The sequence below is a fragment of the Shewanella profunda genome, assembly GCF_023283765.1.
Taxonomy (GTDB): domain Bacteria; phylum Pseudomonadota; class Gammaproteobacteria; order Enterobacterales; family Shewanellaceae; genus Shewanella; species Shewanella profunda.
Genome location: NZ_JAKILG010000013.1, coordinates 1 through 57,671, shown reverse-complemented (window position 1 = coordinate 57,671; position 57,671 = coordinate 1). Strand labels below are relative to the sequence as shown.

The 57,671-nt window shown below is 44.7% G+C and carries 43 protein-coding genes (1 of these 43 running past the window's edge); 29 read left to right on the top strand and 14 right to left on the bottom strand.

Annotated features, from left to right (window positions below):
* From L2744_RS08785 to L2744_RS08775, 3 genes are all read left to right on the top strand, one after another.
* Positions 1-1,710: the 3' portion of a prolyl oligopeptidase family serine peptidase gene (locus tag L2744_RS08785; RefSeq protein ID WP_248991558.1), read on the top strand. 384 nt of this gene lie to the left of the window's left edge; 1,710 of the gene's 2,094 nt are visible here — the last part of the coding sequence; its start codon lies off the left edge, out of view; the stop codon is at positions 1,708-1,710.
* Positions 1,711-2,230: 520 nt separating this feature from the next.
* Complete coding sequence (locus L2744_RS08780) at positions 2,231-3,856, top strand: phosphoethanolamine transferase (protein ID WP_248991557.1); 1,626 nt, start codon at positions 2,231-2,233, stop codon at positions 3,854-3,856.
* A 457-nt stretch (positions 3,857-4,313) separates the two neighbouring features.
* Positions 4,314-5,339, top strand: coding sequence for a GGDEF domain-containing protein (locus L2744_RS08775; protein WP_248991556.1), 1,026 nt, complete (start codon positions 4,314-4,316; stop codon positions 5,337-5,339).
* Between the two features lie 29 nt (positions 5,340-5,368).
* Here the strand turns inward: L2744_RS08775 and hypF are convergent, their stop codons facing one another.
* The 6 genes from hypF to hyaA are packed head-to-tail and all read right to left on the bottom strand — an operon-like array spanning position 5,369 to position 13,756.
* Complete coding sequence (gene hypF, locus L2744_RS08770) at positions 5,369-7,777, bottom strand: carbamoyltransferase HypF (RefSeq protein ID WP_248991555.1); 2,409 nt, start codon at positions 7,775-7,777, stop codon at positions 5,369-5,371.
* Positions 7,778-7,807: 30 nt separating this feature from the next.
* Positions 7,808-9,667: a NiFe hydrogenase gene (locus tag L2744_RS08765; protein ID WP_248991554.1), complete on the bottom strand. Its 1,860-nt coding sequence runs from the start codon at positions 9,665-9,667 to the stop codon at positions 7,808-7,810.
* Positions 9,648-10,211, bottom strand: coding sequence for a HyaD/HybD family hydrogenase maturation endopeptidase (locus L2744_RS08760; protein WP_248991553.1), 564 nt, complete (start codon positions 10,209-10,211; stop codon positions 9,648-9,650). The genes L2744_RS08765 and L2744_RS08760 overlap by 20 nt, the downstream gene beginning before the upstream one ends.
* Positions 10,212-10,218: 7 nt before the next feature.
* Positions 10,219-10,893 carry a Ni/Fe-hydrogenase, b-type cytochrome subunit gene (cybH, locus tag L2744_RS08755; protein ID WP_248991552.1) on the bottom strand — a complete coding sequence of 225 codons (675 nt, stop codon included), beginning with the start codon at positions 10,891-10,893 and terminating at the stop codon, positions 10,219-10,221.
* 19 nt (positions 10,894-10,912) lie between these two features.
* On the bottom strand, positions 10,913-12,616 hold the full coding sequence (gene hyaB / locus L2744_RS08750; RefSeq protein ID WP_248991551.1) for a nickel-dependent hydrogenase large subunit: 1,704 nt from the start codon (positions 12,614-12,616) through the stop codon (positions 10,913-10,915).
* 3 nt (positions 12,617-12,619) lie between these two features.
* Entirely contained in the window at positions 12,620-13,756 is a 1,137-nt protein-coding gene (hyaA, locus tag L2744_RS08745; RefSeq protein ID WP_248991550.1) for a nickel-dependent hydrogenase small subunit, read from the bottom strand.
* Positions 13,757-14,121: 365 nt separating this feature from the next.
* On the opposite strand from hyaA, the gene L2744_RS08740 reads away from it, so the two are divergent.
* The 8 genes from L2744_RS08740 to mdoH all read left to right on the top strand — a co-directional run bounded on the left by L2744_RS08740 (position 14,122) and on the right by mdoH (position 23,783).
* Complete coding sequence (locus tag L2744_RS08740; protein ID WP_248991549.1) at positions 14,122-14,589, top strand: TlpA family protein disulfide reductase; 468 nt, start codon at positions 14,122-14,124, stop codon at positions 14,587-14,589.
* Positions 14,590-14,592: 3 nt separating this feature from the next.
* Positions 14,593-14,811 (top strand): DUF4266 domain-containing protein, encoded by a 219-nt coding sequence (locus L2744_RS08735; RefSeq protein ID WP_248991548.1) that lies wholly within the window; start codon positions 14,593-14,595, stop codon positions 14,809-14,811.
* A gap of 88 nt (positions 14,812-14,899) precedes the next feature.
* Positions 14,900-16,231: a DUF3570 domain-containing protein gene (locus L2744_RS08730; protein WP_248991547.1), complete on the top strand. Its 1,332-nt coding sequence runs from the start codon at positions 14,900-14,902 to the stop codon at positions 16,229-16,231.
* A gap of 182 nt (positions 16,232-16,413) precedes the next feature.
* Positions 16,414-17,319 (top strand): FAD:protein FMN transferase, encoded by a 906-nt coding sequence (locus L2744_RS08725; protein ID WP_248991546.1) that lies wholly within the window; start codon positions 16,414-16,416, stop codon positions 17,317-17,319.
* Between the two features lie 10 nt (positions 17,320-17,329).
* Positions 17,330-17,989: a response regulator transcription factor gene (locus L2744_RS08720; RefSeq protein ID WP_248991545.1), complete on the top strand. Its 660-nt coding sequence runs from the start codon at positions 17,330-17,332 to the stop codon at positions 17,987-17,989.
* A 91-nt stretch (positions 17,990-18,080) separates the two neighbouring features.
* Positions 18,081-19,475: an ATP-binding protein gene (locus L2744_RS08715; protein WP_248991544.1), complete on the top strand. Its 1,395-nt coding sequence runs from the start codon at positions 18,081-18,083 to the stop codon at positions 19,473-19,475.
* Between the two features lie 460 nt (positions 19,476-19,935).
* Positions 19,936-21,576 carry a glucan biosynthesis protein G gene (locus L2744_RS08710; protein WP_248991543.1) on the top strand — a complete coding sequence of 547 codons (1,641 nt, stop codon included), beginning with the start codon at positions 19,936-19,938 and terminating at the stop codon, positions 21,574-21,576.
* Between the two features lie 23 nt (positions 21,577-21,599).
* Positions 21,600-23,783 carry a glucans biosynthesis glucosyltransferase MdoH gene (gene mdoH / locus L2744_RS08705; protein WP_248991542.1) on the top strand — a complete coding sequence of 728 codons (2,184 nt, stop codon included), beginning with the start codon at positions 21,600-21,602 and terminating at the stop codon, positions 23,781-23,783.
* A 156-nt stretch (positions 23,784-23,939) separates the two neighbouring features.
* Here mdoH and ansA read toward each other — a convergent pair whose 3' ends face one another.
* On the bottom strand, positions 23,940-24,953 hold the full coding sequence (gene ansA / locus L2744_RS08700) for an asparaginase (protein WP_248991588.1): 1,014 nt from the start codon (positions 24,951-24,953) through the stop codon (positions 23,940-23,942).
* 139 nt (positions 24,954-25,092) lie between these two features.
* A complete protein-coding gene (gene sppA / locus L2744_RS08695) occupies positions 25,093-26,940 on the bottom strand; it encodes a signal peptide peptidase SppA (RefSeq protein ID WP_248991541.1) in 1,848 nt (615 codons plus the stop codon).
* A 165-nt stretch (positions 26,941-27,105) separates the two neighbouring features.
* On the opposite strand from sppA, the gene L2744_RS08690 reads away from it, so the two are divergent.
* Positions 27,106-29,124 (top strand): NADPH-dependent 2,4-dienoyl-CoA reductase, encoded by a 2,019-nt coding sequence (locus L2744_RS08690; RefSeq protein WP_248991540.1) that lies wholly within the window; start codon positions 27,106-27,108, stop codon positions 29,122-29,124.
* 157 nt (positions 29,125-29,281) lie between these two features.
* On the top strand, positions 29,282-29,764 hold the full coding sequence (locus tag L2744_RS08685; RefSeq protein ID WP_248991539.1) for a YciI family protein: 483 nt from the start codon (positions 29,282-29,284) through the stop codon (positions 29,762-29,764).
* 54 nt (positions 29,765-29,818) lie between these two features.
* Here L2744_RS08685 and yfaE read toward each other — a convergent pair whose 3' ends face one another.
* The 5 genes from yfaE to ubiG form a co-directional block, all read right to left on the bottom strand.
* Entirely contained in the window at positions 29,819-30,259 is a 441-nt protein-coding gene (gene yfaE, locus L2744_RS08680) for a class I ribonucleotide reductase maintenance protein YfaE (RefSeq protein WP_248991538.1), read from the bottom strand.
* 12 nt (positions 30,260-30,271) lie between these two features.
* Positions 30,272-31,402: a class Ia ribonucleoside-diphosphate reductase subunit beta gene (gene nrdB, locus L2744_RS08675; protein WP_248991537.1), complete on the bottom strand. Its 1,131-nt coding sequence runs from the start codon at positions 31,400-31,402 to the stop codon at positions 30,272-30,274.
* Between the two features lie 63 nt (positions 31,403-31,465).
* On the bottom strand, positions 31,466-33,754 hold the full coding sequence (nrdA, locus tag L2744_RS08670) for a class 1a ribonucleoside-diphosphate reductase subunit alpha (protein WP_248991536.1): 2,289 nt from the start codon (positions 33,752-33,754) through the stop codon (positions 31,466-31,468).
* Positions 33,755-34,148: 394 nt separating this feature from the next.
* Complete coding sequence (locus L2744_RS08665) at positions 34,149-34,817, bottom strand: HAD family hydrolase (RefSeq protein ID WP_248991535.1); 669 nt, start codon at positions 34,815-34,817, stop codon at positions 34,149-34,151.
* A 1-nt stretch (position 34,818) separates the two neighbouring features.
* Complete coding sequence (ubiG, locus tag L2744_RS08660; RefSeq protein WP_248991534.1) at positions 34,819-35,529, bottom strand: bifunctional 2-polyprenyl-6-hydroxyphenol methylase/3-demethylubiquinol 3-O-methyltransferase UbiG; 711 nt, start codon at positions 35,527-35,529, stop codon at positions 34,819-34,821.
* 384 nt (positions 35,530-35,913) lie between these two features.
* On the opposite strand from ubiG, the gene gyrA reads away from it, so the two are divergent.
* The 7 genes from gyrA (at position 35,914) to L2744_RS08625 (ending at position 45,900) form a co-directional block, all read left to right on the top strand.
* On the top strand, positions 35,914-38,664 hold the full coding sequence (gene gyrA, locus L2744_RS08655; protein ID WP_248991533.1) for a DNA gyrase subunit A: 2,751 nt from the start codon (positions 35,914-35,916) through the stop codon (positions 38,662-38,664).
* 102 nt (positions 38,665-38,766) lie between these two features.
* Complete coding sequence (serC, locus tag L2744_RS08650) at positions 38,767-39,858, top strand: 3-phosphoserine/phosphohydroxythreonine transaminase (RefSeq protein ID WP_248991532.1); 1,092 nt, start codon at positions 38,767-38,769, stop codon at positions 39,856-39,858.
* Between the two features lie 353 nt (positions 39,859-40,211).
* Positions 40,212-41,885, top strand: coding sequence for a ribulokinase (locus L2744_RS08645; protein ID WP_248991531.1), 1,674 nt, complete (start codon positions 40,212-40,214; stop codon positions 41,883-41,885).
* Between the two features lies 1 nt (position 41,886).
* Positions 41,887-42,582: an L-ribulose-5-phosphate 4-epimerase gene (locus L2744_RS08640; RefSeq protein ID WP_248991530.1), complete on the top strand. Its 696-nt coding sequence runs from the start codon at positions 41,887-41,889 to the stop codon at positions 42,580-42,582.
* 45 nt (positions 42,583-42,627) lie between these two features.
* Positions 42,628-44,130: an L-arabinose isomerase gene (gene araA, locus L2744_RS08635; RefSeq protein WP_248991529.1), complete on the top strand. Its 1,503-nt coding sequence runs from the start codon at positions 42,628-42,630 to the stop codon at positions 44,128-44,130.
* 74 nt (positions 44,131-44,204) lie between these two features.
* Positions 44,205-44,810 (top strand): beta-phosphoglucomutase family hydrolase, encoded by a 606-nt coding sequence (locus L2744_RS08630; protein ID WP_248991528.1) that lies wholly within the window; start codon positions 44,205-44,207, stop codon positions 44,808-44,810.
* Positions 44,811-45,183: 373 nt separating this feature from the next.
* Complete coding sequence (locus L2744_RS08625; protein ID WP_248991527.1) at positions 45,184-45,900, top strand: FadR/GntR family transcriptional regulator; 717 nt, start codon at positions 45,184-45,186, stop codon at positions 45,898-45,900.
* A gap of 78 nt (positions 45,901-45,978) precedes the next feature.
* On the opposite strand, the gene L2744_RS08620 is transcribed toward L2744_RS08625, so the two are convergent.
* On the bottom strand, positions 45,979-46,914 hold the full coding sequence (locus L2744_RS08620) for a glycoside hydrolase family 43 protein (RefSeq protein WP_248991526.1): 936 nt from the start codon (positions 46,912-46,914) through the stop codon (positions 45,979-45,981).
* Positions 46,915-47,120: 206 nt separating this feature from the next.
* On the opposite strand from L2744_RS08620, the gene L2744_RS08615 reads away from it, so the two are divergent.
* The 9 genes from L2744_RS08615 to L2744_RS08575 all read left to right on the top strand — a co-directional run bounded on the left by L2744_RS08615 (position 47,121) and on the right by L2744_RS08575 (position 57,604).
* A complete protein-coding gene (locus L2744_RS08615; RefSeq protein ID WP_248991525.1) occupies positions 47,121-48,854 on the top strand; it encodes an IlvD/Edd family dehydratase in 1,734 nt (577 codons plus the stop codon).
* 59 nt (positions 48,855-48,913) lie between these two features.
* Positions 48,914-49,684: an SDR family NAD(P)-dependent oxidoreductase gene (locus tag L2744_RS08610; RefSeq protein WP_248991524.1), complete on the top strand. Its 771-nt coding sequence runs from the start codon at positions 48,914-48,916 to the stop codon at positions 49,682-49,684.
* Positions 49,685-49,786: 102 nt separating this feature from the next.
* Positions 49,787-50,842 carry an aldose epimerase family protein gene (locus tag L2744_RS08605; protein WP_248991523.1) on the top strand — a complete coding sequence of 352 codons (1,056 nt, stop codon included), beginning with the start codon at positions 49,787-49,789 and terminating at the stop codon, positions 50,840-50,842.
* 124 nt (positions 50,843-50,966) lie between these two features.
* On the top strand, positions 50,967-51,905 hold the full coding sequence (locus L2744_RS08600) for an ABC transporter substrate-binding protein (RefSeq protein WP_248991522.1): 939 nt from the start codon (positions 50,967-50,969) through the stop codon (positions 51,903-51,905).
* Between the two features lie 36 nt (positions 51,906-51,941).
* Entirely contained in the window at positions 51,942-53,441 is a 1,500-nt protein-coding gene (locus tag L2744_RS08595; protein WP_248991521.1) for a sugar ABC transporter ATP-binding protein, read from the top strand.
* Positions 53,442-54,560 carry an ABC transporter permease gene (locus L2744_RS08590; RefSeq protein WP_248991520.1) on the top strand — a complete coding sequence of 373 codons (1,119 nt, stop codon included), beginning with the start codon at positions 53,442-53,444 and terminating at the stop codon, positions 54,558-54,560.
* The gene (yjfF, locus tag L2744_RS08585) at positions 54,557-55,519 is read left to right on the top strand and encodes a galactofuranose ABC transporter, permease protein YjfF (RefSeq protein WP_248991519.1); all 963 of its coding nucleotides are present in this window, start codon (positions 54,557-54,559) and stop codon (positions 55,517-55,519) included. The genes L2744_RS08590 and yjfF overlap by 4 nt, the downstream gene beginning before the upstream one ends.
* Positions 55,512-56,627 (top strand): glycoside hydrolase family 43 protein, encoded by a 1,116-nt coding sequence (locus L2744_RS08580; RefSeq protein WP_248991518.1) that lies wholly within the window; start codon positions 55,512-55,514, stop codon positions 56,625-56,627. Before yjfF ends, L2744_RS08580 begins: the two co-directional genes overlap by 8 nt.
* A gap of 251 nt (positions 56,628-56,878) precedes the next feature.
* Positions 56,879-57,604 (top strand): MCP four helix bundle domain-containing protein, encoded by a 726-nt coding sequence (locus tag L2744_RS08575; protein ID WP_248991517.1) that lies wholly within the window; start codon positions 56,879-56,881, stop codon positions 57,602-57,604.
* Positions 57,605-57,671 lie beyond the last annotated feature (67 nt).

Sequence of the window (57,671 nt, the reverse complement as noted above, 5' to 3'; positions counted from 1 at the left end):
TCGGTTAATTGGGTATTTAAAGACATTAGCTGCCAATATCCAGAAAATGAGCGCTGTTTTGTATCATTGTCCCGTGGCGGTGCCGATGCGGTCGAGGTGCGTGAATTCAATTTAACCACTAAAAGCTTTGTTGACGCTAAGGATAAGCCCTTCTTTTTAAAAGAAGCGAAATCGAGCCTGAGCTGGATAGATAAGGATCATGCCTTCGTTGGTACTGATTTTGGCGATGGTCAGAGCATGACTGATTCAGGTTATCCACGCATGGTTAAACTGTGGCAGCGTGGTACACCACTCGACCAAGCAAAACCAATTTTTACTGGTGACAAAACCTCAGTAGCAGTATCCGGTTGGGTACTCTTCGATGATAAAACGCCCCTCAGCTTAGTCACCGAGGCACATACTTTTTATACCGCAACCCAATATGTTTACCAAGATGGCAAACTTATTAAACTACCCTTGCCAGAAGATGCTGAAATTAAAGGCTATTTTAAAGGTAAATTATTTATTGAGCTAAAAAGTGAATTGAGCCAAAAAGGTGCAAATTTTAAACAAGGCGCTGTAGTGTTCGCCGATGTTGCTGACTTAATTGCCCAAAAAGCGGTATTTAGTTTATTTGTGAGTCCCACCGAAACTGCATCAATTGCTCAGTTGAGCTTTAGTAAGAGCGCTATTTTCGTCAACTGGCTTGATAACGTGAAAAGTAAACTGGTGCGCTATGAGCAGGATGAAAAGGGTGCTTGGTTGAGTACGCAAGTTCCGTTTGAAGCCAATGGTGCGCTGACTGTGATGGATATTGAGCAAGACAGTGATGATTTTTTTGTTAATTACACTAGCTTCCTTGAACCCTCTAGCCTCTACACTGTGAATGCTAAGTCGCTTACGCCGCAAAAAATTAAGGGCATGCCACAGCAGTTTGCCGCAGACAAATTTAAAACCGAGCAATATTTTGCAACCTCTAAAGATGGCACTAAAGTGCCGTACTTTGTGGTGATGGCAAGGGACATTAAGTTAGATGGCACCAATCCAACGCTGCTTTATGGTTACGGCGGGTTTGAAGTGTCACTGCGCCCATCCTACTCGGCCACTATAGGTAAAAACTGGTTAGAGCAAGGCGGTGTATATGTGTTAGCAAACATCCGAGGTGGTGGTGAATATGGTCCCGCTTGGCATCAGGCTGCTTTAAAGCAAAATCGTCATAAAGCCTATGAGGATTTTGAGGCGATAGCCGAGGATCTCATTGGCCGTAAAATCACCTCAAGCAAGCATTTAGGTATTCAAGGTGGTAGTAATGGCGGCCTGTTAATGGGCGCAGCTTTTACTCGCAGACCGGATCTTTATAATGCGGTCGTCTGCCAAGTTCCTTTGCTTGATATGTTTAGGTTCAATAAATTACTCGCGGGCGCCAGCTGGATGGGAGAATACGGTAATCCGGATATTCCAGAGGAATGGGCTTACATTAAAACCTATTCGCCGTATCACAATCTCCATAAAGATGTGTCTTATCCTAAGGTATTTTTTACCACGTCTACCCGTGATGATAGAGTACATCCTGGTCACGCCCGTAAGATGGTGGCTAAGATGAAAGACATGGGCGTTGATGTGTTGTACTACGAAAATATTGAAGGCGGCCATGCTGGTGCTGCGGATAATAATCAAGTTGCGGAACTTAATTCAATGACGTTTGCCTACTTATTACAGCGTTTACGATAATTGCCACACGAGAAATACATAGGCGTAACAACAGAGTGGTAAAAAGAGCAAGTCCCTATAGGTTGGGGAGTAAAAACGGTCGAGTTTATTGAAATTCGGCCGTTTTTTTATGCTTTTTATTAGGCCGTGTTGACGTTTCGAGATTAAATTTTGTTCATTCTGGCACGCTCGTGATCGCGAAACGAGGGGGAAGTATCGTTACTCTACTCAAATGACCAGCGGCTCGTATGACAGAAAGTAGGAGCAAGAGCTTGCCAGTCAAACCCTTCGGGCAGCGTTTGGCTGGCGTTTCTGCTGCGTTATCAATAACTACACGGCACGGGCTTTGCCTTGCGTAAAAGCCTGCCCACTCGCTGTAAAAATAACCCTCGAACGTCAACACACCCCAATGTTAGGAATATGCCTATAACGTTGAGCCATGGGCTAGGGCTTGTTACTATGGCGCGAAATTTAGGCATAAGACTATTTTAAGAAAATTAAGTTAGCTTCGGCCAACGGCCAATTTGAGAGAGCGTTATCGGTGCTAACAAGATTTAAGACGTTATCGGTGAATCAATTCACCCTGATCACTGCATTGTTTTACGTTTGTGTCTTCAATATTCCCCTATTTGAAGTCATTAACAAAGACATACAAAAACAGCCAGAAGTCGATCCGATTTTTATCGCCAGTATGCCGCTATTTTTGACTTTGGCACTTAGCTTTGTATTTTCACTGTTTACGGTAAAATACCTGCTAAAACCTTTGTTCATTACGCTCACCTTAGTGTCATCGAGTGTGTTTTTTGCGGCCTATCAATACAATATCGTGTTTGATTACGGCATGATTGAAAACACACTTCAGACCAATCAGGCTGAAGCCTTGATGTATGTGAATTTTGCCTCAATAGTCAGTTTACTGCTGACAGGGGTGTTACCCGCATACCTTATCTATAAAGCCGATATTCAATATAAATCTTTCTTTAAAGAGCTGTTACATAAAGTATTATTTATGCTAATAGCGCTTACAGGTATTGGTGTTATTGGTTTTTGCTATTTTCAGGATTATGTTGCCTTTGGTCGCAATAACGATGAACTGAAGCGTTACATAGTGCCAACGTATGTTATTGGCGCGGCATCGAAATACATTAATGTGAATTATCTACAGACACCGATGGAGTACGAGTCACTTGGGCTGGATGCAAAAAATGTCAGTGCTAACCCTAACGGTAAACCAAATTTGTTGGTACTGGTGGTGGGTGAAACCGCGCGGTCGATGAATTATCAATATTATGGTTATAAAAAACCAACCAATGCCTATACCCAAGACCAAGGTTTAATTGTATTTAAAGATACTCACTCTTGTGGTACCGCAACGGCAGTCTCTTTGCCCTGCATGTTCTCGCGAATGGGGCGGGATAACTACGATTCGCGCCGCGCCGATGCACAGGACACCGTTATCGATGTACTTAAGCATGCTGATATTGAAGTGAAGTGGTTTGATAATGATTCTGGGTGTAAAGGCGTTTGTGATCACGTAGAAAACATCACTATTGATTTAAATAGTGATCTCAAGCTTTGCTCGGGGCAATATTGTTTTGACCAAGTTTTGTTGGCAAAATTAGATGAGGCGCTGAAAAGTGCAAAAGACAAAGATACCGTGCTTGCCTTGCACATTATAGGCAGCCATGGCCCAACTTATTTCCTTCGTTATCCTGCAGAACACCGTAGATTTATCCCCGATTGCCAGCGCAGTGATATCCAAAATTGCAGCGATGAAGAGCTGATAAACACCTATGATAATACGCTGTTATACACGGATTACATTATTAGTGAAGTGGTTAAAAAACTTCAAAATCAGCGGGATAAATTTAATACCGCCATGTTATATCTTAGCGATCACGGTGAATCACTGGGTGAAAAAGGCATGTATTTACACGGCGCACCCTACAGCATCGCGCCGATAGAGCAAACCAGTATTCCTATGCTGGCTTGGGTGTCGGATAATTTCAGCCAAAATAACCAGTTAAACATGACGTGCTTGACCGAACATGCTGCACAGGGCGGATACTCCCATGATAATTTATTCGATAGCCTCTTAGGCTTAATGAATGTGAAGACAGAGGTGTATCAAAGTAACTTAGATATTTTCGCCTCTTGTCGCAGCTAATTAGGGCGTGTTGACGTTTGAGGGGTATTTTTGCAACGAGTGGGCAGGCTTTTACGCAAGGTAAAGCCCGTGCCGTGTAGTTATTGATAACGCAGCAGAAACGCCTGTCAAACGCTGCCAGAAGGGTTTGGCCGGCAAGCTCTTGCACCTACTTTCTGTCATACGAGCCGCTGGTCATTTGAGTAGAATAACGATACTTCATTCCTCGTTTCGCGATCGCGAGCCATAAGGAACAAAATTTAATCCCGAAACGTCAACACGTCGTAGTTTATTAACCTATATGCGAAGCTTTTCACTTGTGACATATGGGGAATTTATCATCCATCACCACTGCAATCACATGAGCAGTGTCTACTTGACAACAGTCACAATAATTAATTTGTCACCATATCCAAATTGAACGAGTTGAGTTAACTTATACTATACAAAAAATTAACAATAACATGGTTCGATATTTATGTTTTCTGCTGAAGATAAAGAGCTTGATTCCGCGGCGCAGATTTTGCGTTTAGCCGTGCCACAAATGTCGGCTCTTGATATCCCTGTTACCCCAGAAAATTATACGGTTTGGTATGAATATTTTGCAGGCACTAATCTTGACTTAAACCGTGCCATTGATGGTTTTATTGCAAATGGTGTTGTTTTTACAAAAGAAGTTAACACAAGCCTGTATAAGAATTTTATTCAAGAACAATCACCAGAGGTGATTGAGAACGTGCAGATAGAAACTCAAATTCTTATTAATTCATTACTGAACAAGATTGTTCAGTTGAGCCAAGGTACAGCCGCATTTTCAGGTTCATTAGCCGAATTTGGCATTAAACTGCAATCTAGCTCTGACATTAACGCCTTAAATCAACTTGTCGATGGTGTGATTGATGAAATGCAAAACTTGCTGCTCAACAACCAAAACATGGAGCATAGTCTAAGCGCCATGGTGCAAGAAGTGCAGAGTCTTAAATCGGAGATGGAGAATCTGAGCCTTGCAGCCATGACGGATCAATTAACCTCTTTATATAATCGCCGAGCCTATGAGTTTGCTATTCAAGATCATATACACCTCGCCCAAGAGCAGCATTCTCGTTGTAGTTTACTCATTATTGATATTGATAAATTTAAAGCCTTTAACGATACCTACGGCCACCAAATTGGCGATAAAGTATTAGCCTATGTCGCACTCGCTCTAAAGCAATGTGTTCGAGGAGATGACTTTGTCGCCCGTTATGGCGGCGAGGAATTTGTGGTGCTTTTACCTAATACCCATTTTCACGATGCTTTGCAGGTCGCTGAAACCTTAAGAGAACGTATTTCAGAGCGGCGCTTAACCATTGGCAAGGATAAAAAGTTATCACTCGGTGCGATTACGGTTTCTATCGGCCTTGCTTCATTACAGGAGGGCGATAATGCCGAAACGCTCTTTAGCCGAGCAGATAAAGCATTATATGAAGCCAAATCCGACGGACGTAACTGCGTTAGGGGATAGATAAAAATTTTAGTGGCAAACAACCCGTTTCAATCGATTTGATGAATGCCATACCACAGTTGACCGAGGGCGATACCACCATCATTGATAGGGATGTGTTGGCTAGACAATACCAGGTTACCTTGGATCCTTAGCTGACCTAGGCAGTATTCCAACAGGTATTTATTTTGAAATACACCACCACAAAGTACGGTAGGAAGGTGTTTGTATTTAGCGGCATAAGCACAGATTGCCTCACCTAGGGTATGTAAAAAGGCGCGTGCTATCGCGTCGCGTCTATTATCGGTTAAGGGTTGTGCTGTGATTAACTGAATAATTTGTTTGAACATCGCACTGCTGCACCATTGATCGACCTCTAAGGGAAGGTCGAGGGTTATCAAATCGAGGGCTAATACATCCGCGCGATTTGCAGCAGCCTCAATGGCCATACCCGCTTGGCCTTCGAATAATGTGGTTTCAATAAGCCCTAAGGCGCAGGCGAGGGCATCAAACAGACGCCCTGCGGATGAGCTTTTTATCGCGCTGCCGTTTTGCCAGATTTTATGTAAATTAGTCAAAGTATTTGGGTTAATGCGCTTTAATATGGGTAATGGCAAGGCCAGTACATCGTTTAGGCTCATTTGTTCAAACAGTAGCGCCAATAATAATCTCACTGGCTGCTTAATTGCCTGCTCGCCACCCAGCAGGGCGATGGGCTCAAAGTGAGCCAACCGTTCTGCTTTATCGAGCGTAGTTAATAGCACTTCGCCGCCCCATAAACTACCATCCTCCCCAAGCCCTGTGCCATCAAAGCTAAAGCCGAGAACGGGATCGCGATATTGATTGATTGCCATCACACTCAGTACATGGGCATGGTGATGCTGCACCGACAAACATTTGCGTTGTTGGCGTGTATCTACTGTGTTGCTGGGATTGAAGATGCTATGGGCCTGCGCCCAACGAGAAGGCGCGTAGTCGGGATGTTTATCACAAACAATCCATTTAGGTTCAAAGTGATATAGGCGAGAGAAGGTGGTTAATGTACGTTCAAAATATTGCTCAGCACTGACACTGAAGAGATCGCCAATATGCGGGCTTAAAAAAACATTTGAGCCAAAACCGAAGGCAATAGCATTTTTTTGTTGTGCCCCAACGGCGAGAATCGATTGGGTTAAGGGCGTTGCTAAGGGAAAACTTGCCGGCGCATATCCCCGAGCGAGTCGAAGCACTTGTACGCTTGGCGGCGCAAGATACTGATTGTCAGAGCCATTACCTCGAGGTTGGATCACCTGCACGACACTATCATCGCAGCCGTTAATAATAGGGCGGTTATGATCGACTATGGCATCGACAACATGGCTTAGGTTATTCACTAAGTCATCACAGTGGGTGATGATAGGTTCGCCTGATACATTTGCGCTAGTGGCGACCAAGGGGCCATTAAAGAGGGCTAGCAGCAAATGATGCAGCGGTGTATAGGGTAGAAATACTCCGAGTTTATCCAGATTGGGTGCGACCTCGGTGCTGAGATCGTTTGCGGGTACGCTATTCATCAGTACTATGGGGCGTTCCTGTGAGCTGAGTACTTGCCATTCAGCCTCCGTACCCGTCACATATTGCTGCGCCATGGTGATATTTGCCACCATGACAGCCAAGGGTTTTGCTTGGCGTTGTTTACGTTGACGAAGTGCCATAACCGCCCCAGTATGGCGGGCATCGCACACTAAATGAAAACCACCTAATCCTTTAATTGCAAGGACTTGGCCTTGGGCCAATCTTTCTGCTGCCAGTTGTAGCACTGTCTTCTGCGCAGTGGCCAGTGGCGTAATATCTTCCCCCTGTGGTGTTTTTAAATAGAGTTGAGGACCACAGTTAGGGCAGCTTACGGGTTGGGCATGATATCGGCGATCGAGTGGATCATGGTACGACTTGGCGCACTCGGGACACATCGCAAAATTGGCCATAGCCGTATTATGTCTATCATAGGGTAAGCCATTGATAATAGAGTATCTTGGGCCACAATTAGTGCAGTTGGTAAAGGCATAACCAAAGTGGCGATCCTCAGGGTTATGCATATCGTTTAGGCAATCCTGACAGGTACTTTTGTCGGCAGACACTGCGACATGGCTGCTTGCACCCTCGATATCTTCATCACAACTTTCGATGATGGCAAATATGGTTTCGCCTTCAATGACGGGCAATGATGTTTGGACTATCTGATCGATTCGCGCCAGTGGTGGCGGATTTGATTTGAGTGCTGTGATAAAACGATCGAGGCCAGCATCATCGCCCTGGAACTCAATTGTTACACCTTGGGCATTATTGAGCACTGTGCCTGTTAGCTGATTATCAAGGGCATAACGATATACAAAGGGGCGAAACCCCACCCCTTGCACTATGCCTGTAATATGCAATTTATATCGCTTGAGCGCTTGGTTCTCTAGGGCAAAGTGGTCCAATGCGTGTTCTCTTTCTCTTGGCTTTTTTGTTTAACGCTGCTCATTAAGTTGGCGTTGCTTAGCGTAGAGCGCCCCGACCGCTAAATTATCACCGTCTAAATCGAGACTACGATTAATCACAAGGGGAAAGTTTTTCCCTAAACGTAAACTTATCCGTTTGCAGAGGGTTTCATTGGCTAACTCATCACCAGCCAGAGCAATCTGCTGTAATCCGATATTAAGATCTATATGTTCTAACCAGTTTGCTAAATAGTCTGCAAGGGAATCCTGCATCGCAAAGGCCAGTTGGCTAGGGTCGTCATTACCTGCAATGCGAAAACTGAGCACAGTACCTAAGGTTTTACACCAATTGAGGCTGCGATGTGCTTCGCCCTTAGTGAGGGGATAATCGATACGTGGAGCATTGGCACCTTGGTAACGCATGGCAGCAGCCATTAGGGCATCACTCAAGATTTGTTGACTTTGGGTTTCTTCACTGTGGTTAAGCCCCATTAAAATAGCGGCAATTGCCCACAGACTTTGCAAGTTATCACGCCTTCCAGAAAGTTTTAGGCTCAGTAATTTTAAATAGTCATCTGGAAACAGACTCTTAAACTTTTGCGCTACCATTTTTTGTGGGCTGCAATCCAGTTGATGGAAGATTTCATAGCCGTTATCGGGTAACTCAGGTAATGCGAAGAAGAGTTCAGTATCGCCCTTTTTATCACAGGTAACGATTTGGCTGGGTCTAGTGTGGCTAAAGTAGATTATTGCCGCATTTTTTGCCTGTTTTTGGTTGGCTAACTTGCCATTAAGCAATGCACTTAATAGCACGCAGTCTGTGAAGGTATGATCCTCTGAATGGGTGATATTGAGAGTCAAATGTTCATTCGATTGTGCATCTGATAACGCCGCGACGATCAGTTCTCCTTGGTGCGTACGCGAGCGTTTGATGGCTTGCCATTGAGCTTGGTAGCCCTCAAAGCTGACTTTTTCACGTAGTGGTTCAGGCGCTATAAACTGTTTAACAGTCGCAATCCCTTCACTTGATACTTGAGCCCAAGCGCCATCGACCCAGGCAAGCTTTGGTCTTTGGTGCGCCCCTTGGATATAGACCCAATCAATCCCTTTTTGCCTTAACACTTCGGCGAGCACTAAGATTACGCGGCTATAGGCAAAGCAAATATCATAGAGTGGTGCGGTGAGTTTACTGTGCTCTTGAGTGGGTCTGGCGCAGATCAGTGGTTTTTCAATGCTGGAAAGCCCCAGTACTTGATGATCTTTAAGGCAAAAATGTGCATTGAGTGTATTGGGATTGCAGATCAGTAATTGTGGCCGTTCACCTAAGGGGGTATTCGTAAAAGGCGTTAGGCTAAGACTGATGCTGTCTGGTGTATTAAGTGTCAATGTTCCCTGTGTCAGTAAATTTTGCGCCATGGCTTTAATGTCTGACAAGGTTAAGGCTTTTTGTTCGGCAGTTAATAGGTTTTCGCCCTTGCAGCAAGGACAAGCCAAGTCAATGGTCCCAAACTTAGCCGACTGATTATCACCGAGCAGCGGGTAGCATTGTTGACAAAAGGGGGCTATTGCCTGGGTTGCACTGGCTTGTGAAGATACAGCTTGCGAATAGGTCAGTAGTGCTTTGCTACCTGTGGGTTCATCTATGACCTTGATACCTGAGTCAATTAGCCAAGCAGAAATTAAAAAGTCCGCTGCTATCGCATCGGCGAGTTGCTCAAGTTGTGCTTGCTCGCCTTGGGCTTCAATAAAATAGGTTTGCGAGCCGAAGTGGTTTTGATTGTCGCAGCCAATGGTAATGTTCAGCGCATCATAATTTAGATATTGATTACATAAATGCGCATACAAAGGCACCTGACGTGAGCAGGTAAAATCAAATCTGATGTTTTTCATCTATAAGGACACCACGTTTATAAGAGTCTGGGATCAGCGAGTCGATGCTATGTTCGGCAATGCGCGTCACAGTAAATCCAAGGGAGGCTAAGTGGGCTAACAAGGTTTTTTCCATCAAAGGAACGGCAGCAGCGACCTTAGGTGTTAGTCCTAGGATCATAGGTTCGAGCACGGTAGGCGTGACACCTAGTACAAAGGTTATAGGCCTGTCACCCACCATTTCCATCATATTGAGGGTTTGCAGCATTTCCACTTCATGGGCGCTGCCTTGCCAATCAATTTCCTTGGGCGCTTTATCAAAATCGAAGAAATAGACTTCTCCAGCATCTACGCCGTTGGCATTGACGGTATCAACTACAATCAAATAATCATACTGACAAATAATAGGAATGAGCCCCTGAGCCAGAGTTCCGCCGTCAAGCAGTTCTAGCTGGTGGGACTCATGCGTAAACTGATAATTATCAGCAATGTAATTGACAAAATGTACGCCGATGCCTTCATCGGCGTACAGGACATTGCCAATACCAAGTAGCAATATCTTCATTGGACTCCTAGTGATGTGAGTCTGGCTTAGGGTAGTCATAGCCAGAGACAATTGAGTCAACAGAGTTATGTTTGAAGCGTATCCCTGACCAAACCGCCATATAGACGTGGATAACCACAAAGATAACAAATGCCCAAGTAAGGTAGTGGTGCCAAATCCTTACCTGTGCCAGTCCACCCATTTGCGCTGTAATCCAGGCTGCGCTGCTCCAAAGCATGCCACCTAAACCTTCGTGGTATACATTGGCATATAAAACGAGGCCTGTAATACAAATCACCAGTGCAACTAAGGATATTGCTACATAAGTCACAAATTGCAGTGGTCCATAGACTCCTGCTTTATGCAAATGTCCCATCCAAAGGTAGGATTTCAGTTGGGTTATCCAACTTTTGATGCTCATTACATCGCGAAATGAACGTCGCTCAATATCACTTCGGCTGAAAAAATACAGGTAGAAGCGAACTAAGGTGATTGCAGTCAGTAAAAAACCACAAATCAAGTGAGCAAAGCGGATCCAGCCTTGAACGAGTACATCGCTACTCTCAGGTGCCACAAGAAACGGCCAAGCAATATAGAATCCCGTGATCACAAGCACCAAAATAGACAGTGCCCTGAGCCAGTGAAAAATCCGTATTGCAGGACTAAATACCAGTGTACGAATGCGGGTTGCAGAATGGTTCATTATGCGCTCCCTCCCTCGATTATTGTCCATTGGGGCTGACACGGAACTCGCTCAACGCCTGACCTTTGAAATCCATTACGTGTACAGAACACGCCATGCAAGGGTCAAATGAGTGAATAATACGTATCACCTCAAGGGGTTTGGTTGGATCTTCCAGTTTTAAGCCAATGAGTGAGGCTTCATAGGGACCTATTTTGCCATTTGCATCTACAGGGCCAGCGTTCCAAGTGGTTGGTACGACAGCTTGATAATTTTCAACAACCCCATTTTTGATGCGGATCCAGTGGCTTAACATACCGCGTGGTGCCTCAATCATGGCATGACCTACATACTCTTTATTAGGGTCAATATTGGGCTTAACGAAGGTCGTTTTATCGGACTGGATGTTGACGAGTAAAGCATCGAAGGTTTTTAATCCTTCTTGAGCAACGATAACGGTTTGCAACATACGGGCTGCGGTGCGGCCTAATGTGGTAAATAAGGCTTCAACAGGTAAACCTGTACGGGCCAATAAGCCATTAACGGCATCCACTACGACTTTATTACCACGAGCATAACTCACTAATAGACAAGAAAGTGGGCCCACTTCTACTGGTTCACCTTGATAACGTGGTGATTTTACCCAAGAATACTTACCATCGCCGTCCAGTGTTGGCAGCTTGCCATACACAGTGTCGCGTTCGATAAAGCCAGTATAGTTAGGGATAGTCGTACCATCATAGGGATGTTGCGGCGCATCGGCTGTATACCAAGCGTGGCTTACGTCTTCGGCGATCAGATCTGGATTGATATCGCTAACACCAGCAAGATCACCATTCATGATCACGCCTTGATCGAACATGAATTCACCATTAGCCAAGACAAAGTCATTTGTGGCCAAGAAGTTTTTCACATTCACGCCGCCAAGCACACTGGGTTCCGTACCAAAGGCTTCGGCTGCCATCACGATATCCGCTTGATAGGCGCGCAGGATAAAATCAGTAACGATAGCGTGTTTTTGTTTCCATTCCTGCAAACGCGCAGGGCTTAACATGTCACGTACCGAGGTGACACCACCGACAACCAGTGATTGTGGATGAGGTGATTTACCGCCAAATATCGCGAGCATTTCAGCTGCAACTCTTTGCACTTCAAGTGCTTTTAGGTAGTGCGATAGTGCGATAAGGTTTTGTTCAGGCGTAAATTTATAGGTACCATTGCCCCAGTAAGCGTTAGCGAATGGGCCAAGTTTGCCTGTTTCAACAAAGCCTTTAACTCTTTCTTGCACAGCCCGAAGATCACCTTCACCAGCCGCAATAGGATTATCTGCGTACTTTAAGGCAACCTGTGCTGCTTTAGCCGGATCGGCACTCAACGCAGACACAACATCGACCCAATCTAAACCATGTAAATGATAGAAGTGCACAATATGATCGTGCATATAGAGTGAGGTTTGCATTAAGGAACGTAGGTATTTTGCGTTCAGTGGGATTTGGATCCCCAATGCATTTTCAACGGCTTCAGTACCACAGCGGTAATGGGAATAAGTACAAACACCACAAATCCGCTGAACGATAAGGCCCACATCCATAGGCGTACGGCCTTTGAGGATGACTTCAATACCACGCCAAAGGGTAGAGGATGACCAAGCCTTATTGATGACATTATTCTCATCAACTTCAACTTCGATACGTAAGTGACCCTCAATACGGGTGATAGGGTCGATAACAACGCGCTTGCTCATGGGTTATTCCTCCAGCGGTTTGGCAAAAATACTGGCAACAGCATGGGCTCCAATGCCCACCACAGTCGCGCCTAAAATTACCGCACCAATAGTGTCTGCGGTCGCATCCAATCCATGGAGGAGTTGACGGCCAAGGGGTTTTTCAAAGTCAGCCATATCATCCCAGAAACTCGGCTCTGAGCAGCCCATACAACCATGCCCAGCTAAAACTGGCCAACTGGTATGGTGATTAAAGCGTTCGGTTGGGCAGTTGTTGTAAGTGTAAGGACCTTTACAACCCACTTTATAGAGGCAGTAACCTTCTTTAGCGCCGTGATCGCCAAATTCTTCAACGAATTCACCAGCATCGAAACGGCCACGACGTTCACAGTTATCGTGTACTCGAGCACCATAGGCCCATTTTGGACGGTTAAACATGTCTAGTGCAGGTAATCTTCCGAACATAATGAAGTACATAAGCGTACCCACGATATTCTTCTCACTCGGTGGGCAACCCCCTAAGTTGACGACAGGTTTGCTCACTACCTCGTGAACACCTTTTGCGCCTGTGGGGTTAGGGTATGCGGCTTGCACGCCACCAAATGCGGCACAAGTGCCTACCGAAATAATCGCAGCGGCACCTTCGGCGGCATGCTTGATGATTTCTAAACCAGTGTGGCCTTTGCAACCAACCGTTAAGAAACTGCCGTTATTGGCGGTAGGAATTGCACCTTCAACAGCCAGCAAGTAGCGACCCTTGTAGGCTTCTAGAGCATGTTCGAGATTTTCTTCAGCTTGCCACCCAGCGGCAGCCATTAAGGTCTCATGATACTCAAGGGAAATATGGTCAAAGATCAGTGAATCTAAGTTAGGCGTATCGGCACGAACGAGGGATTCAGAACAACCTGTACACTCGGCCATATGTAACCAAATTAACGGTACTCGGTCGGCTAATTCGGCGGCTTCGGCCACTAAGTTACTAAACGGAAGTGGTAATGCGAGCATGCCCGTCACCATGGCACTCCATTTCATAAAATCACGGCGGCTAATGCCATGTTGTTGCATTTTTTCGACGAGGGATTGTTGTTGACGGGGAGCGAGCTGGCGTAGTGCTTCTAAGCGCGCCTTTCCCTGTTCATATAGGGCTGCATGTGTGTCCATGGATCAACCTTTTTGTTATTTGAATGTAAATTGTAAAGGGTTTACATAATTGACGTTATCAGTTTAGGCCTTAGAATTGTAAAGATTATTGATGTATATCAAGAATTTTTAATAGATGTGACAGAACTTATTTTGACATTTGATTAACATGACCCAGATCTAATTTCAACTCTCCCGATGGGACAAAATGTCTCATTGTAAGGTTTTTTGATGTAAATAGTTCACTTAGTGACCATTGATCAATACGGTGCTATGGATTGAACCTAAGACGAACCCACCCTTAGCGGATTTATTATTTTGTTGTTTAAGAAAACCTTAAGATTGAGTTAATAAATTCAAACTTAATTGTTAGCAGTGGATATGTTATGAAAAAATTATTATCACTATTGGTTTTGATGGCTATGGGTGTCCAAGCCGCGCCTTCTTTAGAGCACCAAGTATTTGATGTGCAAAATCAAACGACTTCACTGGCCGAATTTAAGGGGCAGGTGGTGTATGTCGATTTTTGGGCGTCTTGGTGTGTACCTTGCCGTAAGTCGTTTCCATGGATGAACGAGATGCAAAGAAAGTATCAAGCGCAAGGTTTGGCCGTTGTTGCCATCAATCTAGATACAGATCCCGCACTGGCTCAGGCCTTTCTCGCAGATGTTCCTGCTGATTTTTCGGTGCGTTTTAATCCAGAAGGGGATGTCGCGCGCAGCTTTGATTTATTAGGAATGCCAAGCAGTTTTATATTTAACCGCCAAGGCCAGTTAGTGCAGAGCCATGTGGGGTTTTATACCGATAAAATCACTGACTACGAGCAAGAGCTCGTCAGCCTACTCAAGGAGTAATTTATGCTTAAACCCGCATTTATCGCAGTCTCTCTCATCATTGGTTTGAGTGGTTGTTCAAGCTTAGGTGTCGAACCGTGGGAAAAAGGCCAGTTGGCCCGTAGTGATATGGCGCTTGACAGTGAAAAACTCGATTTAGCGCTGGATGATCATATTTATTTTAGTAAAGAAGGTAGTAGTGGTGGCCGAGCCTTTGCAGGCGGTGGATGTGGCTGTAACTAAAATGCTTCGGGGTGTTATGTGGTGAAATATTCCCATGACATCAAGGAGTTCAAAATGAATATCAAGTGGCCTACAGGTGTTGTCAGCTATGACAAATAGACAAAATACCCTCAAAAAGATACAAACAAAGCAACAAACTAAGCAGATTGCAAGCGCCCTCGCGCTAGCCAGTTGTGGTCTGTTTACCACCAGTGCCTATGCCACTGAATTAGCAAAAAAAACCGATGACTGGAAAATTGATGCTGCGCTGATGTATTACGGTGAGCAAGATAGAGTACAGGCGATTGAGGCGATAGGTACAGCGCAAAAGGCCTTTGGTGACGATAGTGTGTTGGATCTCAAACTGGTTGTTGATAGCTTAACGGGCTCATCGGCATCGGGAGCTGTAGCCCAAAGCACTAGTCAAACCTTCACCCGTCCATCGGGGAATGGTCAATATCATGTATCCGCGGGTGAAACACCGCTTGATGACACATTCCAGGACACCCGGGTTCAAGCGAATGTCGCGTGGAGCGAAGTGCTTAATCCTGATTGGAAACTTAGTGTCGGTGCCTATGGTTCTAAAGAATTTGATTATATGTCTATCGGCGCGAATGTAGGCATTGAACGGGGTTTTAATAAAGATAATACGACTTTATTTTTAGGTACTGCCTACAGTTTTGATGTTGTAGATCCTGAAGGCGGGCGACCAGTCGATTTATCTGCCATGGTCATTCGCGATAACTTCACCACAGAAGAGGCCTATCGCACTGCATTTGAGGCGACCCGCCAAAGTGGTAGCGATAACAAACAGACTGCCGATCTTATGTTAGGTGTCACCCAAGTGCTCAGCGAGCGTTGGTTATTGCAGGCAAACTATGGTTTATCGAGTGTAAACGGATACTTAACCGATCCATACAAAGTGCTCAGTGTGGTCGATAATAATGGTATTACTGAAGAGATACTGTATGAGAGCCGACCAGACTCACGCTTGAAACACAGTTTTTATGTGATGACAAAAGGGGCATTAGACGCTGGCGTGGTCGATTTTTCCTATCGCTACAATACCGATGATTGGGAGCTCACTTCGCATACCTTAGAGACCCATTACCGTTATTATTTTAGCGGTAGCTTCTACGGCCAATTGCATTTGCGTTACTATCAACAAAGTGCAGCTGATTTTTATCAACCCTTTTTGATGGCCGATACCCCTTTGCCTGAGTTTGCCAGTGCCGATTACCGAATTGGTAAGATGACGGCGTACACAATTGGGGTGAAATTTGGTCATAAATTGTCTGGTGGACATGAAATGTCTTATCGATTGGAATATTATCAGCAAGATCCGAAAAACGATGGCACAACCATTCCGGGGGAGTTGCAAAATTTCGATCTTTTCCCGACTCAAAAGGCAATTGCGGCACAGTTTAGTTATTCTTTTTAAAGAATACCTACCACACTAAATATTTGCCTACGCAGCGTTTAGATGCTGAGTCAGATAGTGAGTGAGATGGTAGATCGTCAGTTGCTAAAAATTATGGGTAGCTTTGCTACCCATAATTAATTTATTTTCCCGTTTGTTCAACGTGGCCGATGGTGTAATGCAATATTAATGGGTCATTTATAATGCCTACTTTATCCCTTAAAAAAACGCCTTATACCTTGTCGCGTCGTGACTGGGGTTATATTGGCGAGTTTCGCGCCATGGCGAGCCCTTGTGAGATCCTTATTGCCTGTGATGAACTCGACATTGCCGATGATATACTCGATATGGCGGTGACCGAGGTTCAGCGAATAGAACAAAAGTACAGCCGCTTTATTGCGCAAAACACGCTCTGGCATTTGAATCATGCCCAAGGTCAAAAACAATCAATCGATGAAGAAACTTGGCAATTAATGTCATTTTCCCAGCAGTGTTTCCAGTTAAGTGAGGGATTATTTGATATTTCGGCAGGGCCTTTAATGGCGCTTTGGCGATTCGAGCCTAATGCTCCATTGCCTGCCCATGCTGATATTCTTAGGACAAAAGCACTAGTGGGATTTGAGCGAATAGACTTTAATTCACGATATTTATCAATGCCAGCAGGAATGCAACTGGATTTTGGTGGTGTGGCAAAAGAATACGCAGTCGACAGAGTCGCCTATGAGTTAGCAGAGTCTTATCCTGCTATTGCGGTGTTGGTTAATTTCGGGGGGGATATTGCCTGCCCAATTGAAAAATCGGTCCCATGGCAAGTGGGGATTGAGGATCCGCAACGTCTTGACCATGCAGCTAAAGTGCTTTCTATCCGTCAGGGCGCTTTAGCGACCAGTGGCGATACCCGTCGGTTTATTGAGATTGAGGGAAAGCGTTACGGACATATTATCGATCCGCGCACTGGGTATCCTGTGGTTTGCGCGCCACGTTCAGTGACTGTGCTGGCCCCAAATTGTGTTACCGCTGGAATGCTTGCAACGATGTCGATGTTGCAAGGGGCTGATGCTGAAGTATTTTTGACGCAACAATGTGTTAAATACAGTATTTTTAGGTAGGGCAAAGCTAATGCGCATTATGTTAGTCGAAGATAATGAATTACTTGCACAAGGTATTTGCCTAAGTTTGGCAAAGTTGGGTATGCAAGTTGATCATCTCAATAGTTATAAACAAGCATTACAAGGCGTTAAAAATGAGACCTTTAGCGCAATAGTTCTCGATCTTGGCCTACCAGATGGTAACGGAAAGGATCTACTGAAAGCTTGGCGCCAACAAGGCGTATCAATCCCTACTATAGTGCTCACTGCTAATACCGATTTTGATACTAAACTTGAGTGTTTAGATATGGGGGCCGACGATTACTTAGGTAAACCCTTCGATGTACGTGAACTGGCTGCGCGTATTCGCGCTATTGTGAGACGTCAGTATGGGTTAGATCATAACAGCCTGATGGTTGGTGCTTTATGTATCGATTTAAACACCCGTGATGTGACCTTTAGAGATCAAAACATTCTCCTCTCAAGGCGAGAGTTTCAACTTTTATTGGAACTGGCCCAATCGGCTGGACGTGTACTGACTCGCAGCCAGTTAGAGCAATTGACCTACGGTTGGGATGAGGTTGGCAGTAATTCTATTGAAGTTCATATTCACCATCTACGTAAAAAGCTTGCCAATGAGCTGATCAAAACGGTGCGCGGTATCGGTTATACCTTGATTGAAGTGAATTAACTCGCCTGAAATTAAATTCCTCAAGGAATTGAGTGACAAACCCTAAGTTTATGGTATTTAGTTGATAACCTTAAATGATGGGAATATAGCTGTGAACCGATTAAAGGAGTTGGATGTGTATTCACTGCGTTTGTTGCTGACGCTGCTGATGCTTTCAGGGATCTGCGTCTCTGTGGGGATTTCTAGCTGGTTTAGTACCTTAGATGCGAAACATCAAATCGAAGAGTTATTCGATGCGCAAATGTTGCAGACCGCTAAAATACTTGAGCTTTTTTATCATGATGAGGTGGATGCTCAAGCACTGAATCCTATACCTCAAGTTCTCCATGTTCCCGATAGCGAGATAAGTTCTTTTGCTGAAAAAGCGGATGCATTAAAGCTTGCCTATGAGCATAAACTGGCATTTCAGATCTGGAATGAGGCGAGGCAAGTGTTAGTTCTGTCGGATAATATTGGTCCGCAACCTATCACTGAATTTGAGCAGGGATACCACCAGACAGTATTGGGAGATGGGCTTTGGCACGTTTTTAGTTTTTTTTCTACCAAATATCGGGTGTGGATTATCACTGCCCAGCAGGATGAGGTGCGCCAGGAGCTTGTCTCACAAATTATGCATAATACGGTCATCGTTCCCTTAATTGTGGTGCCATTGACTCTACTTATCGTGAGCTTATTGTTTTATATTGTATTTAAGCCATTAAAAACCTTTGAGAAAGAACTGATCCAGCGAGCTCCTAATGATCTCACACCGTTGACTATGTCGTTGCCCAAAGAGCTTGTTCCTGTGCGTAATGCTCTTAATCAGTATATTAGGAGTATTGCGCGTTTTATTGCGAGGGAACGTCGTTTTAGTGCCGATGCAGCCCATGAGCTTAAAACTCCCTTATCTGTGATTAAATTACATCAACATGGCTTAGAGAGTCTTGTAGGAGATGATCCGCAGCAGCGGTTTCACTTAGCTGCGATTGATGCCGGTGTTGTACATATGAGCCATACTGTAGAGCAGTTATTAGTGCTTGCACGGGTCGATTCGATCCATGAGTTAAATGTGCAATCCAATCCAATTTTGGCCATAGTGGAGGATGCATTAAATCAGTTAATGCCACAAATAACTGATTATGAATGGAATATTCAAATCGACCCTAACTTAACCTTAAGGTGCGATCGATTTTATTTGCTGTTAGTCCTGAAAAACATCATTGAAAATGCTTGTAAATACAGCCCTGTAGAAACAGAAATTTCAATTTCCGCGCATTCAGTACCGTCAGGCGTTGAGATCTGTATCGCTGACCGTGGGCAGGGTATGACAGTAGAGCAAATTGCCAGTGCAACCGAGCGTTTTTATCGTGTGAATGAAAATGAAGGCATAGGCGCAGGACTTGGGCTATCTATCTGTCACCACATCGTTGAGCTGCATCAAGGACGACTGGAGATAAAATCGCGGGAGCAGGGAGGATTAGCGGTCACCCTTTTTCTACCACAATAAGGATTTTTGAGTTATCGAGATTAACGGAGCGCACTCTGGCGGCGTTCCGTAACTGATATGGTGGTATCTCCCTGCAAAAATATTCTCAACTGTACCAATCAATTAGCTCGCTAGTTGAGTTATATAGCCTAAGATAGTTATTGGTGTATGACCCTTCTTAGGGATAATTTCCCGTACTATAAATAGAGATTTACTTCGATGTTTGGGGTGCTGATTGCTTTTTTAGTGAAATGGATAGGTTAATACCAACTTGTTATTCTTTAATGGTATAAGTATATTGCTAAATAGTATTGTGTAGGCGAGGTTAACTGCATCTTTATTTATGAGTTTTTTTCTCCTTCTGATATCTTTCGCGATATGTAGCAGCATGTTCTTTTTCAGCTTAAAATAGAGATGAAAAAATTTCACTGTATACAGAAAAAACATTGATTTCTTAGTTTATTTTTAGGTTACCTATTCTATGGTTAGCTTGTTGCGTTGCCAATCGTCAAAACCTTATTCGTCCCTTATTTGTTCACTGGCACTAGGTGTAGCTTTTGCTCTGTCTGGTACAGCGTACGCGGAAGAGACAAAACCGACTGAAATTGCTCCAGTCCCTGCGCCAGTGGTGACGCCACCAAAAGTGACTCCTGCGCCTGCGACTAAAAATCAAGTAAGATTCACCAAGACAGGCGCTTTTGATAGTGACTCTGTGGTGAAACTTGCCCGAAAATTGGCAGCAAAACCCTATACGGTACTGAAAGATCCTTTGCCTGCTGGTCTGGCAAAACTAACCTATGATGAATACCGTGATATTCGTTTTAACCCGACGGCATCTATTTGGCGTGATCAAGGGTTACCTTTTCAAATGCAAATGTTTCACCGTGGATTTTATTTCCAAGATTTAATTGAAATCGCCATGGTTGAAGGCAATAACGCAACCCACTTAGCCTATGAACCTAAGTATTTCACTGCGGGTGATGTTATCACTCAGGCACTACCAAATGATGACATTGGTTACTCTGGTTTTCGTATCCATAATCAGTTGAATAACAATGGTGTATTCGATGAGTTGATGGTGTTCCAAGGTGCGAGTTATTTCCGAGCGTTAGGTAAAGGTAATGCCTATGGATTATCTGCCCGTGGTCTAGCACTAAAAACCGCAGAGGCAGAAGGGGAAGAGTTTCCTATTTTCCGAGCATTTTGGGTTGAGCGTCCTCACTATGACAGTAATTTGATCGTCGTACATGCACTGCTAGACAGTCCGAGCGTTGCGGGGGCATATCGTTTCTCGGTTCGTCCCGGTGATAACACTCAAATCGATGTTGAAGCGACGCTTTTTCCTCGGGTTGAGTTAAGTAAAGTCGGTCTTGCACCCAGTACGAGTATGTTTTTACACTCACTCAATGGCCGTCATGATACCGATGACTTTAGACCAGAAGTGCATGATTCTGATGGTTTATTAATGTTCAACGGTCGTGGTGAACACCTATGGCGTCCGTTAGCTAACCCTCGTCAATTGCAGGTCAGTGCCTTTTCTGATAACTCACCGCAAGGCTTTGGTTTGATTCAGCGTGAACGTAGTTATGCTGCCTATCAAGATCTTGAAGCACAATACGAACGTCGTCCAAGTTTATGGATTGAACCCGTTGGCAACTGGGGACAAGGTGCAGTTGTTCTCACTGAAATTCCAACAGAATCAGAAATTCATGATAATATCGTGAGCTTCTGGAAGCCGCGTCAACCTATTCCTGCTGGAAGCGAGTATCACTTTGCTTACCGCATGAGCTGGGGCGAGGAACCCGGAGTAAAAGCCAATTATGTGGTGGTTAGCCGTACAGCAAGTGGCCGTGCCGACATTGCTAAAGCGACTCCTAGACGTTTATTTGTAGTGGATTATCAAGTAAATGGTGCGATGCCTGATGAGTTACCCCTTGCTAAAGTGGAAGCTTCTGGTGGCATCGTTTCTAATGTAGTGATCGCCCCTAATGCTACCAATAATGGCTATCGCCTCGCATTTGAGTTAGAACCAGAAGGTAAAGAACTTATCGAACTGCGGGCTGAACTCAAGTTCCCAACACCTCGTCAGGTTGAAACCTGGCTCTATCGCTGGACGCTTTAAGGTCCATGACGGAGCAAAATAATATGACTGTATCCGAGAATTCGGTACTCGAAACTGAAGTGCTCGTCGGTGGCAGCGCTATGCCAAATGAAAGGCCTGGCGCTATGGAACCCCAAAGTTTAAGTGAAATGCCTGAGGGATTTCCTCGCCGCAGCACTGTGGCGAATGGGGTACGTTCAGGTTCCTTTAGGCGCTTCCTTGTGGTCGGTGGCGCTCTGCTACTTTCATCATTTGCGATTTATGAGATGGGCGCAGTATTCAGTATTGGGGGAATAACCCCCTTGGAATACTTGGTGCTATTGCTTTTTGCAATCAACTTCTGTTGGATCGCACTCGCGTTTTGTAGTGGTATTGCAGGTTTTTTAATTTTACTTAGAAAACCAAAGGCAAAAGATCTTGAAGTGACCGAGTTACATACTCGTACTGCCATTTTAATGCCAACCTATAACGAGTCCCCTGATCGGGTGTTTTCTGCAGTATCTGTGATGGCTGAAGCCTTATCACAGACAGGGCATGGCCACGCCTTCGATTGGTTTATCTTAAGTGATACGACCGATCCTGAGATTGCTCTGTTAGAAGAACAGGCATTTTTGGTGTTGCGCCAAGAAACCCATAAACATTCCCGAGTGTATTATCGCCGTCGCCGTAAAAACGTGGCACGTAAAGCGGGTAACGTAGCAGATTTTTGTCGTCGTTGGGGTTCACGTTATGATCACTTATTAGTGCTTGATGCGGATAGCTTAATGGAGTCTTCTACCATCACAGGCCTTGCGCAGCGTATGCAGGCGGATCCTGATGCAGGGCTTATCCAAACCATACCTTCGCTCATTAACGGTACCACCTTAATGGCTCGCTTACAGCAGTTTGCGGCGCGTATTTATGGTCCTGTGATTGGTACAGGTTTAGGTTGGTGGGTGCAAAAAGAAGGTAACTTCTGGGGCCACAACGCGATTATTCGTACTGAAGCGTTTATGAGTGCAGCGGGTTTACCTAATCTGAAAGGTAAACCGCCCTTTGGTGGGCATATCATGAGCCATGATTTTGTGGAAGCTGCGCTTATTCGCCGTGCGGGTTGGAGTGTGGTGATTGCCTATGATCTGCCCGGTTCATACGAGGAATGTCCGCCATCAATCGTTGACTTGGCGGTACGTGATCGCCGTTGGTGTCAGGGTAATTTGCAACATTCGCGTATTTTGCCGACCAAAGGGTTGCACTGGGTCAGCCGTTTACATTTGTTGACGGGAATTATGGCGTATTTATCATCGCCATTTTGGTTATTGTTGATCTTAACGGGTTTAATGCTCGCCTTGCAGGCGCACTTTATCAGACCTGAATATTTCACCGATCAGTTTTCTTTGTTTCCTACATGGCCAATCATGGACTCGGATAGGGCATTGAGATTGTTTTATATCACTATGGGTGTGTTGTTTGGTCCCAAGGTATTTGGGGTGTTACTGCTACTCAAAGATGGTCAGTTTGCCCGTAGCGTGGGCGGCCGGATTAAAGCCATTTTCAGTGTATTGTTTGAAGTGGTTCTCTCCGCCTTGATTGCTCCTATTATGATGTTTATCCATTGTGGTGCAGTAATGTCGATCCTGATGGGACGCGATAGCGGCTGGTCACCTCAACGCCGTGATGATGGCAGTATGCCATGGTTAACGCTTATTTATCGCCATCGCTGGCATATGCTAGCGGGTGTGATGTTGGGTTATGCCGCCATTTTGGATTCATTAACTCTGTTAGCGTGGATGAGTCCTGCATTGATTGGTTTATGGTTTGCTGTACCTATTTCTGCCTGGACTGGCTCAGTAAAAATTGGTGAAGTGTTCAAGCGTGCAGGCATTTTAGCAACGCCAGAAGAACGTAGTCCTGCGGCGATTTGTTTGCAGGCGCAGGGTGCGCGTGCAGCTTATCAGGCACATATTTCAAAGCCATGGACATTAGCGCAGTTATTAAAAGATCCTGCGTTAATGGAGTTGCATTTAGCTATGGTGGATAAACAACCACTACGTGCAGCGGGTACGCCCATTGAGCCTGTCGAAGCCATTGTGCATGTTAAAGTACATGAAGCGCAGTGCCAACAAAGTGCGATGGCATTATTTAATCGCCAAGAAATGGCATTAGTATTAGCTAATCCATTGATGTTGCGTAGTTTACAAAAACTACCTGAGCAGTTTGTGGCAGAGGATTTAGTGTCTTTTTGCTAGCGGTTCACGGTCACTCAACTTCAGATCTCGAATGAGTTTAGCGAGTTAGAAGATAAGCTAAAAATAAAATGCCACTGATTTATCAGTGGCATTTTTGTCTCTATGGCGTATCAGAAAATTTAATTTATACGGCGCGGTCTAAATAATATTTAGGCATTAATCAATGCTGAGTTCACCCACTAAATTTTGCAACATAGCCGCTTTTATTTCACTCGGTTGTAAATCTTTAGAGAGTAGATAATGCAGTTTTGCTAGGGCCGCTTCAATGGTCATATCGGCGCCACTAATAACCCCAGCTTTAGCTAGGGCATTGCCCGTTGCATAACCTCCCATATTCACTTTACCTTGGAAACATTGGGTAAGATTGACCAGCACTATTCCACGCTCATCAGCCTGTTTTAAGGTGTTAAGCAGTGCCGTATCTTGTGGCGCATTACCGACACCAAAGGTGAGTAGTATGAGCGCTTTTACCGGTTGTTGAAGAATGTTTTCAAAAATCTGAGTTGAAATACCCGGATATAAGGTCACGACTCCAATAGGTTGCGGACTAATATTAGCGACTTCTAACTGTTTACCACTTGCCACCGCAATTTTACCCGCTCGCAGGTTGATTTTTATCCCCGCTTCTAACAACAGTGGAAAATTGGGTGATGCGAAGGCATCAAAACCATCGGCGTGGGCCTTAGTCGAACGATTACCACGGAATAGTTTGTTATTAAAGAATAAACACACTTCCGCCACCGGATAGTTTGCCGCAATATACAGTGAGTTTAATAGGTTGGTTTGGCCATCGGAACGTAATTGGGCAAGGGGGATTTGTGAGCCCGTAACAATTACAGGCTTGGATAATCCTTGTAGCATAAAGGATAATGCCGACGCAGTGTACGCCATAGTATCCGTACCGTGAAGGATAACAAAGCCATCATATTCTTGATAATTATCTTTAATATCATCGGCAATCATCTGCCAATCGGTCGGTGCCATGTTTGATGAATCGATTAACGGGCAATATTCGTGGATCACGAAATCCGGCATTTCATCATGGTAGAACTCAGGCATAGATTGCACGCACTGAGTGAGGAATCCCGCAACGGGAACAAAGCCATTATCGGTTTTTTGCATACCGATAGTGCCACCTGTGTAGGCTACATAAATGGAGCGTTTAGTCATTCTTGTCATTATCTTAGCTGCAAGTAGGCCGATTATACGATTTTGCTGAGTTAAACCCAATAAAAAAGCCGATTTAACATCGGCATTTAAATCGAACCTTTAGAGCTCTGTGACGATAGGTTAACCCGGTTGTTATGGATTAATTGAGTAACTCACAGTTGTCACAATAAATATAAACATGGTTAGGATCATTGAAAGATGCAATCGTCTTCAGGCTGCCTGTCCATTGTTGTAACATTTGTTCAAGCACAGATGAATGACTAAGTGATGCGGGTAAATAACTCGATACTGAGGCAAACAGTTGCTGGACAAAAAGTTCTTCTGGCGTTAATTCTTGCTCAATCACGCGGGTATCGAATAGGCTTAAATTTGCCAATTTTGCGGCCTTGGCGATAGCGTCATCTATGTCACCTAGCTCATCGACCAAACCTAAATCAAGGGCTTTTTTACCGCTCCATACGCGACCTTGGGCAATCTTATCGACTTGTTCTAACGTCATTTTACGTTCTTTGGCGACGAGGGAAATAAAGTCTAAGTAACCTCGCTCAATATGACGTTGGATAACGGCCTCAACCTGAGATGACAGGGTACGAGTTACTGATAAACCAGCCCATTCTGATGTTGATACACCGTCCGTATGTATCCCAATGCTATCAAGGGAATCCTCAAAGGTGGTGATCATTCCAAAAATGCCAATTGAGCCCGTGAGTGTTGTCGGCGTGGCAAAAATATAATCTGCACTGGCTGAAATCCAATAGCCACCGGATGCGGCTAGACTTCCCATACTGACAACGACAGGTTTCCCCGCAGCTTTTAAGGCAAGTAGTTCTTGGCGAATTTGCTCCGAGGCGAAGGCACTTCCCCCAGGGCTATCAACTCTGAGTACTAGGGCTTTAATGTGCTTATCAAAGCGTGCTTTACGTAACAACTCTGCCGTGCTGTCGCCACCAATTTGCCCAGCAGGTTGCTTACCATTAAGGATAGTGCCACTAGCAACGATAATACCGACGCTGTCCTGCTCAATAAAGTTGGGTAGGGGAGCGACAAGAGTTAAATAATCATAAAAACTGATTTGCTTAAAACTATCACCACTTTCCGCCTTGCCTATCGTATCGAGCATGGTTTTACGAAAATCTTCCGTTGTTGCCAGTGAATCAACCCATTTCATATTGATAGCCATAGTGGCAGAGTCGCCTTGGGCTTTGTCTAACTCAGCTAAATAGGTTGAGGCATCGAGAACGAGGGCATTGGCGTCTATATTGCGATTATTGGCTACGGTTTGGGTATAACTTTGCCATACATCGGCGAGTAGTTCGCTGTTAGCTTCTTTTGCGGCATCTGACATATCGTCACGCATATAGGGTTCAACGGCGGATTTGAATGTGCCTACACGGAAAATATGGGCTTTTATTTTGAGTTTTTCTAAGGCCGATTTGAAGTACAGGTTATACATGCTGAGGCCATCGAGTGAAACTGCACCCTGAGGATTGAGATATATCGTATCGGCAAAGCTGGCGAGAAAATATTGATTCTGTGGGTAATAATTACCGATGGCAACCACTTGTTTACCGCTTTCTTTGAAGCGATTGATGGCAGTACCTATGGATTGTAGCTTACTGATCCCCGCACGTTTAAGATCGGCTAAATCTAAAACTAGGGTTTTAATCCTATTATCTTGCGCTGCGTTATCAATAACGTATAGCACATCTGCGAGCAGGATTTCACCATCGGCATTTGCTTTATCCCCTTGTTTTAGAGCTGCTTCTATAGGATCAATCTGTTGTTTTTGATCGACGATAGAACCAGCAAGGTTAAGCACGAGTGCTGAATTGTCCTCTACTTGGATATCTTCGCCAGCACTAATTGAAATAATGATAGCAGCCAAGATACCAAAAAAGATCAAATTGAGGATGAGTTTACGGGTCCCGTTGAGGATATTCCAAATAAACAAACATATTCTCTTGAAAAACGATGGGTTAGCGGACATTTGCCACTCCTTTATAAGTCCAATCTGCCCATGCTAACCGAAAATCTCGTTTCAGGCTAAACACAATTGTAAAGGTTTTTAACTTAAGGCCTCTAAGCAACGGTTGAGCTTAGATTTGACTCAAGGTATGCTGATTTAAATCACTTGTTTTAAAAGGACGTTTGAATGTCGTTTCCCCACTTATTAGAACCCTTAGATCTGGGTTTTACCCAGCTCAAAAACCGCGTGCTTATGGGCTCAATGCACACAGGTTTGGAAGAAGAAAAGGGCGGATTTGAGAAACTGGCAGCGTTTTATAAGGAACGCGCTCTGGGCGGTGTAGGTTTGATTGTCACTGGCGGTATTTCCCCTAATCTTCGTGGTCGCCTTACGCCCCACGCTTGTCAGTTAAGTTTTCCGTGGCAAGTGGGTAAGCATCGTGCGGTCACGCAGGCGGTGCATGAGGCTGGCGGTAAAATCTGTATGCAAATACTGCACGCGGGTCGCTATGGTTATCATCCTTTTTCACAAGCACCGAGTAAGATTAAATCCCCGATCACGCCCTTTACACCATCGGCCATGTCTGGGCGCCAGGTTCGCTCTACGATCAAAGATTACGCAAGTTCCGCTGCCTTGGCTAAAAGAGCTGGTTATGACGGTGTAGAGGTGATGGGCTCTGAAGGGTATTTGATTAATCAGTTTGTCAGTGCTCGCACTAATACCCGTAGCGATGAATGGGGAGGCAATTTTGAAAAGCGAGCGCAATTTCCGATAGAAATTGTTAATGCGATACGCGCTAAAGTTGGCAATGATTTTATCATTATCTTCCGTCTTTCTATGCTCGATCTAGTCGATAATGGCTCTACTTGGGATGAAGTGGTGCAATTGGCAAAATGGCTCGAACAAGCGGGTGTGTCGATTATCAATACTGGCATTGGTTGGCATGAGGCTCGCATTCCGACGATTGCAACCAGCGTACCGCGGGGCGCATTTGCATGGGTCACGGAAAAACTTAAAGCATCGGTATCGATACCATTAATTGCGACCAACCGCATTAACACCCCCGAGATTGGCGAGCAGATAATTGCCTCTGGTCAAGCAGATATGGTGTCCATGGCGCGGCCTTTCCTTGCTGATCCTGAGTTTGTGAACAAAGCCGCGGCGAATACGCCTGAATTAATAAACACCTGTATAGGATGTAATCAGGCTTGTTTGGATCATACCTTTTCCCTAAAACGTGCAACGTGTTTAGTGAACCCTCGTGCTTGTTATGAGACAGAAATCAATTTCTTACCAACATTACATAAAAAACGGATTGCGGTGATGGGCGCGGGGCCAGCAGGTATGGCATTTTCAGTTTATGCCGCCATGCGTGGTCATCAAGTGGTGTTGTTTGAAGCGAAATCTGAGGTTGGCGGCCAGTTTAACTTAGCCCGTAAAATCCCCGGGAAAGAAGAGTTTAACGAGACAATCCGTTATTTTATCAACCAAATTAAGCTGCATAAGGTTGAGCTCAGATTAAATACTCGCCTCGATGCCAGTGTGCTGGCGACAGAAAAGTTTGATGAAGTGGTGATAGCGTCAGGTGTTGTGCCGCGCGATTTAATCTTGCCAGGGTTTGACGACCCACGGGTGGTTGATTATCAAAAAGTGCTTTCGGGTGAAGTCTCTGTTGGTAATACCGTAGCCTTGATTGGTGCCGGCGGCATAGGGTTTGATATGGCGCACTTTTTGTGTGAGCGCCAGTCGAGCACCTTGAACCCCGATAAATGGCTACAACAGTGGGGTATAGATAAAACCTACCAACATGCGGGTGGCCTGACAGAACCGCATTCCGACAATACCGATCATCGGAAGGTGTACTTGCTGCAACGTAAAACCTCGAAGATGGGCAAAGGTTTAGGTAAAACAACCGGCTGGATCCACCGCATCGTGCTAAAGCAACATGATGTGAAAATGAAAACTGGCGTGAGCTACGATAAGTTTGATGATGCTGGATTGCATATTCGTGTGGGCGAAACCAGTGAAGTGTTGGCTGTCGATAATGTGGTGCTCTGCGCCGGACAAGAATCGAATCGCACTTTAGTGGATGAGATGAAAGCAACGGGCTTGCCTGTTCATCTGATTGGCGGTGTCGATGTCGCAGCCGAGCTTGATGCCAAGCGAGCGATCCGCCAAGGTGCAGAGCTGGCGATGCGTTTATAGTCAGCCTGAAGATTTGCCTGTGTTCTTTCATCGAAAGTCTGAACCTTGTTCAGGCTTTTTTATCAAATTTTCGTCAGTGTTGCCTCAAATACACTAAAGTTAGAATGTATGAAATTTAACTATATAACTAACCTGTCAATCATTTAGGTCATTGTCTATGCAGATTAAAACCGTAATTAAATCTAAAGTGATATTCAGTTTTATTGTTGGCGTGTTAAGTTTTTCCACCGTCAGTTTCTCAGCCCACAGTGATTCGGTGTTTGATCCGCAGCGCGCCAATAAAGCGGGCGCCGATGACTACGGCATGAAACCCTATGTGATGGCATTTTTAAAACGAGGGCCTAATCGTGATAGGACGAAGGAGCAAGCGCAACAGTTACAAAGAGCGCATCTCGATAATATCACCCGTCTTGCCAATGAGGGTAAACTCATTCTAGCTGGACCATTTCTGGATGATGGCGAGTTGCGCGGTATTTACATTTTTAATGTCACCAGGGTTGAAGAAGCGAAAGCATTAACTGAAACCGATCCTGCGATCCAAGCGGGCAGTTTGGTGCTGGAACTCTTACCTTGGTATGGCAGTGCAGCATTAACCGAACTCCACGAGCTACATAAAGTGATGGCGAAAAAAGCGATATAGGGAATAGTAAGCAGGATCTTAATTGGGTGCAGGAATGCCGCTATCTATGATTTCTCACTCTTCCTGCAAAATGGGCTTCCGTATTGGTGTACGCGGGTCACTTGGCTTGTGACTATGTGATTGCCCATAATGCGCGGGAGTTACAGAACTGTGGATTGACTTGGATTTAGGAGATGAAGTAACTACAGCCGCGCCTTCGGGTGATAAATCTAGCTCTAAATCCCCTACAGGCACACAGCAACAAGGCAGACACTCATCACTATTGAGTTCGGCTAAAGGCTCGCTTAGATAACGTACCTTGCCGTTGATGATATTGGTTTTACAGGCTCCGCAAAAACCGTTACGGCATTCAGAGAATATTTTTACTTTCTTGGCTTCGAGCGCTTGCAACAAAGATCCCTGTTGCTCGGTATAGAGCAACACAGGTTGTCCCCGAAGGCGCACTATGGGCGCCTTCACAAAGGGGTTTTTAGCCACTTCTAACTTTTTTGTCACTAGACTATTGCCTTAGAGATCAAAGTCGAGGAATTCATCGCCATCTACCGCTGAGTCGATTTGGCCGACAAGGTATGAAGAAACTTCCACTTCTTGAGGGGCAACTTGCACCGCATCACTTTCTAACCAGTTTTTCATCCAAGGCAATGGGTTAGTGCTTTCTGGATAAGGTAGTGGCAGATTGACGGACTTCATGCGTTGATTGGTGATAAATTCAACATATTGGCAAAGAATTTGCTCATTCAAGCCAATCATAGAGCCATCTTTGAACAGGTATTTCGCCCACTCTTTTTCTTGTTCAGCCGCTTTTAAGAAAAGATCATAGGACTCTTGTTGGCATTCTGCGGCAATTTCGCCCATTTCAGGATCGTCTTTACCGCCTTGCATTATGCTCAGAATATGCTGAGTGCTGTTTAAGTGTAAGGCTTCATCACGGGCGATTAAGCGGATGATTTTCGCGTTACCTTCCATAAGCTTGCGCTCAGCAAAAGCAAACGAGCAGGCAAAGCTGACATAAAAACGAATAGCTTCTAGGGCATTGACTGACATCATGCACAGATAGAGCGCTTTTTTGAGTGTGCGGGTATTAACGACTAATTCTTTGCCATCGATAACATGGGTACCCCAGCCATGCAGGTGAAATACTTGAGTGAGCTTAATCAAGTGGTCGTAGTATTCGGCAATGTCAGTTGCGCGGCGTAAAATTTCTTTATTCACAACGATATCGTCAAAAATCACCGAAGGATCGTTGACGATATTGCGGATAATATGGGTGTAAGAGCGCGAGTGGATAGTTTCAGAGAAAGACCAAGTCTCTATCCAGGTTTCTAGTTCGGGCAATGACACTAAGGGTAAAAATGCGACGTTAGGTGAACGACCTTGGATAGAATCGAGCAGCGTTTGGTATTTCAAGTTTGAAATAAAAATATGCTTTTCATGATCGGGTAGATCGTTGTAATCAATTTTATCGCGACTGACGTCAACTTCTTCGGGGCGCCAAAAGAAAGATAACTGCTTTTCTATCAGTTTTTCGAACACTTCATATTTTTGTTGATCATAGCGTGCCACATTGACCGATTGACCTAAAAACATAGGTTCACGGGTAGCATCGTTAGGTGTTTGACAGAAGGTAGAGTAGGCCATGTTGCTATTTTTCCAATGGGCAGGGATCCCAAAGGATCCCTGCAAAACCGTTAACGTTAAAGACTAAATCTTACAGGCGCCACCGGCGCAACCGTCGTCTTCTTTCTCTAAGTTGGTGATGTCGTCGTGTGAATCCGACGCACCATCGCGAGTGTTATGGTAGTAAAGCGTTTTTACACCTAACTTGTAGGCATTGAGCAAATCTTTCAGCAGGGTTTGCATCGGCACTTTACGGCCTTCGAAACGTGAAGGATCGTAGTTGGTGTTGGCCGAAATCGCTTGATCAACAAACTTCTGCATAATACCCACTAACTGCAAGTAACCGTCGTTGCTTGGCATTTTCCACAGCAACTCATAGTTATCTTTTAAGGTGTCAAAATCAGGCACCACTTGCTTTAGTTGACCGTCTTTACTGGCTTTTACGCTGATAAGACCGCGTGGAGGCTCAATACCATTAGTGGCGTTTGAAATCTGTGATGATGTTTCAGACGGCATCAATGCAGACAATGTTGAGTTACGTAAACCGTACTGCTTAATATCGCTGCGCAGTGATTCCCAGTCTAAATGTAACGGCTCATTACAAATCTTATCTAAGTCACGTTTATAAGTATCTATCGGTAAAATGCCTTGGGAGTAGGTGGTCTCGTTAAATAACGGACAAGCACCTTGCTCTTTAGCCAAATTCATAGAGGCTTTTAGCAAGTAGAACTGAATCGCTTCAAAGGTTCGGTGAGTGAGATTGTTTGCACTGCCATCGGAATACTTCAGGCCATTTTTGGCTAAGTAGTTAGCAAAGTTAATCACACCTACGCCGAGTGTACGGCGATTCATAGAGGCAATTTGTGCTGCTTTGATTGGATAATCTTGGTAATCCAATAGGTTATCCAGTGCACGCACTGCTAAGTCTGCTAATGGCTCAAGTTCTGACAGTTCTTTAATCGCCCCTAAGTTTAAGGCCGACAAAGTGCAGAGTGCGATTTCGCCATTAGGATCATCAATGTTATTCAATGGTTTAGTTGGCAGCGCGATTTCAAGGCATAGGTTAGATTGTCTGATCGGCGCAACTTTTGAATCGAATGGGCTGTGAGTGTTACAGTGATCCACGTTTTGAATGTAGATACGGCCAGTCGAAGCACGTTCTTGCATCATCAGTGAAAATAGCTCAACCGCCTTCAGCGTTTTCTTACGAATATTGCTGTCTTGCTCATACTGCAGATATAAACGTTCGAACTCATTTTGATCTTCGAAGAAGGCATCGTATAGACCTGGTACGTCCGATGGACTGAATAGGCTGATATTTTCGCCTTTGATCAGACGTTGATACATGAGTTTATTCAGTTGCACACCGTAATCTAGATGACGGATACGGTTGTCTTCTACGCCGCGGTTATTTTTCAATACCAGCAGAGATTCAACTTCTAAGTGCCAAATTGGGTAGAACAGGGTGGCAGCACCACCGCGTACACCGCCTTGAGAGCAAGACTTGACCGCCGTTTGGAAATACTTATAGAAAGGTAAGCAACCTGTGTGGAAGGCTTCACCACCACGAATTGGGCTACCTAGGGCACGAATACGACCAGCGTTAATGCCGATACCCGCACGTTGGCTAACGTATTTAACGATAGACGATGCGGTTGCATTAATTGAATCTAAGCTATCACCACATTCAATTAATACGCATGAACTGAATTGACGCGTTGGCGTACGAACACCCGCCATGATAGGTGTTGGTAAAGAAATCTTAAATGTCGATACTGCGTCATAGAAATCTTTAACGTATTTTAAACGGTTTTCCTTTGGATAACGGGCAAACAAACAGGCCGCTACCAGAATGTAGAGGAACTGGGCGCTCTCGTAGATCTCGTGGGTCACTCGGTTTTGAACTAAATATTTACCTTCGAGCTGCTTAACGGCGGCATAGGAAAAATTCATATCGCGCCAATGGTCGATATAGGTGTCCATGATATCGAGTTCTTCACGGGTATAATCCTGCAGAATATGCATATCATACTTGCCGAGCTCGACGAGTTTAGTCACATGATCATACAGGGCTGGCGGCGCGAACTGACCAAAGGCCTTCTTACGCAAATGAAACACCGCTAAACGGGCCGCAAGGAACTGATAGTCTGGTGATTCGGGCGAAATTAAATCCGCTGCCGCTTTGATAATGGTTTCGTGGATAGTTTCAGTGGGAATACCATCGTAAAACTGCAGGTGCGAGCGAAGTTCAACTTCAGAAACAGAAACGTTTTTTAATCCCTTGGCAGCCCAAGTAATTACGCGGTGTATTTTTTCGAGATCGATATTCTCACGTTCACCACAGCGTTTTGTGACTGTTATAGTGCTATTCATTGAAGAGAGGCCTTGGTTCTGATATCTATTCAGGTGAGCTAAGTCACCGTACGTTTCCTTGTAAAACAATCAACAAACGTCCCTTAAATACAGCTGACTCCCTAAAATGGAGTCAATTAAGCGGGGAGTTTCTAGTGTGTCTGATTGCTACCGATACACAAGATATGGTGTTTTAAATATTCTGAGATACAAGATAGTGAGGTTTGACTCTATTTGCAAGTTAGAATTTAGGGGGTATCTTGTGGATATCTTGAGGATAAGCAGTTGTGTTAGTGAAGGCTAACCTTGAAGCTCCATTTCAGAGTAGCGTACATGATCCGTGTCGACTTTTTGCGCGATCTCACCTGAGATCGCGATCGCTAAAATAAGCAGCAATATCGATCGAACCAGTCAACTAACGTGCTGCAATTAAGGCCTGATGAACGGCTAAAGGTGAGCCAAATTGCGCAAATGCAGGCCAATTCTGTGGTTTATCCTCTTCACTCAGATAACCCCATAATGCCACGCCGCCAAGCATACCAGCCGCTTTTGCGGCGAGTAAATCCCGCTCTGCATCCCCTAAATACAGAATATGTTCAGGTGCGCAGTTAAGCTGCTGTGCACCAAGTAACATAGGCGCCGTATGGGGTTTAGCATAGCGGGTTGAATCGCCGCTGATGACTACCTGCATCCGCTGGTGCAAATTCAGTTTTCTAACCAGCGGGCGAGTAAAGCGCGCTGGTTTATTGGTAATAACGCCAAATGGCAGTTGCTGTAGCTCAAGCCAGTCGAGCAATACATCCATACCTGTAAATAATCGACAATGGTCGCCATTAATACGTTGATAATGCGCGAGTAGCCCTTGCTGGATCTGAATACGCAGGGACTCATCAGCATTGGGGATAGCAGCATCAACTAAGGCAAAACTGCCGTGGGAAGCGGCGCTACGTAATGCGTTAAAGGGTTTTGCTTCAATCCCTGCATCACAGAGACTTAAGTTAAGTGCTTGCACAAGATCTGGCGCGGTATCGGCAAGCGTGCCGTCCAGATCAAACAATACGCCTTTAACCTGTGCCAAACTCATCTTAATCAACCTTTTGGGTTGCAATCATATAATTGACATCAACCCTTGGGGTGTACTTAAAAATACCTGTCAGCGGGTTATAGGTTATCCCAAGGGCATCTTTGCAGATAAGATCTGTGTTATCCACTAGCTCGATCAACTCCGAGGGTTTGATAAATTTATTATGATCATGGGTGCCAATCGGCAGCATTTTAAGCAGATATTCAGCGCCTAAAATCGTTTCGATATAGGATCTTAAGTTGCGGTTAATCGTGGAGAAAAACACAAAGCCGCCGGGTTTGACCATATCGCAGCAGGCTTGAATAACAGACTGTGGATTGGGCACATGCTCGAGCATTTCCATGCAAGTCACCACATCGTAATAGCCTTGATGATCTTGGCTATGGGCTTCGGCAGTATTTTTCAGGTAATCAATGTTAACGCCAGTTTCAATGGCGTGAAGACGCGCGACTTCTAGGGGCTCTTCACCCATATCCAGACCATCGACTACAGCACCGATGCGCGCCATGCTTTCAGATAAAATGCCTCCACCGCAACCCACGTCGAGCACTTTTTTACCAAAAATACCACCCGCGGTTTGATCGATATAATTTAAGCGCAGCGGGTTTAATAAATGCAACGGCTTAAACTCGCCGTTAAGATCCCACCAAGTTTCGGCCATACGTTCAAACTTTGCGATTTCCTGCGGGTCTACATTGGTATTGTGTTGCATGCGATTACCTGAAGCGGCTGTATTGTGCGGCTATTATAACGACTATGATTTATAAACAAAGTGCTCGCTGGATCTAAGTCCTTGTGGTTGAGTGAAATTTCGACAACTTTTGTCTTTATATCCTATAACTGCGTACTTAGCCGCATTTTCTGTTTACAGATTAACCTATGTTTGAGCTCGAATTGGCATGAAACACCGTCTTTTACCAAGCTCACAAGTCTAAATTGATAGTGTTTTCATCTATTAAGTTGCTTCCTTCTCAATTCGAGTCGGATAGGTCTGGCGACATTAAATAACTGTGTTAGAATGCCAAATCACGTTTTTGGGCCTGACAATGATACGGATTATGCGTTGTCGGCTATTTTTCAGGGGAACGAGCAGTTTATGACTGATCTGGCATCATCTATTTCGCCAATTAATATCGAAGACGAACTAAAGAATTCGTACCTTGATTACGCCATGAGCGTTATCGTGGGACGTGCATTACCAGACGTGCGCGACGGCTTAAAGCCGGTACATCGCCGCGTTCTGTTTGCCATGAGTGAATTGAAGAACGATTGGAACAAGCCTTACAAAAAATCTGCCCGTGTGGTCGGTGACGTCATCGGTAAATATCACCCCCATGGTGACTCTGCTGTTTATGACACTATCGTCCGTATGGCCCAGCCATTCTCACTGCGTTACACCTTAGTAGACGGCCAAGGTAACTTCGGTTCGGTCGATGGTGATTCCGCGGCGGCAATGCGTTATACCGAAATCCGTATGGATAAGTTAGCGCACCAATTACTGGCCGATCTTGAAAAAGAGACGGTTGATTTCGTCCCTAACTACGACGGCACAGAGCAAATTCCTGCCGTACTACCCACACGCGTACCTAACCTGTTAATTAACGGTTCATCGGGTATTGCCGTGGGTATGGCAACCAACATCCCACCCCACAACTTAACTGAAGTGGTTAAAGGTTGTTTGGCACTGATTGAAGAGCCCTCACTGTCGATTGAACAGTTGATGGAATACATTCCAGGTCCGGATTTCCCCACGGCGGCGATTATCAATGGCCGTAAAGGCATTATCGATGCCTATAAAACTGGCCGTGGCCGCGCGATTATGCGTGCACTGGCGGATGTGGAAACCGAAGATAATGGCCGCGAGCGTATTATCGTCACTGAAATCCCTTATCAAGTGAACAAAGCCCGTTTAATCGAGAAGATTGCCGAGCTGGTTAAAGATAAAAAGCTTGAAGGGATCAGCGGTCTACGCGACGAGTCTGATAAAGACGGTATGCGTATCGTTATTGAAATTAAACGCGGTGAAGTGGGCGAGGTGGTACTCAATAACCTTTATGCTCAAACGCAAATGCAGTGCTCTTTCGGGATTAACATGGTGGCACTGACCAATGGTCAGCCTAAGCTATTTAATCTTAAAGAAATGCTTGAATGTTTTATCCTGCATCGCCGTGAAGTGGTGACGCGTCGTACCGTATTCGAATTGCGTAAAGCCCGTGAGCGTGCCCATATTTTGGAAGCGCTGGCGGTTGCACTGGCTAACATCGACCCGATTATTGCGTTGATCAAAGCCTCGCCAACGCCTGCTGACGCCAAAGTGAAATTGGTTGAGCAAGGTTGGGAATTAGGCCATGTTCAAGGCATGCTGGAAAAAGCGGGCGATGACGCCGCACGTCCCGAGTGGTTAGAGCCACAATACGGTATTCGTGACGGTCAATACTTCCTGACTGAGCAACAAGCTCAGGCCATTCTGGAACTGCGTTTACACCGTTTGACCGGTCTTGAACACGATAAGATCATCGCCGAATACGAAGAGTTACTCGAATTTATCGCTGGCCTGCTGTTTATTCTGCGCAGTCCTGAGCGTTTGATGGAAGTGATCAAGGAAGAACTAGCTCAAATCCTTGAAGAATACGGTGATGCTCGCCGCACTGTGATCAACGCCAACGAAATTGATATGAGTCTTGAAGACTTGATCAACGAAGAAGACGTTGTAGTGACCCTGTCTCACTTAGGTTATGCCAAGTATCAACCGTTGACCGATTATCAAGCCCAGCGTCGTGGTGGTAAAGGCAAAGCTGCGACCAAAGTGAAAGACGAAGATTTCGTTGAAAAACTGCTGGTTGCCAATACTCACGACACCATTTTGTGCTTCTCTGACTTTGGTAAGATGTACTGGCTGAAAGTCTATCAATTACCACTGGCGAGCCGCACTGCCCGCGGTCGTCCAATTGTTAACTTGTTGCCACTTGCCGATGGTGAGCGCATCACTGCGATTCTGCCAGTACGTGAATACGCGGCTGACAAATACATCATCATGGCGACTTCAAACGGTACTGTGAAGAAAACCGCACTGACCGCCTATAGCAACCCACGTGCAAACGGCATTATCGCTGTGAACCTCAAAGACGGTGATCAACTGATCGGTGTCGATATCACTAACGGTGATGACGAAATCATGTTGTTCTCCAACGAAGGTAAAGTGGTTCGCTTTGGTGAGAAAGTACGTGACTCTGAAACGGGCGAAGTGAAAACCGATCCTGAATCAGGTGAAGAAGTCCTATCCCTACGTCCAATGGGCCGTACTGCAACAGGCGTCCGTGGTATTCGTTTAGCTGAAGGTCAAAAAGTCGTGTCGCTTATCGTGCCTAAAGGCGATGGCGCAATTCTGACGGTGACGGAAAACGGTTATGGTAAACGGACTCAACTGTCTGAATATCCTGCGAAGAGCCGTGCGACTAAAGGTGTGGTTTCAATCAAGGTGAGCGAACGTAACGGCGCTGTTGTTGGGGCTGTTCAAGTTGGTCTTAACGACGAACTGATGCTCATCAGTGATAAAGGTACCTTAGTGCGTACACCTGCAAGCGGCGTGTCTATCATTGGCCGTAACACTCAAGGTGTAACGATTATCCGTACTGCGGGCGACGAGAAAGTGGTCGGCCTACAACGTATCGACGAAATTCAAACTGAAGAAGATGAAGTCGAGCTGGATGAAAACGGTTTGCCGATTGTTCCTGTCATTATCGAAGGCGAATTAGCCGATGATGAACCCCTTGACGATGACATCGATGAGGATGAACTGGACGAAGATGAAGACGAGCTTGCCGATGATGAGCAAGACGAAGACTAATTAAGTGCCATTAAAACGAGCGTCCAATAGGACGCTCGTTTTTTTAATAGCATAGTCATTTTATGAATACATAAATCATGGTTGGAAATAAGGAGAGTGTCAGTGAGCGCGATTTATAATTTCTGTGCTGGACCTGCAATGTTACCTACGACGGTAATGAAAAAAGCACAACAGGAATTACTCGATTGGAATGGCCAAGGCGTTTCCGTGATGGAGATCAGCCACAGAAGTAAAGAGTTTATCGCGCTGACCCAACAAGCCGAGGCTGATTTACGTGAGTTGATGCAAATCCCTGCAAATTACCATGTGCTATTTATGCACGGCGGTGGTCGTGGACAGTTTTCCGCTGTAGTGAATAATTTTCTCGGTGACAATGGTAGAGCCCTGTATTTAGTCAGCGGTCAATGGTCATCTTCCGCTTTAGCTGAAGCTCAAAAACTGGCGGGTGATGCGCAGATTGATAGTCTTAATATTGTTGAAAAACACAATGGACTCAATGCAGTAGTGTTACCAGACTTACATAAAATTGATGCCGATTATCGCTATGTACATTACTGTCCAAATGAAACAGTTGATGGTATCGAAATTTTTGATGAGTTAGATAGTCCATGGCCGATTGTTGTCGATTTATCCTCAACTATTATGTCCCGCGAAATTGATGTCAGTCGCTATGGTTTGATTTACGCTGGCGCACAAAAAAACATTGGTCCATCAGGCTTATCAATCGTTATCGTGCGTGATGACATGCTAAAACTGCCGAGTTTAGTACAATCGTCCATTATGGATTACCGTTTAGCCGTTGAACATGATTCTATGTTCAACACCCCGCCAACCTTTGCTTGGTATCTCGCCGCTGAAGTATTTGCTTGGCTTAAGTCCATTGGCGGCATTGCGAGTATTGCAAAAATTAATCAACAAAAAGCACAAATGCTGTACCAATGCATCGACAGTAATACCTTTTATCGTAATGGTGTTGTCGCTTCAAACCGTTCACAAATGAACGTTACTTTTCAGCTCGCTGATGAAGCGCTTGATGGTGAGTTCCTAAAGCAAGCACAAGTCGCAGGACTCGTCGCCTTAAAAGGCCACCGTATTGTCGGTGGTATGCGCGCCAGTCTTTACAATGCGATGCCGCTTGAGGGCGTTATCGCGTTAGTGAAGTTTATGAATGAGTTTGCAGCTAAGTACCGTTAACACAACCCTATCTACAGCGACTTAACTTTAATATTAGCGATGAGTTATGCTGATTTTACCGTTAAATAGCTATTAAATATCTCGATATTTAATGGCTAAAACATCAAGAGATGTAGTTCAGTAAAAGCGAATGCCAACGTGCATTCGCTTTTTTTTACCCTCAAATCCTTAGCAATAACGCCTTTCTATACTCAAAAACTTCCCTTGCTCTGGGAGGATGTTAAAAAAATTATCACTCTGCATTAAAATAATATTGTAATACCATTAAGCTATAGTAGTATTGTAGTACTAAACAATATTCACTTTATCTGCACTTATTTGGTTAGAGCAGAGTTCAATGTACGGGGATGCTAATGGCTAATGTTTTAGGGTCTTACGCGTTAGGGCTAGATTACGGCTCTGATTCGGTTCGCGCGTTATTGGTTGATACGCTGACAGGTGTTGAGGTTGCCACTAATGTGGTCTATTACCCACGTTGGAAAAAGGGGTTATTTTGCGATCCTGCTAAAAATCAATTTAGGCAGCATCCACTCGATTACATTGAAAGTTTAATTGAAGTTGTTCAGGGACTTTGGGCTAAGGCCCCCGTTGGTGCTGCTCAAAACGTGTGTGGTTTAAGTTTTGACACCACAGGTTCAACCCCGATTGCCGTTGATGAGTCGGGTGTGGCACTGGCACTTAAAGAGGAATTTGCCAATAACCCTAATGCGATGTTCTTACTCTGGAAAGACCATAGCGCTATTCTAGAGGCACAGCAAATTACCGCCGCCTCTAAAGTGGCTAAAGAAAATTATCTTAAATATGAAGGTGGGATCTACTCATCTGAGTGGTTCTGGGCCAAGGCCCTATATGTTCTACGCCACGATACGCAAGTTAGGCAAGCGGCGTATAGCTGGGTCGAGCACTGTGATTGGATCACGGCTCTAATGACGGGCAGGACTCATCCTAAGGTATATAAGGCAGGGCGCTGTGCATCGGGTCATAAAGTCATGTGGCACGAGTCATGGAATGGCTATCCACCGAATCAATTTTTTATCGATATTGATCCCTTACTCGATGGTCTGCGTGATCGCTTACCCGTAGAAACCTGCACTTCAGATAAAGTATGCGGTACTTTAACCCCAGAGTGGGCAGCCAATCTAGGGCTATCGACTGACGTTATCGTGTCGTTCGGTGCGTTTGATTGCCACGCCGGTGCTGTTGGCGCCAATGTCAAAGCGGGCGTATTGACTAAAGTGATGGGCACATCGACCTGCGATATTACCGTTGCCAGTTATGAAGATATTGGTGACCGCTGTATTAAAGGCATTTGTGGCCAAGTCGATGGTTCAGTGATGCCTGGCATGATTGGCCTTGAAGCAGGGCAGTCAGCCTTTGGCGATCTGTATGCTTGGTTTAAGGATCTCACCCTTTGGCCCATTAAACATATCAATACCTCAGCGCTATTTGACGATGAGGTTAAAGCCAAACTTATCGCGCAGCTCGAAGATGAAACCTTAGCGCAACTCGGTGAGGCTGCGGCTAATCTTCCTGTCAGTGACACAGGCATAGTGGCGCTTGATTGGATTAACGGCCGCCGTACGCCCGATGCCGATCAATCTGTATCTATGGCAATCAGTGGGTTAACTATGGGCAGTCATGCGCCGCAAGTCTTTAAAGCATTAGTCGAGGCCAGTGCCTATGGTGCAAGGGCGATTATTGAGCGCTTTAAAGAAGAGGGTGTGCGTATAGATCATGTAGTCACCATTGGCGGCATCTCTAAAAAGTCTGATTTTATTATGCAAACCTGCGCCGATGTGTGGAATTGCAATATCGACGTGCTGGAAAGTGAGCAAAGCTGTGCCTTAGGCGCCGCCATCTATGCCGCAACTGCTGCTGGTATTTATCCTGATGTACTAAGCGCTCAAGCGGTGATGGCTTCAAATGTGACTAAAACCTATAAGCCCAATCCCGTCAATGCCGAAAAATATCAAACGCTTTATCAAGCGTATCTAGCCCTAGGCCACTATGTTGATGGAGCGAAATAACATGTCATTTATAGAACTTAAACGCGAAGTTTATGAAGCCAATATGGAGCTCGAAAAGCGTAATTTAGTGACCTACACCTTTGGTAATGTGTCACAAATTGATCGCAAGCTCGGTGTGATTGGTATTAAGCCCAGCGGCGTACCCTACGAAGATCTTAAGGTCGAAGATATCGTTATCGTCGATCTTGAAAACCAAATTGTCGAGGGGCGTTTACGTCCATCATCTGACACTAAAACCCATACCTACTTGTACCGCCAGTGGCAAAGCATTGGGGGTATTACCCATACGCATTCCACCTATGCCACCGCATGGGCACAGGCACAAGTTGCAATCCCTTGCTTTGGTACGACTCAAGCCGATTATGTTTATGGCGAGATCCCATGCACAGCAGTGATGCGCGATGACCAAATTAGCCGTGACTACGAAGAAGAAACTGGTGTGCAAATTCTCGATTGTTTCGGCGATAGAAACCCGAGCGAGTCACCTATGGTGATTGTGGCTGGGCACGCGCCATTCACTTGGGGTGATAGTGCGGCTAAATCCGTTTATCACGCCGTTCTGCTTGAAGAAATTGCGCGAATGGCCTATCTGACAAAGACACTATCACCGAATATAACCGCATTAAAACAAGAGCTTATTGATAAGCATTATCTGCGTAAGCACGGCAAAGATGCCTACTATGGTCAAGATAAATAAGTTTCGTGTTCTTAATAATTAAATTTAAAGACGAGAGAGATCGATATGAAAGCATTCAAACAAAAACAAGTGTGGTTTGTCACCGGTTCGCAGGATTTGTACGGGCCCAAAGTGTTAGAGCAAGTAGCAAAAAACAGTGAACAAATTGTCCACGGTTTCAACCAGTCGGACGCGATTTCAATGGAAGTCGTCTACAAACCGACAGTTAAATCTCCCCGCGAAATTTATGCTGTTTGCCAAGCTGCTAACAGTGACGAAAACTGTGTAGGGGTTATCCTGTGGATGCACACTTTCTCGCCAGCCAAAATGTGGATAGCGGGGCTGAATGAACTCAGCAAACCCTTTATGCATTTGCATACCCAATTTAATGCCGAGCTGCCTTGGGCCGACATTAATATGAATTATATGAACACCCACCAAAGTGCCCACGGTTGCCGCGAGTTTGGTTACATCGGCACTCGGATGCGTAAAGAGCGCAAAGTGGTTGTGGGTCATTGGCAAACGCGCGATGTACAAGCTCAAGTGGATGATTGGTGCCGTGCAGCGGCGGGCTGGAATGAAAGCCAAAATCTACGTATTGCACGCTTTGGCGACAATATGCGCCAAGTGGCAGTGACCGAAGGCGATAAAGTGGCGGCGCAAATTCAATTTGGTTACGAAGTACATGCCTATAGCTTGGGTGATCTAAATGATGCTATCAACGCGGTTGCCGACAATGATATCACTGCCCAAATTGATCGTTATGCTAGCGAATATGTGATTGGTAATGAGCTATTTAGCGATGAATACCAAGTCGATCGTTTAAGAAAAGAAGCCAAAATCGAACTCGGGTTAGCGCAGTTCCTAAACGATGGCGAATTTGGTGCTTTTACGAACTGTTTTGAAAACTTAACGGGGATGACGGGATTACCGGGTTTGGCAACCCAACGTTTAATGGCAAATGGTTTTGGTTACGGCGGCGAAGGTGACTGGAAAACTGCCGCTATGGTACGCATCATGAAAGTGATGGGCCAAGGCCGTGTCGGTGGTACTTCCTTTATGGAGGATTACACCTATAACTTCGGTGCGACGGATCAAGTCCTTGGCGCACATATGCTCGAAGTGTGTCCATCGATTGCCGCCGCAAAACCACGTTTAGAAGTGCATCGCCACACTATAGGTGTGCGCTGCGATGTGCCGCGCTTACTGTTTACTGGCAAAGCGGGTCCTGCGATCAATGTCTCGACTATCGACCTTGGTAATCGTTTCCGCATCATTCTCAATGAATTAGATACAGTGACACCGCCACAGGATTTACCAAACTTACCCGTAGCCTCTGCGTTGTGGGAGCCTCGTCCAAACCTGTCTATTGCTGCAGCGGCGTGGATCCATGCGGGCGGCGCGCATCATTCAGCCTATAGTCAAGCAATATCTACTGATAATATTGTCGATTTTGCTGAAATGGCGGGTGCGGAATTAGTCATTATTGATGCTGAGACTAAGATCCGTCAGTTCAAAAATGAACTGCGCCAAAATTCAGTTTATTACGGTCTAGCAAGAGGGCTATAATCGTCTCCTTAAGTGCAAAGCCGCCTCAGGGCGGCTTTATCTTTTGTATCAGTCAAAAAGGTTGGGATAGCAGTATGTACGCAGATTTTGATGGCATTATTTTTGATATGGACGGGACATTGGTTGACAGCGGCCAGTTACATGAACAGGCGTGGCGGCAGACACTGAGTCACTTTGGGATCCCAGTGGATGCCGCACTGATGCGCTCCCTTGCAGGGGTTCCTACAATTGGGACGCTTGAAATCTTAATTGACCATTTTGGTGTCACACCCGCCGCAAGCTGTGAAGCTATGAATGAATACAAAGAGGCTTTGGTGCGTGAAACCATGCATTTATATGTTAAACCGACCCGTTTAGTCGAGTTTGCTCAGCACAATAAGGGTAAACGTCCTATGGCGGTTGGCACGGGTGCCTATACTGGCGAAGCGATTGAAATTTTAACCCTGTGCGGTTTACTTGAACTGGTGGATCATGTTGTGGGCGCCGATCAAGTCAGTGCACCCAAACCGGCTCCCGATACTTTTTTACGCTGCGCCCAGTTGATGGGGATCGCGCCAGAGCGCTGTATCGTATTTGAGGATGCAAAAGCGGGGATTCAAGCGGCGAAATCAGCGGGAATGTTTGTAGTTGATGTTCTAGTCGATTTTGATATCCAAAACGATTATTTTTTGACGGAATAAACCTCGTCTACATAGCTGCAACGACGCGTAAAGACCTAAACCGAGATCCAAACCTAACCACCACCGTACTATCCATGGCGCTAAGACTGCTATTGATATAGACGACTTTTGAAATCTATTTAGTTGTTATGGTGATATAGGAAAATGCCAAGCTGCACACAATAAATCCAGCCTTATTGGCTTTACAATGTAAGTATTTGCGGGTAGGTCAATGTATTTCTATGGTCGAAATTCCCATAAATTCTTGGTTTTATGAAAATTTCCTGTTACGTTTTTAAGGAAAAGTAGTATCATAACATTAGATAAATCTTAGGTTTATCACCTATTCATCTAGATTTAGTTCGGCATATTTTCTAAGACAAAAGAGGGCGCAATGGCAAATCAGGCAAACAACCGACCGCAAAATATCCACAACTGGGTGGCTAGCGAACTGGGTTCTCGTATTGTTGGCGGCTTTTATGCACCAGGTGAATATATTCCCAATGAAAACACCATATGTGAAGAATTAGAGGTATCCCGTACTTCTCTGAGGGAAGCTTTTAAGGTGCTTACGGCTAAAGGGTTAATTGAATCTCGACCTAAACTGGGCACTCGTATTCGAGAACGTCGCCATTGGAATATGTTTGATCCCGTGATCCTAAACTGGTTTTCTCAATCTAAACCGTCACCAGAGTTTTACACTTCGTTGTATGAAATTCGTGAAGTGTTTGAGCCCGCCGCCGCAGAATTGGCCGCTAAAAAGCGTACACCAGAGCAGCTTGAGATCATCGAAGCAGCTTATGCCAAAATGGAGGCCGCACAGCTTGGTACGGATGAGGTATATACCTCAGATATCGAGTTTCATATGGCCATTTTGGATGCCACCAATAACGAATTTATGGTGTCTCTTGGTGTATCTATCCAATCGGCATTGCTAGAACTGTTTAGACTAAGCAGTACGATTCAAGATGATTTTCTACAGTCGCTTCCTGGTCATAAGGCCATTTATACCGCCATTGAGGCCGGTGACAGCGTGCGCGCCAAAGCTGAAATGAATAAGCTGTTGTCAACTTCCCAAGAGACATTAAAGAAAAACATCGAACGAGAATAATCTGTGCTTTACATAAGGTGATCCTAGGGCTTGCCATTAGATCACCTTTTTGTTTTCGCTGATATTAGGACTAAACCATTATTGTGCCGCGGAAATCCCTTCTGTTGTCATATGAATACGTTTAATGGTGCCATCTTCGTTGTAGTAGAGCGGATCAATTGCCACTGAGCGTCTAAACTCCCCGCCATTATCCTGCGAAGCGCCTGTATGGTAGATAAAGTATGACTTACCTTTAAATTCGATAATGGCTTGATGATTTGTCGGTGAATTTCCTGCGACTTCATTAAGAATACCTTGGTATTTCCAAGGCCCGTTGATGTTATCGCTGGTTGCATAGACAATTTTTTCAGGAAAACCAGATGCATAGGAAAGATAATAGGTTTTATCTTTTTTATGTACCCAAGGAGCTTCGGTAAAGTTGGGTACGTCAATGGAGTGAATAGGGCCATCGAGTTCAATCATATTGGTTTTAAGTTTGGCATAACGGGGTTTAGTGTTACCCCAAAATAGATAAGCTTGCCTGTCGTCATCGATAAACACGGCAGGGTCTATATCATCCCAATCGATATCAGTATCGGTTGTCATATCGTTAGTGATCAACGCCGTGCCTCTGGCGTCCTTAAAGGGGCCTAATGGACTATCCGCAACGGCCACACCAATGGCAAAACCATTAATTTTCGCGTGTCTTGCTGTGATAAACCAGTAAAACTTACTTTCTTTTTCGATGACATGGCTGGCCCATGCATCGCCTTTGGCCCAACTAAAATCTTTGACAGAAAGTTTACTGCCATGTGCAGTCCAATTAGCCATGTCCTTGGAGCTAAAGACTAACCAATCATGCATTTCAAAGAAGGTTTTGTTGTCTTTGGCCACATCATGTCCCGTATACAAGTACACAGTATCTTGATGAACGATTGCGGCGGGATCGGCAGTAAATACGTCTGAGAACAACGGATTAGCAGCAAATGCCGCCGAGTTGAAGACTAAACAAATACTCAAAAGCGTCTTTTTCATAATTCCTCTATTGTTTTTTGACATTTTAGTATTATAGTAATACCAATGCTTTTACTCGCTAGCAATCTTTAAAGTACGAATTGTTAACGACAGTCTTCTAATCGCATTATTTGCAATGCTGTAGCTGTAAATAACCAGCGTTTTACAGCATTGTTGTAAATAGGCGAGTTCAGGGCACCAGGCAGAGGTAAAACGAAGGTGTAACAATGAATAATAAAAAAACGAAAGCACTTCGTTCCGCGAGTTGGTTTGGTAGCGATGATAAAAATGGTTTTATGTACCGTAGTTGGATGAAAAACCAAGGTATTCCAGATCATCATTTTCAAAACAGACCTGTAATTGGTATTTGCAATACATGGTCAGAGTTAACGCCTTGTAATGGTCATCTACGTGAGTTGGCCGAAAGGGTTAAAAATGGGATCCGTGAAGCAGGGGGGATCCCAGTGGAATTTCCGGTATTTTCCAATGGTGAATCAAATTTACGTCCCAGTGCGATGCTAACGCGTAATTTGGCCGCGATGGATACTGAAGAAGCCATTCGAGGCAATCCGATTGATGGTGTAGTGCTCTTAGTCGGTTGTGACAAAACAACGCCAGCGCTATTGATGGGTGCTGCCAGTTGTAATTTGCCTACCATAGTCGTTACGGGCGGGCCTATGCTAAATGGTAAGCATAAGGGTAAAGATGTGGGCTCGGGCACCTTAGTGTGGGAACTGCATCAAGAATATAAAGCAGGCAACATAAGCCTTGCAGAATTTATGAATGCCGAAGCCGATATGTCACGTTCAACTGGCACCTGCAATACCATGGGAACGGCATCGACTATGGCCTGTATGGCAGAAAGTTTAGGCACAAGTTTGCCACAAAATGCGGCTATTCCTGCTGTTGATTCAAGACGTTATGTTTTAGCCCATATGTCAGGAATGCGCATTGTTGATATGGTATATGAAGACTTAACCCTCTCAAAAGTGCTCACGCGTGAGGCATTTATCAATGCGATAAAAACCAATGCGGCGATTGGCGGCTCGACCAATGCGGTTATCCACTTAAAAGCCATTGCGGGGCGAATAGGGGTTGATTTGTCACTGGATGATTGGTCGTATGGCTATGATGTGCCGACGATAGTCAATCTTAAGCCTTCGGGTCAGTATTTGATGGAGGATTTTTACTATGCAGGTGGTTTACCCGCAGTGTTAAAAGAACTCTTTAGCCATAATTTATTGAGTAAAGACACCTTAACAGTGAATGGTCAAACCCTCTGGGCAAATGTGGTGGATGCACCTTGTTACAATCAAGAGGTCATCATGAGCATAGATGCACCTTTAGTCGAAAATGGTGGCATTCGAGTATTAAAGGGGAACTTAGCCCCTCGTGGCGCAGTGATTAAGCCTTCGGCCGCGAGTCCACACCTAATGAAACACCGTGGTAAAGCGGTTGTGTTTGAGAGTTTTGATGATTACAACGCACGAATAAATGATCCAGAACTCGCGATTGATGAAACGAGCATCATGGTGCTCAAAAATTGCGGCCCTAAGGGATATCCGGGTATGGCCGAGGTCGGCAATATGGGATTGCCACCTAAGCTTTTGAAACAAGGGATTAAAGATATGGTTAGGATTTCGGATGCTCGAATGAGTGGTACTGCATTTGGAACCGTAGTATTGCATGTTACCCCCGAGTCCCAGGACTTAGGTCCTCTAGCCGCGGTACAAAACGGTGATGTGATCGCGCTCGATACTTTTGCTGGCGTACTGCAACTAGAGATAAGTGACGAAGAATTAGCTAATCGATTAGCGAAATTCGCCTTGGTTAAGCAAATTCCTGTCAGCAGTGGTTATTTATCCCTTTTTAGGGAAAGAGTGTTGCAGGCCGATGAAGGGTGTGATTTTGATTTTCTAGTGGGATGTAGGGGTGCTGATATTCCGGCACATTCCCATTAAACATGAACACTTTTTCTTTTATAATAAAACCAAATAATTATTTTAATAAAGGTTGAGTTATGAAGTTGAGTAATCAATACCCGAGTTTGGAAGGGAAAACCATTTTTATCAGTGGTGGCGGTACGGGTATTGGCGCCTGCTTAGTGAGAGCATTTTTAGAGCAGGGCGCGAAAGTCGCATTCGTCGACATACTGGTAAAGGAGTCAAATCAACTCGTTAACAGTCTATTGGCAAGCATGCCCGATGCCATATTGAAATTTTATCCCTGTGATCTGGTTGATATTGAGGCGCTAAAAAACGTCGTCATTCAGATAGAGCAGGATATTGGAGCCATTGCAGTATTGATTAATAACGCCGCCTGCGACGAGCGTCATAGCATAGATGAAGTGACCCCCGAATATTGGGATCACTGCTTAAATACCAATTTGCGCCATTATTTTTTTGCTGTGCAAGCGGTAAGACCACAAATGCAACATCTTGGTGGCGGCTCAGTGATCAATTTAGGTTCAATGAGTTGGCATAATCGCCAGTCCGGTATGGCAGGTTATACCGCCTCTAAGGCAGGAGCGATGGGACTGACTCGCGGGCTCGCCGCAGATTTAGGTAAAGATAGAATTCGAATTAATACGTTGACTCCAGGTTGGGTGATGACTAAGCGTCAATTAACTCACTGGGTTGATAAGGATACGGCAAAACATATTGAAGATAATCAATGTATTAAAGAATATGTAATGCCTGAAGATATTGCCGCTATGGCGTTATTTCTGGCGGCCGATGATAGCAAACTCTGCACAGCACAAAATTTTATTGTAGACGGTGGTTGGATTTAATCATTAACAATAAAGTATTTGTTTATTAAGTCGTCATTATCTTAGATAGATAGCTGAGGATGAGTGCTGAGAAAACTTAATATAAAAGGTGAAAGCACTCATATGGCACTCTCTATCTCTACACAACAATTAACGCATAGCGCCTTTCCCGCACCGTTGCAGTTAATTACATTAACCAATAGTCATGGTTTGGAAGTGGTGCTATCTAACTATGGTGCGAGTATTTGGTCTGTAAAACTCTATGGAAAAGAAGATAAAACCATTGATCTCAGTTTGAGTTATCAAAATATTCAAGATTGGGCAATAAACCCTTATTATTTTGGTATTACTGCAGGCCGCGTTGCAAATCGGATTGGTGGTGCGGCGTTTTCTTTAAAGGGTCAAACCATTGTATTAACCCCGAATGAAGGCAATAATCAACTTCATGGCGGTCCACAAGGCTTAAGCCACTGTATTTGGCAATGTGAAACGGAGCAATATTCCGATGCTGTCGCCGCTATCTTTAGGATACAAAGTCCTGATGGTGACCAAGGTTATCCGGGTAATTTGTCAGTAAAAGTTGAATATCGCCTTAGCGAAAGTAATGAGTTAACCCTAATTTATGATGCACTCTCTGACCAAACTACACCCGTCTGCTTAACAAATCACGCCTATTGGAATCTCGCATCCGATAAGCAAAACGGCATTTTAAACCACAACTTGCAACTTAATGCGAGTCATGTTTTAGCCCTTAATACTGAGCAAATTCCTACGGGTGAACTGATTTTAGTGGATGATACCCCCTTCGATTTTCGCCAAATAAAACCCATCTCTCAGGATATTCATAAATTGGGTAACGGTTATGACCACTATTTTGTGATGGCGAAGGATCTAGATAATACCTCAAGCTTAAAAACCATCGCCACGTTAATCGAACCTATCTCAGGGCGTGAAATGGAAATCAGTACCACAGAATTAGGCGTGCAATTTTATAGTGGTAATTTTTTAGATAGCACTAGGCTTGATAATAATGGAAAACCTTTAAATCAATATCAAGGTTTATGTTTAGAAACCCATGGTTATCCTAATGCTGTCAATATTGATCATTTTCCGAGTGTCATGTTAGAGCCAAATAAGCGCTATAAACAAATAACGGTGCATAAATTTAAAAATATCTAATTTTATAGGTTATATAACACGCGAGTTATATAACGGATTAGTCATATTAGTTTAATTGAGTTTGATCTTCTGCATTAAGAAGGTCTGGGGATTGCTGTTATTAAAATTTAATAAGGGAATAAAAATGAAAAATTATACACTAGTTTCAGTATTCAGTTTATGGGCAATAGGAGCCAGTTGTGCCTTTGCGACCACGGTAGGTTTTTCGCAGGTGGGCTCAGAAAGTGGCTGGCGAACCAGTTTTAGTGAGGCGGTAAAAGCGGAAGCAAAACAACGGGGAATTGACTTAAAGTTTGCCGATGCTCAGCAAAAACAAGAGAACCAAATCAAGGCTGTACGTAGCTTTATCGCCCAAGGTGTCGATGCGATTATTATCGCGCCCGTCGTTGAAACGGGCTGGAAACCCGTGCTTAAGGAAGCCAAGCGAGCGAATATCCCCGTTGTCATTGTTGACCGTAATATTAAGGTTGATGATGACTCACTGTTTCTCACCCGTATTGCCTCAGACTTTACCGAAGAAGGCCGCAAAATAGCGCAGTGGTTAATGGATAAAACCGAAGGTAACTGTGCGATTGCTGAGTTACAGGGCACAGTCGGTGCGACTGCCGCTATCGATCGCGCTGCAGGTTTTAATGCCGTCATTGCTAATTACTCGAATGCCAAAATTGTGCGTAGTCAAACAGGGGAATTTACCCGCGCTAAGGGTAAAGAAGTGATGGAGGGTTTTCTAAAAGCACAGAATGGTCAAGCGCTGTGTGCCGTTTGGTCACATAACGATGAAATGGCATTAGGTGCTGTACAAGCCATTAAAGAAGCAGGATTTAAACCAGGTAAAGATATCTTAATTGTCTCTGTTGATGGTGTACCTGATTACTTCAAAGCGATGGCTGATGGTGACGTTAATGCAACGGTCGAATTGAGTCCATATTTAGGTGGTCCTGCTTTCGATGCGATTGATGCTTTCCTTAAGGGAAATAAAGATCTGCCTAAGCTTATCAGTACAACAGGTGATGTATTCACTCAAGAAACCGCAGCAGCCGAATATGAAAAACGTCGCCTGTAATAATCCGCGATAGACAGTTTCTTGGGGAGATGCTCTATGAGCCTTATCTTAGAACTTAAGAATATCAGTAAACATTATCCGGGCGTAAAAGCACTAGAAGAGGTGAATTTACGGTTATTTTCAGGGGAAGTTCACGCCTTATTAGGTGAAAATGGTGCGGGTAAATCTACCTTAGTAAAAGTGATGACTGGCGCACAATCGAAAGATGGTGGCGAAATCATTTTTCTAAATGAAAAACAGCATTTTAATACGCCTATTGAGGCCCAAAAGATCGGCATAAGCACTGTGTATCAGGAGGTCAATCTGGTACCTAACCTTACCGTGGCGCAAAATTTATTTTTGGGCCACGAGCCAAAACGCTTTGGTTTGATCCATTTTCAGAAAATGTATGCCGATGCACGCACTGTACTGACGCAATTTAAGCTCGATATTGATGTGAGTGCGCCGTTATCGAGTTATTCCATTGCTGTTCAGCAACTTATTGCAATTGCCCGAGGCGTAGCTATGTCGGCTAAAGTCCTAGTGCTAGATGAGCCAACGGCGAGTTTGGATGCCGATGAGGTACAAGTGCTGTTTGGCATTTTGAACCAGCTCAAGCAAAAGGGTGTCGCGATAGTGTTTATTACGCACTTTCTCGATCAGGTTTATCAAATTAGCGACCGTATCACAGTGTTGCGAAATGGTCGTTTTATCGGTGAATACCTGACATCTGAACTGCCACAACCTCAGCTTATCGAAGCCATGCTCGGGCGCTCATTACAGCAGCATTTAGTCGAAAAAACCTCTGCGGAACAAACATCAAACGGCACTTCAGCCGTACTCTTGTCCCTTGAGGGCGTGTCGGTTAAAGGGTCAATTCAATCGATGAATTTAACAGTTCCTAAAGGTCAAGCCGTTGGGCTTGCTGGACTGTTGGGTTCAGGGCGTAGTGAGGTGTGTAATGCGGTATTTGGGCTCGATTTGCTCGATAGTGGCAGTATTCACCTTGCGGGTAAAAAGCTCCATCTTTCGCACCCAGTAGATGCGATTAATGCGGGCATTGCACTGTGTCCAGAGGATCGTAAGGTCGATGGCATTATCGGCCCGCTGTCGATCCGCGAGAATATCATTCTGGCATTGCAGGCGAGGGTAGGATGGTGGCGCTGTTTGTCAAAGACAAGGCAGCAGGAAATCGCCCAATTTTTTATCGATAAGTTACAGATAGCGACCCCAGATGCAGATAAACCCATTGAGCAACTCAGTGGCGGTAATCAACAAAAAGTTATTTTAGCTCGCTGGCTCGCCATTGAACCCATTCTCCTTGTATTAGATGAACCGACTCGCGGTATCGATATTGGTGCTCACGCCGAAATTATCAAGCTGATTAGAACCTTATGTGATGACGGTATGTCGTTACTGGTTGCTTCATCTGAGCTTGATGAACTGGTCGCCTTTTCCAACAAAGTAGTGGTATTGCGCGACCGATATGCAGTGCGTGAATTATCGGGCTCTGAACTTACCTCACAACACGTTATGCAAGCCATTGCGGAGGGATAGATGAAAACCTCAGTAGAAATGATGTCATCCGAGGCTTTGATTGAGATGCCAAACAGTCAACAAACCAGCAGTAACACACCCAATGATCGCTATCAAGCGGGTAAGTCTACGTCCTTTGGTCGGTATCTCTGGCCGCTGTTAGCACTGGCCTTACTGTTACTGGCAAACCTCTTTATTGATAGCAGTTTCTTCCATATTGCCTATCAAGATGACCGGCTTTATGGATCCTTAATTGATATTTTAAACCGCAGTGCACCTGTTGCACTGCTCGCCATTGGCATGAGTCTAGTGATTGCTACTGGTGGGATTGATCTTTCCGTTGGCGCTGTGATGGCAATCGCCGGGGCAGTATGCGCAAACCTCTTACTATTACCGGATATTGGCCTTGGTACTGTGGTTCTTGCCGGTCTTGTCGTGGGATTAATGGCGGGCTGCATTAATGGTACGTTAGTGAGTTTTTTAGGGATCCAGCCGATTGTTGCCACGTTACTCCTGATGGTTGCGGGACGTGGTGTTGCTCAGCTTATTAACCAAGGACAGATAGTCACGTTCCAACATCAAGGCTTTGCTGCCATTGGTGTCGGGCAGTTTTTAGGATTACCTATGCCGATTTGGATTGTCATTGGCATGCTGGTATTGACCCAATTGTTGCTGCGTAAAACGGCTCTTGGACTCTTTATTGAAGCCGTTGGTTGTAATGCTAAGGCGAGCCGCTATCTTGGGATAAACGACAAATCCATCAAACTATTCGCCTATGCAATTGCAGGCCTATGTGCGGCCTTAGCCGGTATGATAAGCACCGCCGATATCCAAGGTTCAGACGCCAATAACGCGGGATTGTGGCTCGAACTCGATGCCATTTTAGCGGTGGTGATTGGTGGTGCGGCATTAACGGGTGGGCGCTTCTCTCTGTTTTTGTCAATCATTGGCGCTCTTATCATTCAAACCTTAGCCACAACGATTATTGTCAGTGGTTTACCCGCCAAATTTAATCTGTTGATCAAAGCCATAGTGATCTTAACCGTACTTTTATTGCAGTCGGAAAAATTCAGACGTCAGTTGTCTGGCTTATTTAAATTACGCGTATTCAAGGGCACAAAGGTTGGAGACAAGAAATGATGTCTAAACGTTTTATTCCATTGTGGATCACGGCCTCCTTGCTGTTGGTCATGTTCCTGATAGGGTCGCTACAATTTGAGGGTTTTGCCAGCGCTCGAGTGGTGACTAACCTATTCCGTGATAATGCTTTTCTATTGATCACTGCACTTGGGATGACCCTAGTGATTATCTCGGGTGGTATTGATCTCTCCGTAGGCTCTGTGATTGCTTTAAGTGGTGTACTCAGTAGTGTGTTAATTACGCAATATCAGTGGCATCCGCTGCTCGCATTTGCACTTATCTTACCCTTAGGCACGCTCTTTGGCGCACTGATGGGCACTATCATTCATGTCTATAAGTTGCAGCCCTTTATTGTAACTCTAGCGGGGATGTTTCTCGCCCGCGGTATTGCCACAACGGTGAGTGAAGAGTCGATAGCGATTGATCATCCGTTTTATGATGCGATAGCCGATTTGAGTATTGCCTTACCTGGTCATGGTTCGCTCGATGTAAGCTCACTGATTTTTATTCTATTTTTTGCAATCATTGCCATCATGATGCACTACAGTCGTTTTGGTACAAATGTATATGCACTCGGCGGTAATGCTCAGTCGGCCGAGTTAATGGGGGTTTCGATTGCAAAAACCACCATTAGCATTTACGCCCTTAGCAGTTTTCTCGCTACTTTGGCGGGGATTATTTTCACCTTCTATACCTTTTCTGGTTATGCCCTTGGGGCGGTTGGCGTAGAGCTCGATGCCATTGCTGCCGTGGTGATTGGTGGTACTTTGCTCACCGGCGGTAGCGGTTTTGTGTTAGGTACTGTACTTGGGGTGTTTTTGATGGGGGTTATCCAGACCTACATTACCTTCGATGGCACCTTAAGCAGTTGGTGGACCAAGATAGTGATTGGCTTATTGCTGTTTTTCTTCATCGTGTTACAGAAACTCTTGAACGGACGCAAAGCTAGCCATGGATAACATAACCCCACTGACTAAAGTAAAAAGAGCGACTAAAGCAAAAACTGGCGTGTTGTCTACCCTTATTAGCGCGACTATGTTCACTGTGTGTGCTGCTGGTGCCGCGAATGCCGTGCCAGTCCTTGAGCTTCACCAACCTCAAGTCAGTCTGCCAAGTACGGTTCAACATTCTGCTTTTATTGAGCGCCGCGCCGATCCTTGGGTAATAAAAGCCGATGATGGTAGCTATTACTTTATCGCATCTGTGCCCGAGTTTGATCGCATAGAACTGCGTCATGCCGCTAATATCCAAGGTTTAAGTCAAGCTAAGCCCAGGATCATTTGGCGTAAACATGATTTTGGGCCAATGAGTATCGACATTTGGGCGCCAGAACTGCATAAAATTGATGGCCGCTGGTATATCTATTACGCCGCCAGTGATAAAGATCGGCGTTTTCATAACCGCATGTTTGTATTGGGACTCGAAGGTGAGGATCCCATGAAGGGCGATTGGAAAGAGCTTGGCCGTTTAAAAACCGCACGGGATGGATTTTCTTTAGATGCCACCAGCTTTAGTGTTGGCGGGCAGGGCTATTTTATATGGGCGCAGCAGGACGATGCCAAAAGCTACAATACGGGACTGGTGATTGCCAAAATGCTGTCGCCCACAGAGGCAGCACCACAAGAAGCAATCATCAGTGAGCCTTTGCTCAGTTGGGAAAGATTGGGCTTTAAAGTCAATGAAGGCGCCGCGGTATTGGTGAAAAACGGTAAAGTATTTGTCACTTATTCTGCCAGTGCGACCGATGATCGTTATGCCATAGGACTCCTTTGGGCGGAGCAAGACGCTGATCTGCTCGATCCCAACAACTGGCATAAAGTTTTGGATCCCGTTTTTACCACTGATCCCGCACTTAATCGCTTTGGCCCAGGGCATAATAGCTTTGTTCTTGCTGAGGATGGTAAAACTGAGTTGATGTTCTACCATGCGCGCAATTACCTTGAGCTTCAAGGTACGCCGTTAACCGATGGTAATCGCCATACCTACTACCGCGCTATATCCTGGTCAGCAGAGGGATTTCCAGCCTTTAATAATGCGTTAACCGATCAACAAACATTAGCTAGATAAAAATAATGTTAATGTTATTCAGCTATTGTTAAATACAAAATCAATAATTTGCTACTCACTCTCGATTATTCTGTTAGCACCTGACATTGCAACATAATATTGTCGTGCTTTTAGCTATGGGAGTTATTAATTGGTCTTATACCGTATTCATCATCTATAATAAGGAGCAAAAACTATCATTTAGTAGCAATATCAGCGGTATATGCTACTAGATGAAATGAATCATTCCTATGAATAGAAGGTAACCGAGTATGTTAAGGACGATAAATATTAAAGCCCGCCTATTAATTGCTTTTTCACTAATGATTTTACTGCTCATTGGTTTGAGTGGATTATCAATTTCATCAATGAAGACTATTCGTCATAATGCCAATACTGTTGAAACCAATTTACTCCCATCAATCATGAGCTTAGGTGAGCTTAATGCAAACCTAATGCGGGTTCGGATATCTACCTTACGTCTATTGCAGAGTGATACCCAAGAGAGTCGCCAACAAAGTGTCGATTCAATCAGAGAGATTCAGCAAGAGGTTGATAAATACAGCAGGGAATATGAAAGTTTGATCTCTATTGATGAAGAAAGGCAAATATATAGTGCATTTAATAAAGCTAGAAATTCCTACTACGAAGAGCTGGAAAAATTAATCGCATCAGCAATGGCAGGTCAATTAGAAGACGCTAAAGGGACACTCCCTCAACTCTATTCAATAGCTGATGTTTTGGTTAAAGAACTAAGAGAACTTGTTGCTATAAATAAAAAATTCTCCGATGAAACTCGTTTAGCATCCATTGCAGAATATGACAGTAATTTTTGGTTAGTAATTTTTACGGTCATTATTGCCAGTATCATTGCGATTGTGATTTCTTTTATGTTGTCTAATAGTATTAATCAGCCACTGCAAGCGGCAGTTAATGCTGCAGAGGTCATTGCGCAGGCAGGGCGGGATCATACTTTGTTAACTAACGGAAACTTTTAGGCTTAAACAGGATCAGAGCAAGCATGTTATGCTAACGACCTATTCCCTATGTCACTGTTTGAACACT

Excerpts from the sequence above, each read along its gene's own strand:
- L2744_RS08775 (WP_248991556.1), top strand. The coding sequence starts at position 4,314 with ATGTTTTCTGCTGAAGATAAAGAGCTTGATTCCGCGGCGCAGATTTTG.
- L2744_RS08765 (WP_248991554.1), bottom strand. The coding sequence starts at position 9,667 with ATGAAAAACATCAGATTTGATTTTACCTGCTCACGTCAGGTGCCTTTG.
- L2744_RS08760 (WP_248991553.1), bottom strand. The coding sequence starts at position 10,211 with ATGAAGATATTGCTACTTGGTATTGGCAATGTCCTGTACGCCGATGAA.
- cybH (WP_248991552.1), bottom strand. The coding sequence starts at position 10,893 with ATGAACCATTCTGCAACCCGCATTCGTACACTGGTATTTAGTCCTGCA.
- hyaB (WP_248991551.1), bottom strand. The coding sequence starts at position 12,616 with ATGAGCAAGCGCGTTGTTATCGACCCTATCACCCGTATTGAGGGTCAC.
- hyaA (WP_248991550.1), bottom strand. The coding sequence starts at position 13,756 with ATGGACACACATGCAGCCCTATATGAACAGGGAAAGGCGCGCTTAGAA.
- L2744_RS08740 (WP_248991549.1), top strand. The coding sequence starts at position 14,122 with ATGAAAAAATTATTATCACTATTGGTTTTGATGGCTATGGGTGTCCAA.
- L2744_RS08735 (WP_248991548.1), top strand. The coding sequence starts at position 14,593 with ATGCTTAAACCCGCATTTATCGCAGTCTCTCTCATCATTGGTTTGAGT.
- L2744_RS08730 (WP_248991547.1), top strand. The coding sequence starts at position 14,900 with ATGACAAATAGACAAAATACCCTCAAAAAGATACAAACAAAGCAACAA.
- L2744_RS08725 (WP_248991546.1), top strand. The coding sequence starts at position 16,414 with ATGCCTACTTTATCCCTTAAAAAAACGCCTTATACCTTGTCGCGTCGT.
- L2744_RS08720 (WP_248991545.1), top strand. The coding sequence starts at position 17,330 with ATGCGCATTATGTTAGTCGAAGATAATGAATTACTTGCACAAGGTATT.
- L2744_RS08710 (WP_248991543.1), top strand. The coding sequence starts at position 19,936 with ATGGTTAGCTTGTTGCGTTGCCAATCGTCAAAACCTTATTCGTCCCTT.
- mdoH (WP_248991542.1), top strand. The coding sequence starts at position 21,600 with ATGACTGTATCCGAGAATTCGGTACTCGAAACTGAAGTGCTCGTCGGT.
- ansA (WP_248991588.1), bottom strand. The coding sequence starts at position 24,953 with ATGACTAAACGCTCCATTTATGTAGCCTACACAGGTGGCACTATCGGT.
- sppA (WP_248991541.1), bottom strand. The coding sequence starts at position 26,940 with ATGTCCGCTAACCCATCGTTTTTCAAGAGAATATGTTTGTTTATTTGG.
- L2744_RS08690 (WP_248991540.1), top strand. The coding sequence starts at position 27,106 with ATGTCGTTTCCCCACTTATTAGAACCCTTAGATCTGGGTTTTACCCAG.
- L2744_RS08685 (WP_248991539.1), top strand. The coding sequence starts at position 29,282 with ATGCAGATTAAAACCGTAATTAAATCTAAAGTGATATTCAGTTTTATT.
- nrdB (WP_248991537.1), bottom strand. The coding sequence starts at position 31,402 with ATGGCCTACTCTACCTTCTGTCAAACACCTAACGATGCTACCCGTGAA.
- nrdA (WP_248991536.1), bottom strand. The coding sequence starts at position 33,754 with ATGAATAGCACTATAACAGTCACAAAACGCTGTGGTGAACGTGAGAAT.
- L2744_RS08665 (WP_248991535.1), bottom strand. The coding sequence starts at position 34,817 with ATGAGTTTGGCACAGGTTAAAGGCGTATTGTTTGATCTGGACGGCACG.
- ubiG (WP_248991534.1), bottom strand. The coding sequence starts at position 35,529 with ATGCAACACAATACCAATGTAGACCCGCAGGAAATCGCAAAGTTTGAA.
- gyrA (WP_248991533.1), top strand. The coding sequence starts at position 35,914 with ATGACTGATCTGGCATCATCTATTTCGCCAATTAATATCGAAGACGAA.
- L2744_RS08645 (WP_248991531.1), top strand. The coding sequence starts at position 40,212 with ATGGCTAATGTTTTAGGGTCTTACGCGTTAGGGCTAGATTACGGCTCT.
- L2744_RS08640 (WP_248991530.1), top strand. The coding sequence starts at position 41,887 with ATGTCATTTATAGAACTTAAACGCGAAGTTTATGAAGCCAATATGGAG.
- araA (WP_248991529.1), top strand. The coding sequence starts at position 42,628 with ATGAAAGCATTCAAACAAAAACAAGTGTGGTTTGTCACCGGTTCGCAG.
- L2744_RS08630 (WP_248991528.1), top strand. The coding sequence starts at position 44,205 with ATGTACGCAGATTTTGATGGCATTATTTTTGATATGGACGGGACATTG.
- L2744_RS08625 (WP_248991527.1), top strand. The coding sequence starts at position 45,184 with ATGGCAAATCAGGCAAACAACCGACCGCAAAATATCCACAACTGGGTG.
- L2744_RS08620 (WP_248991526.1), bottom strand. The coding sequence starts at position 46,914 with ATGAAAAAGACGCTTTTGAGTATTTGTTTAGTCTTCAACTCGGCGGCA.
- L2744_RS08615 (WP_248991525.1), top strand. The coding sequence starts at position 47,121 with ATGAATAATAAAAAAACGAAAGCACTTCGTTCCGCGAGTTGGTTTGGT.
- L2744_RS08610 (WP_248991524.1), top strand. The coding sequence starts at position 48,914 with ATGAAGTTGAGTAATCAATACCCGAGTTTGGAAGGGAAAACCATTTTT.
- L2744_RS08605 (WP_248991523.1), top strand. The coding sequence starts at position 49,787 with ATGGCACTCTCTATCTCTACACAACAATTAACGCATAGCGCCTTTCCC.
- L2744_RS08600 (WP_248991522.1), top strand. The coding sequence starts at position 50,967 with ATGAAAAATTATACACTAGTTTCAGTATTCAGTTTATGGGCAATAGGA.
- L2744_RS08595 (WP_248991521.1), top strand. The coding sequence starts at position 51,942 with ATGAGCCTTATCTTAGAACTTAAGAATATCAGTAAACATTATCCGGGC.
- L2744_RS08590 (WP_248991520.1), top strand. The coding sequence starts at position 53,442 with ATGAAAACCTCAGTAGAAATGATGTCATCCGAGGCTTTGATTGAGATG.
- yjfF (WP_248991519.1), top strand. The coding sequence starts at position 54,557 with ATGATGTCTAAACGTTTTATTCCATTGTGGATCACGGCCTCCTTGCTG.
- L2744_RS08580 (WP_248991518.1), top strand. The coding sequence starts at position 55,512 with ATGGATAACATAACCCCACTGACTAAAGTAAAAAGAGCGACTAAAGCA.
- L2744_RS08575 (WP_248991517.1), top strand. The coding sequence starts at position 56,879 with ATGTTAAGGACGATAAATATTAAAGCCCGCCTATTAATTGCTTTTTCA.